The sequence below is a fragment of the Pleurocapsa minor HA4230-MV1 genome, assembly GCA_019359095.1.
In the GTDB taxonomy this organism is placed as follows: domain Bacteria; phylum Cyanobacteriota; class Cyanobacteriia; order Cyanobacteriales; family Xenococcaceae; genus Waterburya; species Waterburya minor.
The window spans coordinates 519042-576712 of record JAHHHZ010000036.1; the positions used below are offsets into that span (position 1 = coordinate 519042).

The 57671-nt window shown below is 38.9% G+C and carries 27 protein-coding genes (2 of these 27 cut by a window edge); 18 read left to right on the plus strand and 9 right to left on the minus strand.

Annotated elements, in window-relative coordinates; genetic code table 11:
* The 3 genes in view from KME09_26305 to KME09_26315 are tightly spaced (at most 38 nt apart) and all read right to left on the minus strand, a layout consistent with a single transcriptional unit that may run on beyond the window.
* Positions 1-399, minus strand: the 5' portion of a protein-coding gene (locus tag KME09_26305; protein MBW4537454.1) for a hypothetical protein. Its footprint begins 348 nt before the window's first position; 399 of the gene's 747 nt are visible here — the first part of the coding sequence; its start codon is at positions 397-399; its stop codon lies off the left edge, out of view.
* Between the two features lie 38 nt (positions 400-437).
* Positions 438-1793 carry a TonB-dependent receptor gene (locus KME09_26310; protein ID MBW4537455.1) on the minus strand — a complete coding sequence of 452 codons (1356 nt, stop codon included), beginning with the start codon at positions 1791-1793 and terminating at the stop codon, positions 438-440.
* The gene (locus KME09_26315) at positions 1718-2170 is read right to left on the minus strand and encodes a hypothetical protein (protein ID MBW4537456.1); all 453 of its coding nucleotides are present in this window, start codon (positions 2168-2170) and stop codon (positions 1718-1720) included. The genes KME09_26310 and KME09_26315 overlap by 76 nt, the downstream gene beginning before the upstream one ends.
* A 363-nt stretch (positions 2171-2533) precedes the next feature.
* Here KME09_26315 and KME09_26320 point away from each other — a divergent pair, with 363 nt between their 5' ends.
* The 16 genes from KME09_26320 (at position 2534) to KME09_26395 (ending at position 48095) form a co-directional block, all read left to right on the plus strand.
* On the plus strand, positions 2534-7990 hold the full coding sequence (locus KME09_26320) for an amino acid adenylation domain-containing protein (protein ID MBW4537457.1): 5457 nt from the start codon (positions 2534-2536) through the stop codon (positions 7988-7990).
* Positions 7987-12717, plus strand: coding sequence for an SDR family NAD(P)-dependent oxidoreductase (locus tag KME09_26325; protein MBW4537458.1), 4731 nt, complete (start codon positions 7987-7989; stop codon positions 12715-12717). Before KME09_26320 ends, KME09_26325 begins: the two co-directional genes overlap by 4 nt.
* A gap of 130 nt (positions 12718-12847) precedes the next feature.
* A complete protein-coding gene (locus KME09_26330) occupies positions 12848-13930 on the plus strand; it encodes an LLM class flavin-dependent oxidoreductase (GenBank protein MBW4537459.1) in 1083 nt (360 codons plus the stop codon).
* Between the two features lie 64 nt (positions 13931-13994).
* Entirely contained in the window at positions 13995-18761 is a 4767-nt protein-coding gene (locus tag KME09_26335; GenBank protein MBW4537460.1) for an amino acid adenylation domain-containing protein, read from the plus strand.
* Between the two features lie 83 nt (positions 18762-18844).
* Entirely contained in the window at positions 18845-19882 is a 1038-nt protein-coding gene (locus tag KME09_26340; protein MBW4537461.1) for a TauD/TfdA family dioxygenase, read from the plus strand.
* Between the two features lie 15 nt (positions 19883-19897).
* The gene (locus KME09_26345) at positions 19898-24553 is read left to right on the plus strand and encodes an amino acid adenylation domain-containing protein (protein ID MBW4537462.1); all 4656 of its coding nucleotides are present in this window, start codon (positions 19898-19900) and stop codon (positions 24551-24553) included.
* 79 nt (positions 24554-24632) lie between these two features.
* Complete coding sequence (locus KME09_26350) at positions 24633-27902, plus strand: amino acid adenylation domain-containing protein (GenBank protein ID MBW4537463.1); 3270 nt, start codon at positions 24633-24635, stop codon at positions 27900-27902.
* A 40-nt stretch (positions 27903-27942) separates the two neighbouring features.
* Entirely contained in the window at positions 27943-32766 is a 4824-nt protein-coding gene (locus KME09_26355) for an amino acid adenylation domain-containing protein (protein ID MBW4537464.1), read from the plus strand.
* Positions 32767-32820: 54 nt separating this feature from the next.
* Positions 32821-37362, plus strand: a complete 4542-nt coding sequence (locus KME09_26360) for an amino acid adenylation domain-containing protein (GenBank protein MBW4537465.1) — start codon at positions 32821-32823, stop codon at positions 37360-37362.
* Positions 37363-37415: 53 nt separating this feature from the next.
* On the plus strand, positions 37416-38825 hold the full coding sequence (locus KME09_26365; GenBank protein ID MBW4537466.1) for an aspartate aminotransferase family protein: 1410 nt from the start codon (positions 37416-37418) through the stop codon (positions 38823-38825).
* 162 nt (positions 38826-38987) lie between these two features.
* Complete coding sequence (locus tag KME09_26370) at positions 38988-39791, plus strand: cupin-like domain-containing protein (protein MBW4537467.1); 804 nt, start codon at positions 38988-38990, stop codon at positions 39789-39791.
* The gene (locus KME09_26375; GenBank protein ID MBW4537468.1) at positions 39788-40765 is read left to right on the plus strand and encodes an iron-siderophore ABC transporter substrate-binding protein; all 978 of its coding nucleotides are present in this window, start codon (positions 39788-39790) and stop codon (positions 40763-40765) included. The genes KME09_26370 and KME09_26375 overlap by 4 nt, the downstream gene beginning before the upstream one ends.
* 3 nt (positions 40766-40768) lie before the next feature.
* Positions 40769-42103 (plus strand): MFS transporter, encoded by a 1335-nt coding sequence (locus KME09_26380; GenBank protein ID MBW4537469.1) that lies wholly within the window; start codon positions 40769-40771, stop codon positions 42101-42103.
* Positions 42104-42261: 158 nt separating this feature from the next.
* Entirely contained in the window at positions 42262-44340 is a 2079-nt protein-coding gene (locus tag KME09_26385) for an acylase (GenBank protein MBW4537470.1), read from the plus strand.
* A 6-nt stretch (positions 44341-44346) separates the two neighbouring features.
* The gene (locus tag KME09_26390; GenBank protein ID MBW4537471.1) at positions 44347-45318 is read left to right on the plus strand and encodes an AraC family transcriptional regulator; all 972 of its coding nucleotides are present in this window, start codon (positions 44347-44349) and stop codon (positions 45316-45318) included.
* A gap of 179 nt (positions 45319-45497) precedes the next feature.
* Positions 45498-48095 (plus strand): TonB-dependent receptor, encoded by a 2598-nt coding sequence (locus KME09_26395; GenBank protein MBW4537472.1) that lies wholly within the window; start codon positions 45498-45500, stop codon positions 48093-48095.
* A gap of 200 nt (positions 48096-48295) precedes the next feature.
* Here KME09_26395 and KME09_26400 read toward each other — a convergent pair whose 3' ends face one another.
* From KME09_26400 to KME09_26410, 3 genes are read right to left on the minus strand one after another with little or no spacing between them, the layout of a single operon-like run.
* Positions 48296-49120, minus strand: a complete 825-nt coding sequence (locus KME09_26400) for an ABC transporter ATP-binding protein (GenBank protein MBW4537473.1) — start codon at positions 49118-49120, stop codon at positions 48296-48298.
* Positions 49117-50163 (minus strand): iron ABC transporter permease, encoded by a 1047-nt coding sequence (locus KME09_26405; protein ID MBW4537474.1) that lies wholly within the window; start codon positions 50161-50163, stop codon positions 49117-49119. Before KME09_26405 ends, KME09_26400 begins: the two co-directional genes overlap by 4 nt.
* 10 nt (positions 50164-50173) lie before the next feature.
* Complete coding sequence (locus KME09_26410) at positions 50174-51193, minus strand: iron ABC transporter permease (GenBank protein MBW4537475.1); 1020 nt, start codon at positions 51191-51193, stop codon at positions 50174-50176.
* Positions 51194-51775: 582 nt separating this feature from the next.
* On the opposite strand from KME09_26410, the gene KME09_26415 reads away from it, so the two are divergent.
* Complete coding sequence (locus KME09_26415; GenBank protein MBW4537476.1) at positions 51776-53056, plus strand: helix-turn-helix domain-containing protein; 1281 nt, start codon at positions 51776-51778, stop codon at positions 53054-53056.
* 7 nt (positions 53057-53063) lie between these two features.
* Positions 53064-54500, plus strand: coding sequence for a protein kinase (locus KME09_26420; protein MBW4537477.1), 1437 nt, complete (start codon positions 53064-53066; stop codon positions 54498-54500).
* 161 nt (positions 54501-54661) lie between these two features.
* Here the strand turns inward: KME09_26420 and KME09_26425 are convergent, their stop codons facing one another.
* The 3 genes from KME09_26425 to KME09_26435 all read right to left on the minus strand — a co-directional run.
* The gene (locus tag KME09_26425; protein ID MBW4537478.1) at positions 54662-54883 is read right to left on the minus strand and encodes a hypothetical protein; all 222 of its coding nucleotides are present in this window, start codon (positions 54881-54883) and stop codon (positions 54662-54664) included.
* Between the two features lie 298 nt (positions 54884-55181).
* Positions 55182-56957: a S8 family peptidase gene (locus KME09_26430; GenBank protein MBW4537479.1), complete on the minus strand. Its 1776-nt coding sequence runs from the start codon at positions 56955-56957 to the stop codon at positions 55182-55184.
* Between the two features lie 200 nt (positions 56958-57157).
* A protein-coding gene (locus KME09_26435) for a hypothetical protein (protein ID MBW4537480.1) crosses the window boundary here: on the minus strand, positions 57158-57671 show its 3' end. Its footprint extends 716 nt past the window's final position; 514 of the gene's 1230 nt are visible here — the last part of the coding sequence; its start codon lies off the right edge, out of view — the gene reads right to left on this strand; its stop codon occupies positions 57158-57160.

The following is a 57671-nucleotide window of genomic DNA, read 5'->3' on the forward strand; positions in this document are numbered from 1 at the left end:
AATCAGAGCATTGTAGAAAGCAAAAGAAATTATGTGCAACCAAAAAATTTCTGCTTCTGTTACATCTGCCTTGCCTGCTTTTTGATTGCGCTGACGCGATACCATTGCCAAGCATTCTAATCCATAAAACACGGCTAAACCTAGTAAGGCTAGAAGATAAACATGATGTTCTAAAAAAGCTAATGTTTCCCCAACTTCCTCCGTAATCGTTTCCTGGGCTTGGCTGAGTTCGGGTAGGATATGCACAAAAACGTAGGCAACTGAAACGCCACTGGCACAAGACAGCCAAATGTTACGAGGGGTGGTTTCGAGAAAGCGCAGCTTACCTGCAAACAAATGTACCAAGGCTAGAGCGATCGCCAATAGCCCAGATAGGAAAAATACAATCGACTCTCTCATAGTTTTTCTAGCTTGTTATCACTGTGTGAGTTTAAAATCTAAAACTGAAACCAGACTGTACTCAAAAGCGATCGCGCTGTAACTTCTTCATCCTCTATACCTGCATTTAATAAATTCTGGATGCTAACTGCTGCTCTAAAATTATCTTGAGAGTAAAAAATAGCTACATCAGTTTGCAGATATCTAGGTAAAGTAAAGCTGTTTTCTACATCTTCAAAGCGACTTCCATGGCACAATATTCCACTCCCAAAACCCAAACCCTGCCAAACACCTTGAGTAATTTCATAGCTAGTCCAGAAAGCTCCGCTATGACGTGGCACTCCTGTAGCCGAACTTCCTACTGTAATTACTTCATCTTCGCTAACAGAGGCATCGGTATAGGTATAAAATCCATAAACCCACCAACCAGGAATAATTTCGCCACTTATTTCGCCAGTCCATGAATTGCTAGTTTGCTCGTTAATCTGTAACTCAAAATCAGGTTCATTGGGGTCGGTGATAGTAATGTTATTCTGGGTTTCGTGATAGAAAGAAAGCGTCGCGAGCCAATTATCACTTAATTCGGTTTCAATCCCTAGTTCTAAACCTCGATCTATTTCACGCTTAAAAGGGTTGTCGTTAATATCTGTTCCTTCTATTGGTTCGGCAGAATACTCAACGGTAGTAAAAAGAAGAATATTATCGGTTAATTCATAATCAAGACTGAGTTCAGGATAAAAATTATTATTCTCAACTGGTTCAACGGTAGGTAATTCAGGAATATCGCTAGTGTCGCTAACTACTACATCAAATGTACCTTCAAAATTAAGCGACAAGCGATCGCTTAATGTCATTTCATGTTCGATAAATAAACCCAGATAATTTTTTTTACTAATAAAATCTTTAGCTACATAATTACTAGGCAGAATAGAAGTCGTAATTTGAGGTGCAGAATCAATTCCTTCTCCAGAAAGCAAAAAAGGATTTTTATTAATTTCTATGCCGATGGTTGTTGATTGTTTTATTTCAGTTGGCAACTCTTGATTGGTTTCTAAAATTAGATTATAAAACTTTTCTAAGGGAAACTCATCATAATCAAATTCTCGTTCTGTTTCTAGTGGCGAGACAGTCCGTCCTAAAGGACGACGCGAAGCTAGTGCCGTGGCATACCGCTCCGCATATTGCGGGGGTTCCCCCCGTTGTCCTAAAGGATACACCTTCGGATATAGGAACTGTCGAGGGTGCGATCTAAAAGCATTATTAGTACGATCCCAACCAACATGAGCTGCACGAAAAGAATTAGTTATTGTCCATGCTTGAGTAGATCGGTCGATCGCGATTAGGCTGCGCCTACGCTTGGCGATCGCTTGAGGATCGAAGGTAGGCAACAGAGAAACTTTCCCATAGATAGCCAATTAGCCTTAACAGTCGGCTGAAAAATAGATAAGGATTGTAGGTTTGTTGCATCTAGAAGATCAATTACCATATTGCCTTCAGGTAAGATTAACGGCGCTAATTTTTGTCTTCCTGCTGCGGTTTTTAAGATTGTTTCTAACCCTGTAACGGGAGTAAGATTGCTTTGGGCTAGTAAATCAGCGGCTGAAGTTGAAACCTGATGATGCGGGGGAATATTCTGAACAGGGTTTGCTGCTGTTAAGTTTGAGCGATGCGCTCTTTTAAAGGACTCGCTTCGCCAATCGCTTTTTGTCTCTGCTGCAACGGGGTTAATAGCGATCGATAACTGTAATAAGCTTAATTGAAATAAGAAAAAATTATACTTGACCCAATTCAAGTCCTTACTCCTCGTCTTAATTGTCTTTTACTTAATTAAAAGTATTCGCAATAAACTATAACTCATTTTGAGAGCATTTTTGCAAAATATTGATTTGTTCAGACTTGACAGCTAAATTCAAGCTCTGGTTAATTAGGCTAAAATTCTTTATTATAAGCGATTAAGAGCTTTTTTTGCGAAATATTTGAGGGACAGAAATGAACAATGTAAATTTATGTAATTAGTTTATTGATATTTAATTGCAATAGGTGGTAGCTTAATTCCAGCGCTAAATGACTATAGAGCTACCAAGCAGAGTCTACTCTGATCGTTGGTGAATGTCGTCAAGTTAAAAATCACTTTGGTGGGGAGCGGAATTTTGTAGTGGATAATTGTTCGACAATAGTAGAGCTTTTGCAATATAGAGCTGCTTCACAATCTCTAACAACGGCTTTTAAGTTTTTAAAAGATGGAGAAAAAGAAACAGAAACGCTAACTTATGGAGAGTTAGATCGCCGAGCTAAAGCGATCGCAACTCAATTACAAGCATTAAACTTAAGTGGCGAAAGAGCTTTATTACTTTATCCTTCAGGATTAGATTATGTAGCAGCTTTTTTCGGCTGTCTGTATGCAAGCGTTATTGCCGTTCCTGCTTATCCACCCCAAAATCAGAGAAAAACCCCTAGAATACAAGCTATAACTAAGGATGCAGAAGTAGCGATCGCTCTTACCACTGAGACGCTTTTACCGAGAATGCAGTCTTTATTGGGCAAAATTGGTAGTTTTCGATGGCTAGCTACGGATAGTTTAGCAGCAGGAATTGAAGCTAATTGGCAGGAATCAGATGTAGATAGAGATGCAATCGCTTTTTTGCAATATACATCGGGTTCTACAGGTACGCCAAAAGGAGTCATGGTCAGTCATGGGAACATAATACATAATGCAGCGATGACTTATCGTTGGATGGGACATTCTCCTGAAAGTAAGTTTATTTCTTGGCTGCCAATCTATCATGACATGGGGCTAATTGGCGGTATTTTACAGCCTCTTTATGGCGGTTTTCCTTGTGTGTTGATGTCGCCCACCTCGTTTTTACAACGTCCCTATCGTTGGTTACAAGCTATTTCTCAATATAAAGGAACTACTAGCGGTGCGCCTAATTTTGCTTACGAACTATGTGTGCAAAGGATTACTGCCGAACAACGGGCTACTTTAGATCTGAGTAGTTGGCAGGTGGCTTTTAATGGGGCTGAACCGATTCGTCATGAGACTTTAGAGTTATTTGCAGCTACATTTGCTGACTGTGGTTTTCGCCCATCGGCTTTTTATCCCTGTTATGGAATGGCGGAAACAACTTTATTAGTTTCTGGAAAAAATAAAGAAGTAAAAAGACTAGAGAATGAACAGGTTTCCTATCAAAGTAAAGCTGTGGATAGATTGGCTTTAGCTGAAGATAGAATTGTAGAAGTCTGCGAACAAGAAGATAGCAAAATTTTAGTTGGTTGCGGTAGGAGTATTCCCGATCTAGAAATTGCGATCGTTAATCCTGAAACCCTTACAGTTTGTCCGTCGGTCAAAGTAGGGGAGATTTGGGTGCGTGGGGATAGTGTGGCGAAGGGTTATTGGCATCGTTTGGAGGAGACGGAAGAGACGTTTCGCGCCAAGACGCAGAGGCGCAAAGGAGTTAATAGTGGTGATTTTGAAGTTGAAATAAGTCCAGATAGTTGTTTTCTGCGTACTGGTGATTTGGGATTTTTGGATGAGTCGGGGGAGTTGTTTGTTACTGGTAGGCTGAAGGATTTGATTATTGTTAGGGGGCGTAATCTTTATCCTCAAGATATTGAGTTGACGGCCCAAAGGAGTCATGATGCTTTGCGTTTGGGTAGTAATGCTGCTTTTACGGTGGAGAGGGAAAATGAGGAAAGATTGGTAGTTGTACAGGAGTTGGAGTTTCGGGCTAAACCGAATCTGGATTCAGTAATTACAGCAATTCGTCAAGCTGTGACGGAGGCGCATGAGATAGAGGTTTATGGTGTGGTTTTGATTAAGCCTGGGAGTATCCCGAAGACTTCTAGTGGTAAGATTCAACGTCGGGCAACGAGGAATCAGTTTTTGGCAGGTACATTAAATATAGTTGCTAGTGATTTTATCGAAACTCAGGAATGTAGTGAGGGAGAAAGTAAGTTAACTAGAAAAGAGCTTTTACAACAATCTTCTCAAGAAGCCCAGTTACTTTTAGAGTCATATCTGCAAACTAACATTGCACGTATCTTAAAAAGATCGCCTCAAGAAATTGAAGTGACAAGTCCCTTGACTAGTTTGGGGTTGGATTCGTTAAAGGTTTTTGAATTAATAAATCTAATTGAAGCTGACTTGGGAGTTAATATTGCGATCGCCGATTTGTTTTCAGGCTTGAATATGCGATCGCTCTCTACAAAAATCTTAGCCAACTTAGAAATATCTAATTCTACTGAATCTATATCTTTAGAAAGAATTACGACAAATAATAATATTTATCCAGTTTCTTTTGCTCAAGCTCGACTTTGGTTTCTAGATCGTTTGAAAACTGGTAATTCTGCCTATAATATTGCTTTTGGCGTTCGCATTCAAGGTAACTTGCAAAGGGAGATATTAGAAAAAGCCCTCAACTGTGTCATTCAAAGACATGAAATATTACGGACTAGTTTTAATAGTTTATCAGGTCAAATAATTGGCGCAATCGCAGCAGATTTTAAGCTGTCGTTAACCGTAAGAGACTATCAACAATTCTCTAGAGAAAAACAAGAATTAGAAGTAAAAAGAATTGCCACTCAAGAACATCAAAAGCCTTTTAATCTTTCGGAACTACCTTTACTAAGAGCTACGCTGTTATGTTTAGCACCCCAAGAACATATACTTTTAATTAATATTCATCATATTATTTTTGATGGTTGGTCGGCAGAGATATTTATTAATGAGCTTGGTACTTTTTATCAAGATATTCTTGGCGATCGCCTTTCATCAATTTCTGAACTTCCCATACAGTATCGAGACTTTATTGGTTGGCAAAAACAATGGTTACACCAAGAAAATATAACTAAACATCTAGATTACTGGACGCAAAAACTAAAGGGCGCGCCGACTATTTTACAGTTACCTACAGATAGACCTAGACTACCAATTCAATCTGAGGGGGGTGCAACCCAATCTTTAGTCTTACCCAAAACGCTTTCTCAACAACTTAAAACACTGGCGCTGCAAGAAAATGTTACCCTGTTCATACTCTTATTGGCAGCATTCAAAATTTTACTATTGCGCCATACAGGACAGGAAAATATAGTTGTTGGTTCGCCCATTGCCAATCGCCAGCATCAAAAGTTGCAGGGATTAATCGGCTTTTTTGTTAATACCATCCCACTGCGAACTAACTTAGCAGGTAATCCCAGTTTTCAAGAATTACTATCACAGATACGTCAGGTGGCGATCGAAGCCTATACCCATCAAGATTTACCTTTTGAACAGTTAGTAGAAGCACTCCAGCCAGAGCGGAATTTAAGCTACACGCCGATATTTCAGGTAATGTTTGCCGTGACAGATACGCCGAAGTTACCCGAAATTGAGGGTTTAAATTGGAGTCAGTATCGAATCGATCGCGAGACAGCACAGTTCGATCTCAACGTCTCTATTGAAGCAGAAGCAGAATTGAGGGTTTGTTTTGAATACAATCGAGATTTATTCGATGCAGCCACGATCGCATCTATGGTCGATCGCTTTGCCATTTTATTGCAAGGGATCGTTACCAATCCAGCAGCAAAGTTATCAGATTTACCTTATCTAACTGAATTAGAAATCCAACAGCTATCAAACTGGAATAATACTCAGGTTGACTATCCTCAAGTTTGCTTTCCCCAGCTATTTGAAGCACAGGTAACGAAAACTCCCCAGGCGATCGCCCTCAGCTTTGAAGAACAAGAAATAACCTATTTTGAATTAAATCGACGCGCCAATATCCTCGCTCATGAACTGCAAACTTTAGGGGTTCAACCAGATACTATCGTCGGTGTTTGTCTGGAACGTTCTTTAGAACTGGCGATCGCTTTGGTGGCAATTCTCAAAGCTGGTGGGGCGTACTTACCTTTGGACTGTAGCTATCCCCAAGAACGTTTGGCATTTATGCTAGCAGATGCCAACATCAACGTATTATTAACCCAAAAGCATCTGCAATCAGTATTACCAACCTATCAAGGACAAATTATTTGTTTGGATGATCAGGATATTTGGTTAGGGGACAAAATAGCCAACCCAGTCAGTCACGTCGAACCAGATAACCTAGCTTATGTAATTTATACCTCTGGTTCAACAGGAACACCTAAAGGGGTGATGAACACTCATCGAGGTTTGGTTAATCGCTTGTTGTGGATGCAAGACACTTATCGATTAATCCCAGAAGAGAAAGTTTTACAGAAGACACCCTATAGTTTTGATGTTTCAGTTTGGGAATTTTTCTGGCCATTGCTAACTGGTGCATCTCTAGTAATAGCCAAACCAGGAGGACATCAAGATAGTGATTATTTAGTCGATCTAATCGAGCAAGCACAAATTACAACCCTGCATTTTGTTCCCTCGATGTTACAAGTATTTCTTGACGAACCAGAATTAGAAAAATCACAGAAATGTCGCAGTCTCAAACGAGTTATTTGTAGTGGCGAAGCCCTTTCATTACCCCTGCAAGAAAAGTTTTTTGCTCGCCTTAACTGTGAACTATACAATCTTTATGGCCCAACTGAAGCAGCGATCGATGTCACCTATTGGCAATGTCAACCAGAATATCAGGGCAGTCAGGGCAGTTCGCGAACTGCCCCTACAGTTCCCATTGGTCGCCCGATTGCCAACACGCAGATATATATTTTAAATCGAGATCTACAACCCGTGCCGATTGGAGTAGCGGGAGAATTACACATTGGTGGAGTGGGGTTGGCTAGAGGTTATTTAAATCAGCCAGAGTTAACTAAAGAAAAGTTTATTTCGATCCCCCCTACCCCCCTTACTAAGGGGGGATTGAGGGAGGATCGTTTATACAAAACTGGAGACTTAGCAAGATACCTACCAACCCTAAAGGATACCGCTTCGCGTCCTAAAGGATTAGCTCCTAACGTCGCGTCACACGAAGTTAGTCCTTTAGGGCATAATGGCGCGATTGAGTATTTAGGTAGAATCGACCACCAAGTCAAAATCAGAGGCTTTCGGGTTGAATTGGGGGAAATTGAAGCAGTTTTAAGTCAACATCCAGCCGTAAGAGAAACGGTAGTTGTTGTGAGAGAAATATCTCAAAGACAGCAGTTATTGGCATACATCGTTTGCGATCGCGATCTTCAATGGTCAAGGGAAGAGGGTAAAAAATATCTCCAAGATCTATTGCCAGAATATATGCTGCCATCAGCTTTTGTGATCCTCGATCGACTACCTCTGTTACCTAACGGAAAAATAAATCGTCGTGCTTTACCTCTACCCGAAAGTGCATCGACCACAGTAGCTCATCAAGCACCTAGTTCGGAAATCGAACAAAAGATCGCTGCTATTTGGCAAGAAGCATTACAGCTAACAAAAGTGGGGATCGATGATAATTTTTTCGACCTCGGCGGACATTCTTTACTCCTACTTGAGGTAAATCAAAAATTGAGAAAGTCTTTACAACGCGATTTATCTGTGGTGGAAATGTTTCAGCACCCGACGATCGCTTCTTTAGCAGTGTATCTTACTCAAAGTTGCCACCAGAAAGATGCTTTTCAATCGATACGCGATCGCACCAGCCAAAGAATTAAAGCAATTAATAGACAAAAACGACTCGCAAAAAACAGATGAACAGTTCAGAAACCCCAGAATCACAAGAATCATTAGAAGCAATCGCAATTGTCGGTATGGCAGGACGTTTTCCTGGTGCCAGCAATTTAGCAGAATTTTGGCACAATTTAGCCACTGGAATTGAATCAGTATCCTTTTTTAACGACGAGGAATTGACTCAATCGGGAATCGATCCGAGCCTACTGAAAAATCCTCACTACGTCAAAGCTAGTGCTGTTTTAGAGGATATAGATTTATTCGATGCTCCCTTTTTTGACTTTAATCCGAAAGAAGCTGAAATTACCGATCCGCAACACCGCCTATTTTTAGAATGCGCCTGGGAGGCACTAGAAAATGCTGGGTACGATCCCCAAAGGTATCAAGGTAAAACGGGAGTTTACGGCGGAGCTAGTCTTAATAATTATTATGCCTTCAATGCCAATCGCGATCGCCTGGGTTCAGCTCAATCCTATCAAACCCTGATCGGCAACGATAAAGACTTTCTCACTACTCGCGTTTCCTATAAATTAAATCTAACAGGGCCGAGTATTACCGTACAAACAGCCTGTTCGACATCCCTAGTCGCCACTGTACTCGCTTGCCAAAGTTTATTAAATTATCAATGCGATTTGGCTTTAGCTGGTGGAGTTTCCCTTCGCGTACCCCAAAAAGCTGGATATTTACACGAATCAGGAGGGACTTTATCCCCTGATGGTCACTGTCGCGCTTTTGATGCTCAAGCAGGAGGCATGATTATTGGTAACGGTGTCGGAATTGTTGTTCTCAAAAGATTATCAGAAGCGATCGCCGATGGCGACTATATTCATGCGGTGATTAAAGGTGCAGCGATTAATAATGATGGTGCGGGAAAAGTCGGCTATACTGCCCCCAGTGTCGATGGTCAAGCAGAGGTAATCGCCGAAGCCATGATGCTAGCTGGAGTAGAACCAGAAACTATCGACTATATCCAAGCTCACGGTACTGGTACAACTTTAGGCGATCCGATTGAAATTGCAGCACTGTCTCAGGTTTTTCGTGCCAACACCACTAAAGCAGGTTTTTGTGCGATCAGTTCAGTAAAAACTAATATTGGTCATTTAGATGCTGCTGCTGGAATTGCTGGGCTAATTCAAACGGTTTTAGCTCTCAAGCATAAGTCGATTCCACCTAGTCTAAATTTTGAGCAGCCAAATCCTCAAATTGATTTTGTCAATAGTCCTTTTTACGTTAATACTAAACTGACGGAATGGGAACCAGCAGGACATCCTAGACGCGCAGGGGTCAGTTCATTAGGTATTGGTGGGACGAATGCTCATGTTGTTCTTGAAGAAGCCCCAGATCTCGTAGGGGTGATTCGCCCTAAAGGACTAGCTGCGCGTCGCGAATCGCCCCTACGGGAATTATTGGTTATTTCGGCGAAAACTGAATCCGCGTTAGAGACAGCGACGGACAATTTAGTAGAACATTTAAATAAACATCCCGAATTGAATTTAGCTGATGTGGCGTATACCTTACAGGTGGGGCGCAAAGAATTTACTTATCGTCGCATGGTGGTAGGAAAAGATGTTGAAGATGTGGCGATCGCTCTGCAAAATCGAGAACCTCAAAGGGTTTTGACTCATTGTACCCAGCTAAATAATCCCTCAATTGTCTTTATGTTTCCTGGGCAGGGTTCTCAGTATGTCAACATGGGTACGGAATTATATGAAACTGAGCCTGTTTTTCGTGAGTGGATCGATCGCTGTGCGGAATTATTAGAACCTGAATTGGGGTTGGATTTGCGATCGCTAATTTATCCCATCGTAGGGGCGAACGGCCGTTCGCCCCTACAGGAATCGCCCTTACAACAAACTGAAATAGCACAACCAGCTATCTTTACTATCGAATATGCTTTAGCCCAATTATGGATGTCTTGGGGAATAAAACCACAAGCTGCGATCGGTCATAGTATTGGAGAATACGTAGCTGCAACCATTGCTGGTGTGATGTCTTTAGAAGATGCTTTGTGTTTAGTAGCGCGACGGGGTAAGTTAATTCAACAAATGCCGACAGGTTCAATGCTGGCGGTGTCTTTATCAGAGACAACGGTAAGGGCGAACGGCGGTTCGCCCCTACAAAAGGATGGATTATCTTTAGCTGCTGTTAATGCTCCTAATTTATGCGTCATTTCAGGTAGTGATGAGGCAATAACTAAAATAAATAAAGAATTGACTGAAAAAGGTATTGAATGCCGTCATCTTCATACTTCCCATGCTTTCCATTCTCCCATGATGGATGATGCGATCGCCCCTTTTACCCAAGAAATTGCCAAAGTTAAATTAAATCCACCTCAAATGCCCTTTATTTCCAACGTTACAGGCACTTGGATAACAGACGAACAAGCAACAAATCCCCATTATTGGGCAAAACATATGAGGCAAACAGTTCGTTTTGCTGCGGGAGTTGACGAACTACTACAAGAACAAGAAAATATTTTGCTAGAAGTCGGTGCTGGCAGAACTTTATCTACTTTTGTTAAACGTAATTCTGCTCAAGCAGCAGGGCAAATAGTATTGTCGTCGTCACGTCATCCTAAAGAAACAGTTGACGATCGCACTTTTATCCTCAATATGCTGGGTAGACTGTGGCTAGCAGGAGTAGCCATTGATTGGGGTGATTTTAATGCTCACCAAAAACGTTATCGAGTACCTCTACCAACTTATCCTTTTGAACGTCAACGTTATTGGATCGATCCTATCGATCCCCCCTTGAAAGCTTTTAAAGGGGGGTTTGGTAAAAAAGACAATATTGCTGATTGGTTTTATGTTCCTGCTTGGAAAGCCTTACCTCTGATTCAAAACAGTAAGATAACTAACGATCGCTATTTAGTTTTTGTCGATCAGTCGGCAATTAGCGATCGCCTAATCGAAAAGTTAAAACAAGATGGACAAAATGCGATCGCCGTATATATTGGAGATAATTTCAGCCAGGATCGTTATAGCTACACCATCAACCCTAATAACTCAGAAGATTATCAAACTCTTTTTCAAGCAATTTCCGAATTAGGTAACATTCCTACTAAAATTATCTACCTGTGGAATACTTCACCCCATCACCCAGTCACCCCATCACCCAGTCACCCCATCTCCCCGTCTCCCCGACGCGAAGCTAGTGCTAAAGCATACCGCTTCGCATATCCTTTAGGGCATCACCCAGTCACCCAGTCTTTCTGGCATCTTATTTATCTCGCCCAAGCAATCGAACAACCAAAACACAACATTGAAATTATCGTAGCTACTAATAATCTTTATGATGTTATTGGCGATGAAAGTTTGTCCTACAAAGAAGCAACAGTCTTAGGTGCAATTAAAGTTATTGCTCAAGAGTATTCCTATCTCAATTGCCGTCAAGTCGATCTCTCAGAATCTCATAGCGATCGCTCTATCGAACAGTTAATTACGGAATTAACTACTGATTCAGCCGATAAATTTGTTGCCTATCGCAAACATCGCCGTTGGGTACAAACTTTTGAGCCTATTCCTATTACTAAAAATCCCTCAGAGCAATCTAAATTACGTCCAGGTGGAGTTTATCTGATAACAGGAGGTATGGGGGGTGTTGGTTTAGTTTTAGCCGAACATTTAGCCCGTACAGTACAAGCTAAACTCATTTTATTAGGACGTTCTCAATTACCAGCCAACGATACTTGGGATGAGTGGTTAACTACTCACGAGCAAGAAGATTATATTAGTAAAAAGATTAGTAAACTTAAACAGTTACAAGCATTGGGGGCAGAAGTTTTACCCTTAACTGCGGATGTTGGCGATCGCGCTCAAATGGAACAGGCGATCGCCCTGGCTTTAGAACGTTTTGGTACTATCAATGGTGTAATTCATGCTGCTGGGATAGCTGGTGGTGGTATTATTCAACTGAAAACCCCAGAAATAGCTGAAAAGATCTTTGCTCCTAAAGTCAGAGGAACATTAGTTCTTAATGAGGTATTACAAGCAATCGATTTAGATTTCTTAGTGCTGTGTTCTTCTCTAGCTTCTATTGTGGGCGGATTTGGACAGGCTGATTATTGTGGGGCGAATGCCTTTTTAGATGCTTTTGCTGGTTGCGACAATGCTAGTAGACATACAGTGGCAATTAATTGGGATGCTTGGCAGGAAGTTGGCATGGCAGTTAATATAGATGTCCCAACTGAATTGAAGCAATGGCAAGCCGATAACCTCAAGCATGGATTATTATCTACCGAAGCAGTAGCAGTGTTCGATCGCGCTTTGGCAAGCGGGTTATCTCAAGTTATTATCTCAACTCAAGATTTACCGAGGGCGATCGAACAAAACAATAGTTTCATAGCTGTCTATGCTGCTCAAAAATCAGATATTGTGCCTTCTTTCCAGCAAAATCTGAGTCCAAACTATGTTGCCCCTAGTAACGAAATTGAAAAAACTATTGCGAATATTTGGCAAGAAGTGATAGGGTTAAAACAAGTAGGAATTAATGATGACTTTTTTGAGTTAGGCGGACATTCTCTACTTGCTATTCAAGTTACTTCCCGCCTAAGAGAAACCTTTAAACTCGATTTGCCCCTACGGACACTTTTGTTTGAAGCTCCTACCATCGCTAAATTAGCTGCGGTGATTGAAGCACCAGCAACTTTAACAGAGGAAACTGAGGAAATGGAACAATTGTTAGTGGAAATCGAAAATCTTTCCTTAGAAGCATTGGAACAGGAACTTGCTCAAAAATCTCCATCAAGTTAAAGCGATTAGGCTGAAGTCTAGCCTACACATCCCTTTATTTTATCAATTAATTGATAATTATTCTTAATTAATTGGTAGCAATAAACCGATTATTGCCCATTCTCAAATTCAATTTCAACCTGGTATTAAGATGGAATTTAGCCTACTATACTTTTCTGGAGACGGATCGACAACCCAGAGAAATAAATACGATCTCTTGCTCGAAACAGTTAAATACGGAGACACTCACGGGTTTCAAGCAGTGTGGACTCCAGAGCGTCATTTTCACCCTTTTGGCGGACTTTATCCCAACCCTTCGGTCATAGCTGCTGCTTTAGCAACAGTAACTAAAAATATCCAACTGCGATCGGGTAGTGTTGTTATGCCTTTACAAAATCCCGTCAGGGTGGCGGAAGAATGGGCAGTAGTAGATAATCTTTCTGATGGTAGAGTGGGCATATCCTTTGCTTCTGGTTGGCACGCGGATGATTTTTTATTGCAACCAGATAATTATAGCGATCGCCGACAAGCGATGTGGTCAGGAATAGAAGTCTTTAAACAGCTTTGGCAAGGGGAAAAAGTCGAATTTTTAGGAGGAACAGGAAAACCTGTAGGAATTCAAACTTTTCCTCGACCAATACAAGCTCAAGTCCCAATTTGGATTACTTGCGGTGCCAATGAAACTTTTATTGAAGCTGGTAAAATTGGCGCGAATGTTTTAACTTCTTTGCTGTATGAAACTACCGATAATTTAGCCAAACAAATAGCTCTTTATCGTAATTCTTTAGCTGAACATGGTTATGATGCTCAACAAGGAAAAGTAGCTTTGATGCTCCATACTTTTATTGGGGATGATGAAGAATCGATTAAAATCCAAGTTAAAGAACCTTTTTGTAATTATATTAAAACTCATTTTGGCTTAGTTGAAAAATTGGCAGAAAAAATTGATTTTCCTGTTAGTTCAGATACATTTACTGAAGACGATCGCACCTGTTTATTTGATTTTGCTTTTGAGCGTTATCTACAAGGAAGAGTGATGATTGGCACTAAAGAAACTTGTAGTCAAACAATCGAACATCTAGAGCAAATTGGCGTAGATGAAATTGCTTGCTTAATTGATTTTGGTTTAGATTCTGCTTCGGTGATGAACAGCTTGTCTAAACTCAAGAATTTAAAAGAAGAATATCAAAACAAACAATTACTTAGACAATATTCAGCTTTAAGCTATTTTTAAAAGCGATCGCAGATGTAAAAAATAAGAGCGAGTCTGACAATATTATTGAGTTGACTAATTTATCATGAGTAATATAGCTAAAAGAATTGCTGCACTATCTCCAGCGCAAAGGAAACTTTTGGAGTTGCGGTTAAAACAAAAACAAATAAACTTAGGAACAAAAAGTTCAATTTCTCAAAGAAAAGCATCAGATACTTTACCATTATCGCTAATGCAAGAAAAGTTGTGGTTTGGACATCAATTACAACCAGACTTACCTTTATATAATGAATTAAATTTATTTAAGCTTGTAGGTAATCTCGATCTTGTTGCTATAGAAAAAAGTATTAACAAAATTATTCAGCGTCATGAAATCTTACGGACTACTATTAAAACTATTAATGAGCAAGTAACTCAAATTGTTGCTCCAGAATTAAGCATATCTGTACCCATTATAGATTTGAAACAAGATTCAGAAGCTGAAATTCAAAAAATAATTAATAACTATTCTCGGCAACCCTTTAATTTAGAAAAATTACCATTACTCAGAAGTATTATTATTTCTCTGTCAGAACAAGAACATCTGATGCTGGTTGTTATGCATCATATTATTTCTGATGGTTGGTCTTGGGATATATTTTGTCGGGAATTAGCAACATTTTATCAAGCTTTAGTTAATAATCAAACTACGACTTTACCAGAACTACCAATTCAATATGGAGATTTTGCTCTTTGGCATCACCAATTTATTCAAGACAAAATTACACCACAGCTAAATTACTGGAAACAGCAACTAAAAAATATACCACCAATTTTAGAATTACCGACAGATTATCCTCGTCCTGCTAAACAAAGTTTTCGAGGTGGTCGAGAAACATTTATTATTCCTAATAAACTTACTAAAAGTCTAAAAGAATTAAGCAAACAAGAAAATGTAACAACTTTTATGTTGTTGTTGGCTGCATTTAAGACTTTACTTTATCGTTATAGCCAAGAGACAGATATTGTAGTTGCTACTCCAGTTGCCAATCGCGATCGCACTGAGATCGAGAATTTAATTGGCTGTTTTATTAACACAATTGTTTTAAGAACTAATCTAGATGGCGAGCCGAGTTTTTCCGAATTATTACAACGGGTAAAAGCAACAACTTTAGCAGCATATAATCACTCAGATTTGCCCTTTGAAGAGTTAGTTAAAGAATTAAATATAGAGCGATCGCCATCTACTAATCCTTTATTTCAGGTAATGTTTATTTATCAAGAAGCACCACTATTAAGTTTAACCTTACCCGATTTAGAAATAACTCCTTTACCTGTAGATAATGGGATTAGTAAATTTGATTTGACACTGTATATCGAAGATACTCAAGCAGAATTAATTGGATTTTTAGAATATAGTAGCGATTTATTTCGTGAGGATACGATTCAAAGGATGTTGGCAAATTTTCAGACTTTATTAACCGAAATTGTCGCTAATCCTGATACTAATCTCGATCGCTTACCGTTGTTAACAGCATCAGAAAGAAACCAGCTGTTAGTTGAATGGAATAATACTCAAAAAGATTACCAATTAGATCTATGTCTGCATCAGTTATTTGAAGAACAAGTAACTAAGACACCCGATGCAATAGCAGTAGTCTTTGAAGATAAACATCTTACCTATGGCGAACTCGATCATCAAGCAAATCTGTTGGCTGGTTACTTGCAACAGTTAGGAGTAGGCAAAGATGTTTTAGTCGGTATTTATTTAGAACGATCGCTCGTGGTAGTTGCCCTTTTGGCTGTCCTCAAAACAGGCGGTGCATACGTACCTCTCGATCCTACTTATCCTCTAGAGCGGATCGACTTTATGGTAGAAGATGCGAAACTGGAGATAATACTTACCCAACAAAAATTACGGGGACATTTAGCTACAGATCGCCTAAAAGCCATCGAACTAGATACAGACTGGGAAACTATCGCCCAACACAACCTAACTCCAGCCGAGTCCAAATTCCAACCAGAATCATTAGCTTATGTAATCTACACTTCAGGTTCGACAGGAAAACCGAAAGGAGTACAAATCGGTCATGTTCAGGTGGTTAACTTCTTAACTTCCATGAGTTGTCAACCAGGATGCGATCGACAAGACATACTTTTAGCCGTTACCTCCATATCCTTTGATATCGCCGTACTAGAAATTTTTCTCCCCCTAATAGTCGGTGCCAAAGTGATTTTAGTTAGTCGGGAAGTAGCTTTAGACGGTCAAAAACTGCTATCGGCATTAAATCGATATAACCCTACAATCATGCAAGCCACACCAGCTACCTGGAAGTTACTCTTAGAAGCAAGATGGCAAGGTAGCGATCGCCTTAAAATACTTTGTGGTGGGGAAGCCTTAAGGAAAAACTTAGCGCAACAACTACTTGCTAAAGCGGCATCTTTATGGAATATGTATGGGCCGACAGAAACTACTATTTGGTCGGCGATTGAACCCGTACAACCAAATTTAACCGACAACTCTATTCCCATTGGTCGTCCTATTGCCAACACACAATTTTACATAGTCAACGATCTCCTCCAACCTTTACCCATTGGCGTACCAGGAGAACTGCATATTGCTGGTATGGGTGTTGCTCAAGGCTACTTAAATCGTCCCGAATTAACCGCAGCAAAATTTATTCCAATCCTCCCTCAATCCCCCCTTAGTAAGGGGAGGCAGCGCGTTGGGCGGGTTTCCCGACTTGAAGCGAATGCCGTGGGTAGGGGGGATCGCCTCTATAAAACGGGAGACAAAGCCCGATACCTAGCGGATGGCAAAATTGAGTATTTAGGCAGAATCGATCACCAAGTCAAAATTAGAGGTTTTCGGATCGAGATCGGCGAAATTGAATCAGTTTTAGCTCAACATCATGCTGTAGGTGAAGTGGTCGTTATCCCCCAGGAGGATGACTTTCAGCCTAAATCCTTAACAGCTTATATCGTGTTTGGTTCAAAAACCATACCTACTGTTAGGGAACTTCGTTGTTTTCTGCGCCAACAGTTGCCAGAATATATGATTCCCAATGCCTTTGTGGCGATGGAAATGCTACCTTTAACCCCCAATGGCAAAATCGATCGCCGTGCTTTAACTCATGCCAATGTCGTACCGATGGGGAGTCAAGAGAACTATACTGCTGCTAATACCACTACTCAAGAGATACTGGTAGGAATTTGGGGGCAAATTCTTAATTTGGATCGAGTAGGCATTGAAGATAACTTTTTTGAATTAGGGGGACATTCTTTATTAGCAACTCAAGTAATTTCTCAGGTAAGAAAAACTTTTCAAGTCGAAATTCCTTTAGGAGAACTATTTTCTGCACCAACAATCGCGCAATTTTCCCAATGTATAGAAACGACAATAAATAACGAGTCTTCGTTAGAATTTATCCCTATAAAACCAGTTGCTAGAAATAGTAATTTACCGCTTTCTTTTGCTCAACAAAGACTATGGTTACTCCAACAATTAGAACCTGATTCTACTACTTACAATGGTTCTAATGCTTTACTAATAGAAGGTATTTTAAACTTAGAAGCACTTACCAAGAGCATCAACGAAATTATTAGACGACATGAGATATTACGGACGAATTTTGTCTTAGTCGATCATCAACCAGTTCAGAAAATTAGCTCCGAACTCAAGATTTCTCTGGCAATTATAGATCTACAAAATTTATCGGCAACAGAACGTCAAGCAGAGGTGCAAAAATTAGAAAAAATTGATGCCCAACAACCATTCGCTCTTACTGAAGCACCTTTATTAAGACTGACTCTTTTACAGCTAGAAGCAGAGAAATATATGCTGTTGGTGACTATGCACCATATTATTTCCGATGCTTGGTCAGCAGGAATATTTATCAAAGAAATATCGGCACTTTATCCAGCATTTTGCCAAGGAAAACTATCACCACTACCAGAATTACCAATTCAATATGGAGACTTTGCTATCTGGCAACAACAATGGTTACAAGGGGAAGTTTTAGATCATCAATTAGCTTATTGGAAGCGTCAGTTACAGGATGCTAAAACAAGCTTGGAATTACCAATAGATAAACCCTGTCGAGAAGGAAGTTCTATTGGTAAGCAATATAATTTGGCTCTAACTAGTGAAATATCTCAGCAACTAGAAATTTTTAGTCAACAACAAGGAGTCACTTTATTTATGACTCTACTAACAGTTTTTAATACCTTACTTTATAGCTATAGCCAACAAGAAGATATTTTAATCGGTTCTCCTATTGCTAATCGAAATCGTAGTGAAGTTGAAGGATTAATTGGCTTTTTTGTTAATACTTTGGTTTTACGGACTGACTTATCTGACAATCCAACTTTTAAAGAATTATTAATAAGAGTTAGAGAAATTGCCTTGAATGCATATGCTCACCAAGACTTACCTTTTGAGAAATTAGTATCAGAATTACAACCAGAACGTTATCGCGATCGCTCTCCTTTATTTCAAGTCTGGTTTGTCTTGCAAAATGCGCCTGCTGCTGAACTTAAACTATCAGGATTAAATTTAAGTTTATTAAATGTAGAAAGTGGCATAGTACGTCACGATCTTAAATTAGATTTGACTAAAACTGAGTCTGGTATTAAAGGCTTTTTTGAATATAAACAAGACTTATTTTCTGAAGGTGCGATCGCCACTATGATAGCCAGATTTCAAATATTAATTAGTTTAATTCTCAAACAACCAGAACTTAAGTTAAATGAGTTACGACAAGTTGTTGTAGAAACTGAACAAGAACAGCAGAAAGCTCAAAGCGATCGCTTTAAAACTAAGCAAATTCAGCAATTAAGTAAATTTAAAAGAAAAGTAATAAGTAATGGGTAATGGGTAATAGGTAATAGGTAATAGGTAATAGGTAATAGGTAATAGGTAATAGGTAATAGGTAATGGGTAATAGGTAATAGGTAATGGGTAATGGGTTAGAGCTTAGTTTTAGAGGAAATACAGGGATGATTAATCTAAAAAATATTAATAGAAAATCAGTTAATTTTACTTCAGAAAATTTAATCAAAACAGAATCTATTAGTTTGGATAGGCGATCGCCTTTAGTAATTGAACCTACTATTAGTGAACTAGATTTAATAACCTGGGCTGATAATAATCGTAACTGGATTGAAAGTAATTTACTTAAATATGGAGCTTTACTATTTCGCAATTTTAAATTGAACAGTGAAACAGATTTCGAGAAATTTATTCAGGCTATTTCAGGAGAATTACTCGACTATTCTTATCGTTCTACACCCCGAACTTTAGTCAACGGAAAAATTTATACTTCTACTGAATATCCCGCCGAACAATTTATTCCTCTACATAATGAGATGTCTTATACCCGTAATTGGGCAATGAAGATTTGGTTTTATTGTATTCAGCCAGCAGCAAAAGATGGAGCAACACCAATTGCCGATAGTCGTGAAGTATTTAAGAAAATTCCGCTGCAAATTCGGAAAAAATTTATTGATCGACAAATTATGTATGTCCGTAATTATGGTAGGGGATTAGATTTAGATTGGCAAAATGTTTTTCAAACTAACAATAAAGTCGAAGTAGAAAATTATTGTCGTCAGGCTGGAATTGAATTTGAATGGCTCAACGAAAATCATTTAAAAACCCGTCAAGTTTGCCAAGCTATTGCCACTCATCCCATAACTAAAGAGATAGTTTGGTTCAATCAAGCTCATTTATTTCATGTTTCTAATTTACCTTTAACTGTTCGAGAATCTTTACTATCAATGATGTCAGAACAAGATTTACCTCGTAATGCTTTTTACGGAGATGGTACACCTATAGAAAATTCAATTATCGAAGAAATTAATGATATTTATCGCCAAGAAGCAATTATTTTTACTTGGCAAACAGGGGATATTTTAATGCTAGATAATATGTTATTTGCTCACGGCAGAAATCCTTTTAGTGGTTCGAGAAAAGTTTTAGTTGGAATGGCGTAACATTTAAGATTAAATATGGAAAGTTTAACTATTACGGGATTTGAAATCTCTCCGCAACAAAAAAATCTTTGGTTATCATGTTTAGCAAAAGAAAGACAAGTTTATCGAGTTACAGGGACAATTTTAATTGAAGGTAATTTAGAGCAAATAATTTTAGAAAAAGCGATTGAGAAAGTTATTCAAAATAATGAAATCTTAAGGACTGGTTTTCAAGCGATCGCGGGTTTAACTGTTCCCGTTCAAATCATTTGTAATCGAGATAATTTTGACTTAAAGTATTATGACCTGATTAATTATGAGATAACAGATCGGCAAGATAAACTTGAAACAATAATTTTTGAACTCAACCAAACTGAATTCGATTTAGAACAGGGTATTGTTTTTTATGCCAGTTTAATTAAATTAGAGCGAGAAAAAAATATACTAGCGATCGCGATTTCTGCGCTTTGTGCAGATGCAGTATCTTTTCACAATTTAGTCCAAGAAATTAGTCAAGCGTATCAAAATTATTTAGCAGCGAAAGAAATAGATCATGAGTCTTTACAATATGCCGATTTAGCTGCTTGGCAAAATGAATTATTAGCAGCACCAGAAGCTGAAGTTGGTCAACAATATTGGCAAGCTAAAAATTTATCTGACTTGGTTATTAATAAACTGCCGAGAGAAAAACAAGTTGATGGTCAACTAGAATTTATTCCCAGATTTATTGAGCTTAATCTTAATCTTAATTTAGTTAACGACATCAAGCAATTAGCTGAAAAATATGATACTTCTGTTGCTACTCTATTAATGACTTGTTGGCAGATATTATTATGGCGGTTAAGCGAAGATAAACAGATTACAATTGCTACTTGTTTTGACAATAGAAATTATCAAGAATTAGAGCGAGTTGTTGGATTATTAGCTAAATATATTCCGCTCAATATTAAATTAGAAGAAGACATAACCTTCTCTCAAGTATTAGATATAGTAGCTCAAGAGATTGAAGAAATTAAACAATGGCAAGAATATTTTAGTGGAACACCTAATCATTTATCTTTGCCTTTTACTTTTGAGTTTAATTCTCAAATAAATAAATATCAGCTTAATTATTTAACCTTTACGATTCAAAACTTATCAGCCTGCATCGATCGCTTTAAAGTAAAACTTGCTTGTTACTCTTATGCTGAGTCTCTCTCAATTCAATTACATTACGATGCCAGTTTATTCAATCAAGAAGATATTCAATGTTTAGGTTGGGAATTTAAAACTTTATTAGAAAGTGTACTAGATAATCCCAAAACTGCGATTGATAAATTAAATATTCTCAGTCCTCAAGAAAGAGAACAACTATTAATTAAATTTAATCAAACCGAGCCTCTGATTCCTCCTCATCAATGCTTACATCATTGGTTTGAAGCCCAGGTAAACAAAACACCAAATGCGATCGCAGTTATTTTTGAAGATGAACAATTAACCTATCAAGAATTAAATAACCAAGCCGATCGAATAGCTAATCATTTAAGATCTTTAGGCGTTAAACCAGAAACCATTATTGCCCTTTGTGTCGAACGTTCTTTAGCTATAGTAACTGGAATTCTGGGCATTCTTAAAGCAGGTGCTGCTTATTTACCTCTAGAACCTAATTTACCTTCCGAAGCATTAAAATTTAGATTGCAAGATGCTCAAGTATCACTAGTATTAACCCAAAAACACCTACAAGAAAAAATCGAATTAGATGTAGCTACCACTCAAAATAAAATACCAATAATCTCTCTCGATCAAGATCTTCAATCTACCCCTAAACCTTCAAACCTCTATCCTCCCAAAGCCAACAACCTCGCCTATGTTATTTATACCTCTGGTTCGACAGGAAAACCCAAAGGAGTTGCGATCGAACACCGACAAATAGTTAATTATCTCAGTGGTGTTTTAGCTAAATTAAACATACCAGAAGCTGCTAGTTTTGCTACAGTTTCTACCTTCGCTGCTGACTTGGGTAATACTTCTATTTTTGGTGCTTTGTGTACTGGTGGCTGTTTGCACATTGTTGCCGAGTCCAAGACTAGCGATCCTCTTGCTTTAGCCGATTATTTTAATCAGCATCAAATTGACTGTCTCAAAATTGTTCCTTCGCACCTATCTGCTTTACTAACATCCGCCAATGCCGAAAAACTTTTACCCCGTCAACGCTTAATTTTGGGTGGTGAAGCCTCAAGCTGGGAATTGGTTGACAAGGTACATAAACTAGCCCCAGATTGTCAAATCTTTAATCATTATGGCCCAACGGAAACTACTGTCGGGGTATTAATTCATCAAATCGATCCAATTAAGGCAAACAGTCGTCTAAGTTGGAGGGCAAACAGCCGTTTGCCCCTACTGGGTAATCCTTTACCAAATACACAAATTTATATTCTCGATCGACATCAACAACCTATGCCGATTGGTGTCCCTGGTGAAATTTATATTGGTGGTAGTAATGTTGCCAGAGGATATATCAATCAACCTGAATTAACCGCTGAAAAATTTATTTCGATCCCCCCTACCCACGGCAGGCGCTTCAAGTCGGGAAACCCGCCCAACGCGCTGCCTCCCCTTAGTAAGGGGGGATTGAGGGGGGATCGCCTCTACAAAACAGGAGATAAAGCCCAATATCTACAGAACGGTAAGATTGAATTTTTAGGCCGCATCGACAATCAAATTAAACTACACGGTTATCGTATCGAACTAGAAGAAATAGAAACAGTAGTGCGTCAACATCCTCAAGTACGAGATGCAGTCGTAATCGTAAAAGAAAATTTGAGTCATAAATATCTGGTCGCGTATTTTGTTTCTGAATCAGAAATAAGTCAGGAATTACCTATTTTTTTAAGTAATAAACTACCTCAATATATGTTGCCTTCCCATTTCATCAAACTAAAGGCATTACCACTAACATCTAATGGGAAGATCGATCGCAACAGTTTACCATCACCAGAGACAATTAATTCACAATCATCAGCGTTTGTTGCCCCTTTAAATCCAGTAGAAACGGCCTTGGCAAAAATCTGGGCAGAACTTTTAGGTCAAGAAAAAGTTGGTATTTACGACAATTTTTTTGAATTGGGTGGGGATTCAATTATTAGTATTCAAGCTATTGCTAAAGCTAATCAAATCGGTTTGCGTTTAACTCCTAAGCAAATTTTTGAACATCAAACTATTGCTCAATTAGCTCAGGTTGTTCAAGTTAATCACAGTCTGGCAGAACAAGGTTTAATTAAAGGTTTAGTGCCTTTAACTCCAATTCAACATAGCTTTTTCGAGCAAAATCTACCTGAACCCCATCACTGGAATCAATCTATTTTATTAGAATTAAAACAGAAGATTGAACCAAAACAGTTAGAAGAAGTAATTAAACATTTATTACAACATCATGATGTATTGCGATTGCGCAGCGTGGGCTTCGCCCAATCGCATTTTAATCAACAAGCTGAAGTATGGCAAAGTGAAATTACTGAATCATTGCCAGAAATATCATTAAATATCATAGATTTCTCTGATCTTGCTGAAGATAAACAAAAAACTGCGATCGCTAAAAAAGCAACCCAAATACAATCCAGCTTGAATTTATCAGCAGGCAAACTAATAGAAATAGGATTATTCAATTTAGGTAAGAATCAACCAAAACGCTTATTAATTGTTATTCATCATTTAATTATTGATGGTGTTTCTTGGCGCATTTTATTAGAGGACTTACAAACTGCTTTAACACAAATAAATCAAGGTAAAGTAATACAATTACCAGCCAAAACAACTTCTTTTAAACAATGGGCTGAAGGTTTACCAGAATATGCACAAACAGCCAAAGTTAAGGCTGAATTAGATTACTGGTGTTGTGAGTCAAGACAAAAAATTAAGCCTTTACCAGTGGATAATGCAGATGGTATCAATACAGAATCTTTCGCCCGTACTGTATCCGTATCTCTCAGCGCAAGAGAAACTCAAACCCTATTACAAAAATTACCCGCAGCTTATCATACTCAAGTCAATGATATCTTGCTGGCTGCTTTGGCAAAAGCTTTTACTCAATGGACGGGCGAATTTCAACTATTAATTAATTTAGAAGGACATGGACGAGAAGATATTTTTGCTGAGGTAAATTTATCGCGGACTATAGGCTGGTTTACTACTATTTTTCCAGTACTTTTGGACATCAAAAAAGCTAATTCAAATGATGAAGTTATCAAAACAATTAAAGAACAATTGAGTCGAATACCCAATCGCGGGATCGGTTATGGAGTTCTTCGTTATCTCAGCCAAGATCGAGCAATATCTCAAGCTTTAATAACTATGCCTCAAGCAGAAATTTGTTTTAATTATTTAGGACAATTCGATCGTACATTAGCCAATTCTGATTGGTTTAAATTAGCTTCAGAATCAGATGGTATAAACCGTAGCTTATTAGGTAAGCGTCGTTATTTATTTAATATTAATAGCTATATTCTTGACAATAAATTGAAACTAGATTGGATTTATAGTTCTCAAATTCATCGAGAAGAAACCGTCTTAAGTCTAGCCGAATCATATATCGAAACCTTAAAAGATTTTATGCACCAGAAATCCTCCAAAAGAACAGAATTTACCTCATCAGACTTTCCCCAAGCCAATTTAAATCAACAACAATTAGACCAATTTTTAGCAACTTTGGATTAAATAAAGGGCTTAGAGCTTAGAGCTTAGAGCTTAAAGCTTTTTGATAAATAGTAATGTTTAGCAATCAATAATTAAAGTGATGAATAAAGAAAATATTGCCGATATTTACGAACTATCCCCTCTACAACAGGGTATTCTTTTCCACAGCATCTGCGAACCCGAAACAGGAGTTTATTTTATTCAGCTTTGCTATCGTTTACGCGGCAATCTTAACGTCACGGCTTTTGAACAAGCATGGCAGCAAGTAGTAGCTAGACATACTGTTTTACGTACTGGCTTTTATTGGGAAAAACTAGAAAAACCTCTACAAGTGGTTTATAAACAAGTTCCAGTTAGTATTCAGCATCATGATTGGCGAAATGAAACAGATTTTAAAAATGATCAAAAATTAGCAGCTTGGTTAGCAAAGGATCGACAAGAGGGTTTTAATCTTGCTCAAGCACCTGTGATGCGCTGGCATTTAATTCAGCGTGGTGAAGATGATTATTACTTTGTGTGGAGTAAACACCATTTAATTTTAGATGGTTGGTCAACAGCATTAGTTTTAAAAGAAGTCCTTGAGATCTATCAAAGTTTGTGTCAAGAAAAATCTTTTGCTTTAAGCGATCCCCTTCCATATAGCAATTATATCGGTTGGTTGCAACAACAAGACTTATCTAACGCTCAAGAATTTTGGCGAAAAAATCTGCAAGGAGTTAAAAATCCGACTTCTTTGGAAATTAGACTAGGAGAAGAAGAGAGTGCAAGACAAGGAGAACTTTCCTTAAAGTTATCTCATTCGACTACAGCAAAATTACAATTACTGGCAAAAGAGAATCACTTAACTTTAAATACTTTAGTTCAAGGTGCTTGGGCATTACTGTTAAACCGCTATACTAGCGAAACAGATCTAGTTTATGGAGTAACGGTTTCTGGTCGTCCTACAAACCTAACTGGGGCAGAATCGATGGTAGGATTATTTATTAATACTCTACCCGTGCGAGTACAAATCGAAGCTGAAGATTCCCTAATTAGTTGGTTAAAACAGCTACAAACTCAACTATTAGAAATTCGTAACTTTGAATCTAGTCCTTTGGTAGAAATCCAAGGCTGGAGTGAAGTACCGCGAGGCTTGCCTTTATTTGAAAGTATCGTAGTCTTTGAAAACTATCCTGTAGATCGAGTTTTACACCAGCAAGAAACTTTAACAATTGAGAACGTTACCGCTTTTGACTATACCAATTACCCTCTTACAGTGACGGTGATACCAGGGGAAGAATTAGCAATTGCGATCGCTTATCAAACTAATTGTTTCGATCGTGCTACTGTATCTAGAATGTTGGGACATTTACAAACCTTACTCGAAGGAATGGTAATTAATCCCCAAACCAAGCTAGTAGATTTACCCCTATTAACAGCCACAGAACAATCTCAACTATTATCATTCAATCAAACTTCAACTACAATTGCTGAAAACAAACTTCAACAGTGCATTCCTCAGCTATTTGAAGCACAAGTAACCAAGACACCTGATGCTGTAGCTGTAGTCTTTGAAGATTCTCAGTTAACTTATCGAGAATTAAACAGCAAAGCTAATCAATTAGCCCATTATTTACAACAAAATGGCGTAAAATCAGAGATTATCGTCGGTATTTGCTGCGATCGTTCTTTGGAAATGGTGATCGGACTTTTAGGTATCCTCAAAGCTGGTGGTGCTTATCTGCCGATTGATCCAAGTTACCCTTCAGAACGAATTAAGTTTATTGTCGAAGATGCAGAATTAAATCTTATTCTGACGCAACAACATTTACGGGCTAGTTTATCTTTTCATCAGGCACAACTTATCTGTCTCGATACAGACTGGGAAAACATAGCCCAACAAGATTGCAATAACCCGATTAATAACGCTACTCCTGAATCTTTGGCTTATGTAATCTACACATCTGGTTCTACAGGTACACCCAAAGGTGTGATGAATACCCATCGAGGAATTTGTAACCGTCTGTTGTGGATGCAAGAAGCCTATCAATTAACCGTTGATGATTCCGTCTTGCAAAAAACTCCGTTTAGCTTTGATGTCTCGGTCTGGGAATTCTTTTGGACTTTAAGCACAGGCGCACGTTTAGTAATTGCTAAACCAGGAGGACATCAGGATAGTGCTTATTTAGTCAAACAAATATCGCACCATAACATTACTACTATACATTTTGTGCCTTCAATGCTGCAAGTCTTTTTAGAAGAATCAGAAGTAGAAACCTTAACTAGCCTCAAACGAGTTATTTGTAGCGGGGAAGCCTTATCAGTTGCCTTACAACAAAGATTTTTTGACAGATTTGCCAGATTAAATAGTGAACTGCATAATCTTTATGGCCCAACCGAAGCAGCGATCGATGTTACTTACTGGCAATGCCGTGCTGATAGTAATTTAAACATAATCCCGATCGGTCGTCCTATTGCTAACACGCAAATATATATATTAGATCGACATCTTCAACCTCTACCCATCGGCGTACCTGGTGAAATACATATTGGTGGTGTTGGTGTTGCTAGAGGTTATTTAAATCGTCCCGAATTAACTAAAGAGAAATTCATCCCCAATCCTTTTACAGTTAACAATCAACAAATCTACAAAACAGGAGACAAAGCCCGCTATCTTCCCAGCGGCAACATTGAATTTTTAGGACGCATTGACAATCAAGTAAAACTGAGAGGTTTTCGTATCGAACTCGGGGAAATTGAAGCAATATTAAATCAACACTCTTTAATCAAAGAAAATGTCGTTATTCTTCGAGAAGATAACCTAGAAGACCAAAAATTAGTCGCTTATATTGTTACCCTAACAAACAGCCGTTTACCTTTACCAGAATTACGCAACTTTTTAAGAGAAAAACTACCAGAATACGCTATTCCTTCTGCTTTCGTATTTCTAGAACAACTCCCTATATCAGCCAACGGCAAAATAGACAGAAAATCCTTACCAATACCGACAGAAATATTCGATTCAACTAATAACTATACTCCGCCGACAAATGCGATCGAGGAAATTTTAGCTGGAATTTGGGCAAAAATTCTCCAGCGACAACGAGTTGGCATTTACGATAATTTCTTTGATTTAGGCGGACATTCTTTACTAGCGACTCAAGTTATCTCTCGTATTCGTGAAGCTTTTGCCATTGAACTACCGATACGCTGTTTATTTGAATCACCTTCGGTAGCCCAATTAGCCGAAACTTTAATTATTAGGGAAAACCAACCAGGAATTATGGAAAAAAGAGCGCAAATTCTCAAAAAACTAGAGAATATGTCTCCAGAACAAGTAAAACAACTACTTCAGCAGAGAAAAGCAACATCTAAAGCAACTTTAAGATAAACCCTTTACGTGAGTAATTGTTGTCCGCAGGTAAACGAAGATGAGTTTAGAAAATACCAGAAATATGAATACAATAGATCTACAAGATGACTTTTCTGCCGAAAAACTAGAATTATTAGCATTTTTGCTAGAAGAAGAAGGAATAGAAGTATCTGCCACAGAAACTATTACTCCTCGTAAAACTAACGATAATTTATCTCTTTCTTATGCCCAACAACGTCTGTGGTTTCTGCAACAGCTAGAACCAGATAATCCTTTTTATAATATTCCTTCTGCTTTGGGTTTGCGGGGTTGTTTAAATGTACCTATCTTAGAAAGTTGTTTTAATCAAATTATTCAACGCCATGAAATTTTACGCACGAAATTCACTAGCATTGATGGACAAGCAACGCAGATAATTACTCCAGAATTAAATATCACCTTACCAGTTATCGATTTAAGTAACCTGCCAGCTAAGGAAAGAGAAACAGAGGCAAGAAGATTAATTAATCTTGAGGCACAAACCCCGTTTAATTTAGAAATACCGCCTTTACTACGAACTTCTTTACTTCGTCTCGATGAGGCAAAGTATATCTTACTCTTTACCATGCACCATATTGTCAGTGATGGTTGGTCAACAGATATCTTGGTGGGTGAAGTAGTTACGCTGTATGAAAGTTTAATTAATCAGCAGCCTTCAACATTACCCGAACTTACTATCCAGTATGCCGATTATGCAACTTGGCAACGACAATGGTTACAAGGAGAAGTATTAAACCAACAACTCAATTTTTGGCAACAGCAACTAGCCGATATTCCTTCAATTTTACCTTTACCTCTAGATAAACCTCGACCTCATATTCAATCTTATCGAGGTACAAAACAAACTTTTGTAATTTCTCCCGAATTAACGAACGCCCTGAAAAACCTTAGCCAGCAAGAAAATTGTACTTTATTTATGATTTTGTTGGCAGCATTTAAAGTGCTGTTATATCGCTACACTGCTACCGAAGATATAGTAGTCGGTTCGCCTATAGCCAATCGCAACCGTACAGAAGTCGAAGCTTTAATTGGCTTTTTCGTGAATACTTTGGTGTTGCGGACAAATTTAGCCGATCATCCTAGTTTTTTAGCAGTATTAGCCAGAGTCAAAGATTGCACTCTATCAGCTTATGCCAATCAAGATGTACCCTTCGATTTAATTATAGAATCAGTAAAAAGCGATCGCAGTCTGAGTCATACGCCTTTATTCCAAGTCATGTTTGTGCTGCAAAATGCCCCGCAGTCAAATATGGAACTACCAGACTTAACCTGGGAATCTTTAGAAATAGAAGCTACAACTACCAAGTTCGACCTAAGCCTGTTAATTGAAGAAACTGCCACAGAATTAAAGGCTTGTTGGGAATATAGCACCGATTTATTTAATCCTGACACCATCAGCCGTTTGAGTGAACATTTTCAGACGTTGCTATCTGGTATTGTCGCTAACCCAGAACAATCTATTACTCAACTACCTTTGTTGACAGCTAAAGAACAACAATTACTGGTAGAGTGGAATGCTACTCAAGCTGAGTATCCCTTAGATAAATCTATTCATCAACTGTTTGCCGAACAAGTAGTCAAGTCACCCGATGCTGTGGCTGTAGTATTTGAAGATTCTCAGTTAACTTATCGAGAATTAAACAGTCAAGCTAACCAATTAGCCCACTATTTACAACAAAATGGCGTAAAACCAGGGATTATCGTCGGTATTTGCTGCGATCGCTCTTTAGCAATGGTTGTCTCTTTGCTAGCCGTTCTCAAAGCAGGTGGCGCATATTTACCCCTAGATCCTAGCTATCCTCCAGAACGTTTGCAGTTTATGGTGGAAGATAGCAATTTAGCCGTCTTATTAACTCAAACCAAGCTATTAGATTTATTCTCTAATTCTCCAGCCAAGATTATTTGTCTCGATCGAGAAAAAGACAAAATCGCTCAAAATTCTGCTGTTAATCCAGTTAATAGCGTTACTCCTGAGAATTTAGCCTACGTCATTTATACATCAGGTTCGACGGGGAAACCCAAAGGTGTCATGATTCCTCATCGCGCCCTTACTAACCATATGCTATGGATGCAAACAGAATTACCCTTAAATTCATCAGATAAAGTTTTACAAAAAACTCCCTTTAGTTTCGATGCTTCTGTCTGGGAATTTTATGCACCTTTATTAGTAGGTGGGAGATTAATTGTAGCCAAACCAGATGGACATCAAGATCCGAGTTATTTAACTGAGTTAATCATTCAAGAACAGATTACTATTCTACAATTAGTCCCCTCTATGCTGCGAGTATTGTTAGAAGAAGAAATCGATAACTGTAAATCTTTACGCAGAGTATTTTGTGGCGGGGAAAATTTACCTGGGGAATTACAACAACGTTTTTATCGCCAATTTAAACACTGTGAATTATATAATCTCTATGGCCCTACTGAAGCTACTATCGATACTACCTATTATTTATGTCCCCGACAAACAGAACCGATTAATTCTATTGGTAAACCCATTAGTAATGTTCAAGTTTATATCTTAGATGCTGATTTACAACCAGTACCCATTGGCATTCCAGGAGAAATTTATATAGGTGGGGCAGGTTTAGCGCAAGGATATATTAATCAGCCTGAATTAACCGCCGAAAAATTTATCCCCAATCCTTTGAAAAATCCTGTAAGGGCGAATGGCCATTCGCCCCTACAAAATCTGAAATTATACAAAACAGGAGACAAAGCCCGCTATCTCCCTACCCTAAAGGGTAGCGCTTCGCATAACGGAAATATAGAATTTTTAGGCAGAATCGATCATCAAGTAAAACTGCGGGGTTTTCGGATTGAATTGGAGGAAATTGAAACCAAACTAGAACAACATCCCAAAGTTAAACAAGCTGTAGTTGAAGTTAAAGAAGATGATAATCGTCAGCGTTTAATTGCTTATCTGATCGGGGCAAATAATATTTCACTGGCATCGAAGGAATTGCGTAGTTATTTACAAGATAGGCTGCCAGAATATATGATTCCTGGGGAATTTGTCTGTTTAGAATCTTTCCCCTTAACACCTAACGGCAAAATAGATCGCCACGCTTTACCGATACCAAAAATAACAAGCGATCGCGAATTAAGCGCAACTCCCCGTAATCAAATTGAATCTACTCTAGTCAATATTTGGCAGGAGGTTCTACAAGTAGACAATATCGGCATTCACGATAATTTCTTTGAACTCGGTGGTGATTCTATTATGAGTCTGCAAGTCATTGCTAAAGCGAGAAGTGCAGGTATACAACTTACTCCGAAACAGATTTTTCAATATCAAACTATTGCCGATTTAGGGACAGTAGCCAATACAACTAATACAACTACAACCCAATCAGCAGAACAAGTTTTAGCTACGGGTGTTATCCCTCTAACTCCGATTCAACAGCGATTTTTTGCCCAACAATTTACGGATTCTCATCATTGGAATCAATCAGTAATTTTAGAAGTAAATGATTGTAATCCCAAGTTATTAGAACAAGCCATACAACATCTCTGGGAACATCATGATGTATTGCGATCGCGCAGCGTGGGCTTCGCCCAATCGCATTTTGTAGAAAACAATTCTGGTTGGCAATGCGAGGTTTCAGTTATCAGTCATCAGTTATCAGTACCACAAGGGCATAACATCATCAGTTATCAGTTATCAAAACTATCTCAGGATCGGCAAAAACAAAAAATAAAAGCGATCGCATCTCAATTACAAGCTAGTTTTAATTTAAGTCAAGGGCAATTAATCAAAATTGTTTGGTTCGATCTAGGTAAGCATCAATCTAGCCGATTGCTAATTATTGCTCATCATTTAATTATCGATGGGGTTTCTTGGCGAATTTTACTGGAAGATTTAGCCACTGCTTATCAACAATTAAGCCAAGGGGAAACGGTTAAACTACCAGCTAAGACTACTTCTTATAAGTATTGGGCGGAACAATTGCAAACATACGCCCAGTCTGAAACGGCGATCGAAGAATTGGATTATTGGCTGAATTTATTACAGGTAACAGATCATAGAGATAAGTTGAAAATTCTACCTGTAGACTTTCCTCGCGGTGAAAATACCGTAGCAGCCGAAGTTACTTTATCGGTGAGTCTTACCCAAGAAGAGACACAAGCCCTGTTATCGGAAGTTCCATCGGCGTATCAGACTCAAATTAATGATGTTTTACTCACTGCCTTAGTGCAAGCTTTTCAAGAGTGGACGGGTAGTAATTCTTTGTTAATCGAACTAGAGGGACATGGTAGAGAGGATATCTTAGATAATATCGATTTGTCGCGTACAGTAGGCTGGTTTACGACTATATTTCCAGTTTTATTGGATTTAGGCAATAATTCTCATCCAGGGGAAAGCTTGAAAACCATCAAAGAACAATTGCGTAGTATTCCTCAGCGAGGGATTAATTACGGTGTACTGCGCTATTTAAGCCATGACGCATCAATTAGAGAAAAGCTAGAAAACTTGCCCCAAGCAGCAGTTAGATTCAACTATTTAGGGCAAATAGACCAAATAACTAATAATTCATCTTTATTTCAACCTGCAAACGAATCTACTGGAGATAATCAAAGCCTGAGAGGACATCGAGATTGCTCGATCGAAATTAATAGTGCGATCGCCAATGGTCAATTATTCCTAGATTGGACTTATAGCCAAGAATTATATCGAGAAACCACCATGCAACAACTAGCTGAAGGATTTATTGAGAAACTGCGATCGCTAATATCCCATTGTCAATCTCCAAACTCTGGAGGCTATACCCCATCAGACTTTCTCCAAATGCAATTCGATGCAGCCGAACTAGATTTATTACTTTCCGAACTCGATAGTTGAGGGCGATTAGCCAATCACCCCTACAAGTAATTAATCACAATCATCAAACTAACTATGAACCAAAAAAATATTGAAAATATCTACCCGATGACACCCATGCAGGAGGGCATACTGTTTCATACCCTGAATGCACCCCAAACGGGAATTTATGTAGTTCAAAGTGGCTATCAATTTAATCACCAAATTAATTTATCTGCTTTTAAACAAGCTTGGCAACAAGTAATTAACCAGCATTCTGTTTTACGAACTTCTTTCCATTGGCAACAACATAAAGAACCATTCCAAGTAGTATACAAACAAGTAGAACTACCTTGGTCAGAATATACGCTAGCAGACGAGGAAGAATTAGCAACTTGGTTAGAAAAGGATCGCCAAGCAGGTTTTAATCTCAACCAACCACCTCTAATGCGCTTGAGTTTGATTCATTTAGACAACAATACGGATCAGTTTATCTGGAGTTGTCACCATTTAATTTTAGATGGTTGGTCTACAGCATTGGTATTAAAACAAATATTAGATAGTTATCAAGCAATTGTTAGAGATGAAATTTGCTCTTTAAAACCTACTCGCCCCTATGGAGACTATGTAGCTTGGTTACGACAACAGGATTTATCTCAAGCTAAGGCATATTGGCAAAGAACACTTAAAGGGTTTACTACACCTACTCCTCTTGTAATGGGGGAATGCCCTAAAGGACTCGCTTCGCGTCGGGGAGATAGGGAACTGGGGAAATGGGGAGAAGAATCACTAAAACTCTCTTTAGAAACTACGACTGCTTTAAAATCTTTAGCCAAAGAACATAGATTGACTGTAAATACTATTTTACAGGGTGCTTGGGCATTGCTGCTGAGTCGATATAGTGGCGAAGAAGATGTTGTGTTTGGTGCGACTTCTGCTGGTCGTCCGCCGAATTTGGTAGGATCTGAATCGATGGTGGGTTTATTTATCAATACTTTACCAGTTCGAGTTCAAGTAGCTGCTAATGAATCTTTAATTCCTTGGTTACAAACACTGCAAAGCCAACAAATTGAAGCGCAGCAATATGAATATACTCCCTTGATCCAAGTACAACAATGGAGTGATGTAGCAAAAGATTCACCACTGTTTGCCAGTATTTTAGTTTTTGAAAACTATCCTGTCGATACGGCGATCGCCGAATTTGGGATCGAAATGGAGATTGAAGAGACTCAATCGGTAGAATCGACAAGCTATCCCCTAACTATTTCCGCAGGCTTGAGGGATGAGTTATCTTTAGAAATTTTATACGATCGCAACTTTGATGCTGCTACTGTTCAGGGAATACTGAGACATTTAGCACATTTACTGGAACAGTTTATTACCGATCCTGAAGCTAATTTAGTAGACTTATCTATTTTAACAACTGCCGAAAAACAGCAAATATTAATTGATTGGAATAACACCCAAGTTAATTATCAAGATAATCTCTGTATTCATCAATTATTTGAACAACAGGTAGCTAAAACCCCCGATGCTGTAGCAGTAATTTTTGAAGAAGAACAATTAACTTATCAAGAATTAGATCGACGCGCCGAAGAGTTAGCGGGTTATTTGCAAAATATCGGTGTAAAACCAGAAGTTATTGTTGGTATTTGTCTAGAACGTTCTCTAGAAACAATTATTGCTATTTTAGCTATTTTGAAAGCTGGTGGTGCATATCTGCCCCTAGATTCAGCTTATCCTCAACAACGCTTAGATTATATCCTTGAAGATGCCCAAATTTCTCTGATACTGACTCAGAATCATTTACAAGCCAAAATAAAATCTTGTCTAACTGTTACTCAAAACAACATTCAAATAATTTGCCTCGATAGTAATCTTCCATCTATTTCTACATCCTTACAATCAGGGCGCAAGCCCTTCGGGTTCGACAGTTTGCTTATGTCGGTGAAACCGCCCACCGCAACTGTCTCACCTTGCGCCCCTACTTCCGATAATCTCGCCTATGTAATTTATACCTCTGGTTCAACAGGAAAACCCAAAGGAGTTGCGATCGCTCATTCCTCTCTCGTCAATTTTGCCCAAGCAGCAGTACAAGAATATGAAATTACCCAAAGCGATCGCATTTTACAATTCGCCTCGATTAGTTTTGATGCTTCAGTTGAAGAGATTTATCCCTGTTTAATTGCAGGAGGGACATTAGTTTTACGCAGTGAAGAGATGGGCTACTCTCCCTCATTGTTACTAGAAAAGTCTCGTGACTATGGCATGACTATTTTAGATTTACCGACAGCTTTTTGGCATTTACTCACGGCGGAATTAGAACAAAATCCTCAATTACAATTACCCGAATCAATTCGCTTAGTCATTATTGGTGGCGAAGTAGTCAATCCCGACAAAGTAGCAAGCTGGAATCGATTAGTAGGAACATCTTGTCAACTAATTAATACTTATGGCCCTACAGAAGCTACAGTTGTAGCTACAAGTTATAAAATTTCCCATCAGATCGATAACTTAGCTACCATCCCGATTGGTAAACCATTGCCCAATCTACAGACTTATATTTTAAATAAAAACCTACAGCCAGTTGCGATCGGCGTACCTGGAGAATTATATATCGGTGGTATTGGTGTCGCTAGAGGTTACTTAAATCGCCCCGAATTAACTAAAGAAAAATTTATCAACGTCGGGGCGTTTCACGTGGTCAAGGCGAACGGTGAGGCACTTGCGGTGGGCGGGTTTCCCGACATAAGCAAAGTGCCGAACCCGAAGGGCGGTTCGCCCCTACAGAATGGAAAATTATACAAAACAGGCGACAAAGCCCGCTATCTCTCGAACGGTAACATTGAATTCTTAGGACGCATCGATAATCAGGTTAAAATCAGGGGTTTTCGCGTTGAATTGGCAGAAATCGAAGCAATACTTAGTCAACATCCTACAGTTACACAAGTAGCAGTAGCTTTAAAACGGGATGCTAATAATGAAAGTAAATTAATTGCTTATTTAGTATTAAAAGAAAATACTACTGAACAAGTAGCTACTTTTAAGAATTTCCTACAACAACAACTACCTGAATATGCTATCCCCTCAGCATTTATCTTTTTAGATCGCTTACCTATGACGATTAATGGTAAATGCGATCGCGATAATTTACCAACACCAGATTTAGTAGCTACAACTACAGCAAATTACATTGCGCCTCGTACTGCTAATGAGCAAAAAATGGCTGACATTTGGCAAGAGGTTTTAGGTGTACAGGTGGGAATTTATGATAATTTCTTCGATCTAGGGGGACATTCTCTATTAATAGTGCGTTTATTTGCCCGTATCCGTAATGTATTTAAAATCGATTTACCTTTTCAGTTTTTGTTTGATGCACCTATTCTGATTAATTTTGTGGGAAAACTAGAAAGTTTCCAGACACAAGAAGAAACTGAGACACAAACTTTAGATTTAAAACAAGAAGCATTTCTAGATTGCACTATTTCTCTACAAAATTCCCAATTTCAATACCCCAAGGTAATTAATAATATTTTCCTAACGGGGGCAACTGGTTTTCTGGGCGCATTTTTGCTAGCCGAACTTTTACGACAAACTGAAGCGGATATTTATTGTTTAGTACGTGCCGATAATTTGGCAGAAGGTAAACAAAAGATCGAGCAATCTTTAGTTAATTATCTTCTCTGGCAAGATGATTTTATTGCCAGAATTATTCCCGTTTTAGGCGACTTATCTCAGCCATTTTTAGGACTTTCAGATGCAAAATTTCAATCTTTAGCAACAGCGATCGATCTTATTTATCACAATGGTGCTTGGGTACATCATGCTATGCCCTATTCAACTCTCAAAGCAGCTAATGTTTTAGGTACTAAGGAAATCTTGCGCTTAGCTAGTACAGAAAAAATTAAACCCGTTCATTTTATTTCGACAATTAGTGTCTTTTCTGGAGTTAATAATTCTGGCAGTCAGGTAATTTCAGAAATAGCTAAAATTGATAATTTTGCTGCCCCAGAAGGCGGTTACGTTCAAAGTAAATGGGTTGCCGATAAATTAGTTAATCTTGCTCGCGATCGCGGTTTACCTGTTATTATTTATCGCCCTGGGGGGATATCGGGAGATAGCACAACGGGAGTGTTTAATCCTCATGATTTCTTATACAGATTATTAATTGGTTGTATCGAATTGGGTGCTATTCCTCAAGGGGACTTTTTAGATAGTTTAATGCCTGTAGATTATGTCAGTCAGGCGATTGTTAGTATTTCTCGGCAACCAGAATCTTTAGGTAAAGCTTTTCATTTAGTCAATCGCGATCGCTTAGATTTTAACATCCTCACTAATTTAATTCGTGCTTTTGGTTATGAATTACAAGAACTTAATCAGGATCGATGGCAAGCTAAATTGACAGCAATTGCCGAAAATCAGCTAGAACATCCTTTATATCCTTTGATTTCTCTATTATCTTCTGACAAGGATTCTGGGAATGCACCACCTTTACAATTCGATTGTCAGAATACACTGCAAGCTTTAGCCAAGACTGGAATTTCTTGTCCAGCAATGGATGAGAAGTTACTGCGTACTTATTTGTATTATCTCAGTAAAAACGGCTTTTTAAAACCCATTCGACAACCTGCAATTTGAGTAAGGGCGATTCGCCCCTACCCATTACCCATTACCCATTACCCATTACTCTGATGCTAACTAACGACAATATTTTGACAACTCAAACTCGATCGCCCGAAGAGATTTATTTAGAGCAATTTGTGACTGCATATTGCGATCGCACTAAAACTTCCAAGCAATTAGCCCAGGATTTTCGCCCAACTTTAGCCGATCCGAGGGTGACAGCAGGATTTAGTTTACCCCTTAAAGAGATGTGTTATCCAATTGTGGCGCAAAAGTCTTTGGGTGCAAAAGTTTGGGATGTGGATGGTAATGAATATATAGATTTAATTATGGGGTTTGGGATTAATCTTTTAGGACATAATCCGCCGTTCATTAAACAAGCCATGATCGAACAATTAGATCGAGGGATTGAAATTGGGCTGCAAACTCAACTAGCGGGGGAAGTTGCCCAATTGATTAAGGAATTGACTGGGATGGAGAGAGTTACCCTAAGTAATACTGGTACAGAAGCGGTGATGACAGCGATTCGCATTGCTAGGGCTGCTACGGGGCGTAATAAGATAGCGATCTTTTCTGGTTCTTATCACGGACATTCTGATGCTACATTAGTCGATCTTAAACAAATCGACGGGAATTTACAAACACTGGCTAAAGCTGATGGTATTCCCGATAGTGTTGTGGGAGATACTCTGGTTTTGGATTATGGGAATTATGATTCCTTAGCAGTAATCCAGAATCATCAGGCAGAATTGGCAGCGGTTTTAGTCGAACCCGTACAAAGTTGTCGCCCTGATTTGCAACCGAAAGAATTTCTACAACAATTGCGTAAATTAACCGCAGAATTAGGCATTGTGCTGATTTTTGACGAAATGATTACAGGTTTTCGCGTTCATCAAGGGGGGGCGCAAGCTTGGTTTGATGTACAGGCAGATATTGCTACCTATGGCAAAATTGTCGGTGGTGGCTTACCGATTGGCGTAATTGCAGGTAAAGCCGAGTATATGGACAAAATTGATGGGGGAATGTGGAATTATGGCGATCGCTCTTTCCCCTCAGTCAAAACTACTTTTTTTGCGGGTACTTATTGCAAACATCCTCTATCTTTAGCTGCTGCCAAAGCGATGTTAGAGTATCTTAAAGCCCAGGGAAATACTTTACAAATACAGTTAGGCGATCGCACTACTCAATTTGTTCAGAAATTAAATCATTGTTTTGCTAATTTTGAATTGCCAATTAAGATGGCTAACTTTGGTTCTTGTTTTGATGCAGTTTTAGATAGAGATTCTATACCGTCATCTAGTAGCGATGCAGTTAATATTGGCATCGATTTATTATCCTATCATTTACTCCATAAAGGCGTATTAATTCGGGCAGGTAGTGGTTGTTTATCTACTGCTCATACAGATGTGGAACTGAACTATGTAATTCAAGTAATTGAAGAGAGTTTAAAACAATTAAGACAAGTAAATTTACTTTAAAACATTAAACATTCAGGACTATTTCATTCTGATAACAATTAATCAAGCAATTTATTTCTTGACTGAAATATTAAGTCCGTTTAAACGGACTTAGTGTCTTAGACAGAGAATTTATTCTCTGGCTTCTTCCAAGATTAAACATTAAACATTGAATATTGAACGATGAAAATTAAACCAATTGAACGTATACATCAACCAACAATCAAAGAGTTTAATCAATATATAAGCCAAAATCAACCAGTCATTATTACTGGAATTGCGAACCAATGGCAAGCTTATTGTCATTGGACTCCCGAAAGTTTTAAACAGATGTTTGGCGATCTTACTATCCCCTTGAGAGCCAGCGATAATGAAATTGATGTGTTTTTTGGTGAGGATAAACAAGATAAATTTTTACGTTTTTCTGAATATCTTGATTTGATTTCCAATTGGAATTCTTGTGATCAAAGGCCACCATATTTTGGTAACATTTGGCTTAATGATCCTGAAATGAAACCCATAGTAGAACCAATTATTAGAGATTTTGATTTTCCCAACTATTTTACTGATAGTAGTAGAAATGATCTACATCTTTGGATTGGTGCAGCCAAGCAAAAATCGACAATTCATAATGACAATTATCAAAACTTAAATGCTCAAATTTATGGCGAAAAAGCCTTTTTACTCTTTTCTCCCGAACAACATCAATTTCTTTATCCCGTCAAAATTGATGACGAATTATGGTCTAGTCCCATCGATCCACAAAATCCAGATTTAGCCAAGTATCCTTTATTTGAGCGCACAAGTTGTATCGAAGCTATTTTACAACCAGGAGAAATTTTATTTATTCCTATTTTTTGGTGGCATCAGGCTAGAGCAATTACTACAGCAATTAATCTCAACATGTGGGCATTTACTAATAAAATAAGTCAATACTGGAATGAAGATAATCCCATGTTTATCAACTGTTTAAATTTAGCTAAATGAAGTTATCTACTCAGGGTGTTTTAAAATTACTAACAATGATGTTAATGACTATTTTAATATCTATTGGCTGTAGTCATAATTCACCAGAACCAACTAGCTCAAAACTAGCATCATTATCAACAGCAGAATATCGCCTAGTCAAAGATGCGATCGCTGAAGTCAAAGTCCCGCTCAATCCTCAAAGGTTAGTAACTTTACACGGTACAGCCCTAGAAAGCATTTTAGCATTAGGGGAAAAACCAGTCGGCACAACTTTAAATGGCGATCGCGATCGACAACCAGATTTTTTAAAAAAGCAATTAGATGATGTTGAAATTGTAGGCTCTTTTAGCGAACCTAACTTAGAAAAAACTTTATTACTCAAACCAGATTTGATTTTAGATTTAGGTACACCCACCGCCTATTCCCAACTATCTCAAATTGCGCCCACTATTACAAGTGAATCTCAACCTAGTAATAATTGGCAACCCAATTTAAAACTTTATGCTGAAGCTTTAGGCAAACCAAAATTAGCAGCAGAAATTATTGCTAATTATTACAGCCGACTCGAACAATTTAAAGCAGCAATAAATAAAAAAGGTAAGCCAATAACAGTGTCCGTGGTTCGTATTTATCCTCAAGGAATTACTTTCTATCAACCAGACTCCTTTTCGGGTGCAATCTTAAAAGATGCGGGTTTATCTCGCCCACCTTTACAAAATAAAGGAGGAGGGCAACAACTAATTAGTCAAGAATTAATTAGTGAAGCAGATGCAGATATTATTTTTTACTGGGCTTATGGCGATGATTATCATAGTAAAGAAGACCGAATCCAGCATAGTTTAGAACAATTAAAATCCGATCCTTTGTGGTTGAAATTAAACGCTGTCAAACAAGGAAAAGTCTATCAAGTCCCAGACTATTGGATCGGTTATGGCCCTTTAGCTGCTAATGCCGTAATTGATGATTTATATAAATATATACTGGATAAGTAAATCTTGAAATTTTTCAATATACCTTCTAATCTTCGTCCTTTTATAACTATTTGGATCGGTCAATTAATTTCTATTTTAGGTTCAGAAATAACTGATTTTGCCATTACAATTTGGGCTTGGGAAATTACAGGTAAAGCCACACCATTATCTTTGATTTTGCTATTTGCTAAAATCCCCAGTATTATTGCTGCTATTTTTGCAGGGGTAATTGTAGATCGTTATAATCGTAAGTTTTTAATGTTTTTTGGTGATACTGCCTCTTGCCTTTCAACTATTTTTCTACTCATACTTTCTTTAACTAATCATTTAGAAATTTGGCATTTATATATTACGGCTGCTGTCAACGGATTATTTGGTTACTTTCAAGATTTAGCTTATTCATCCTCCATATCTTTACTCGTACCCAAACAGCATTATACAAGAGCAACAGTTTTAAATGATTATGTCAGTGGTTTTGGCGCTAATATTATTGCCCCAGCTTTAGCGGGAACACTATATTATTTAATCGGATTACAAGGAATTATGGCAATCGATTTATTGACTTTTATCATCGCTATTTATTTATTATCTTTAGTTAAGATACCGCAACCAATTACTAACACTAATACATCTGAAAATAATAATTCATGGCAGAATTTAACCTTTGGTTTTCGCTACATTATCAAGCAAAAAAGTCTCGTAATGATGGTTATTTTTATCATCATTTTCTATTTCATCGATCGCGTTATTTCGGGAATTGAATCACCAATGATTTTGGCTCGTAGTGACAATAATACAGCTATCTTTGCCAGCGTTCATGCTGCTACTGCCATTGGTGGTGCGATCGGTGGTATTTTATTAAGCATTTGGGGTGGTTTTCAACGTCGCATTCACGGCTTATTACTCGGGACAATCTTAACTTTTACCAGTGCGATCGCTTTTGGCTTGAGTAATACACCTCCCCTGTGGCTGATTACTACCTTCTTCGCTGCTTTATTTTGGCCGATTATTGGTAGTTCTGAACAGTCAATTTGGCTGGCAAAAATACCCCCAGAAATCCAAGGAAGAGTGTTTGCAGCCCGTTTTTTGATGACGCAAATGCCCGCACTAATTGCTTTGGGGATGACGGGAATTTTAGCCGATCGCGTTTTTGAACCAGCGATGATGCCTGGAGGTAGTTTAACCCCATTGTTAGGTGGTTTATTTGGTACTGGCTTAGGTTCGGGAATGGCAGTTCAATATACTTTATTCGCCGTTGGTGGCGTAATCCTCGGTTTAAGTGGATATGCCTTTGCTCAACTGCGAAATATCGAAACGATACTACCAGATGCTGAGGTGGAAGTAATGGGTAATGGGTAATGGGTAATGGGTAATGGGTAATGGGTAATGGGTAATGGGTAATAGGTAATGGGTAATGGGTAATGGGTAATAGGTAATAGGTAATAGGTAATGGGTAATAGGTAATGGGTAATGGGTAATCAGTAATCAGTAATTAGTAATTAGTAATTAAATGTTCAATGTTTAAAAGAAAGTCAGCATTATTTTTAATCAGCCTAGTGATAGTTTTGTTGGTTGGACAAACCAATTTACTGAGTAAGACTAATACCGAAATTCTTTGGGATAACTATGGTGTGCCTCATGTCTATGGAGTAGATAATCAAGGCGCGTTTCAAGCTTTTGGTTGGGCGCAAATGCACAGCCACGGTGATTTAATCTTACGTCTTTATGGTCAAGCTAGAGGACGGGCGGCCGAATATTGGGGAGAGGATTATTTAGAGTCCGATCGATGGGTGGTCACCATGGGTATTCCCCAACGGGCAAAAACTTGGTATAAACAACAAAATTCCACTTTTCGTACTTATTTAGATGCCTTTGCTGCTGGTATTAATAGCTATGCTCAGTCACATCCTGAATTAATTGACGATGAAGTGGCAGTAGTTTTACCAGTGACGGGAGAAGATGTTCTCGCCCACGTTCAACGAGTACTTAATTTTACCTTTGTGGTAGACCCAGAAACAGTTAACAATCTCGGTAAAGAACAAAAGTACTCCAAAGGTTCTAATGGCTGGGCGATCGCGCCGTCTCATTCAAAGAGCGGTAATGCGATGTTACTGGCTAACCCTCATTTGCCTTGGTCAGATTTATTCCTCTGGTACGAAGCACAAATTACCGCCCCAGGTATCAATGCTTATGGCGCAACTTTAGTGGGTGTTCCCGTTTTGGCGATCGCTTTTAATGATAATCTCGGTTGGACTCACACCGTTAATACTTTCGATGGTTGGGACTTGTATGACTTAACCCTCTCGGGTAAGGGATATCTCTTTGATGGGGAAGTGCGAGACTTTGAGCAGAAAACTACAGATATTAAAGTAAGACAAGCAGATGGCACAATTAAAGCTGAAAAGCTGCTCGTTCAAAATTCAATTCATGGTGCGGTAATCAAACAAAAAGATGGAAAAGCCTTAGCTTTAAGAGTTGTTGGTTTAGATCGCCCTGGAGTATTAGAACAATGGTGGCAGATGGCAAAAGCAAATAACTTGCAGGAGTTTGAAGCAGCACTTAAACCCGTACAACTACCAATGTTTACCGTAATGTATGCCGATCGCCAGGGACATATTATGCACCTATTTAACGGTCAAGTCCCCATTCGCGATCGAGGAGATTTTGCCTATTGGTCAGGTATTATTCCTGGTGATACCTCAGATACCTTATGGACTAAAATCCATCCTTACCAAGATTTACCCCGTATTCTCGATCCTGTCAGTGGTTGGCTACAAAACGCCAACGATCCACCCTGGACAACTACTTTTCCCCAGGCGATCGCTCCTGAAGATTATCCTGCTTATATCGCTCCTCAAGAGATGAATTTTCGACCCCAAAATTCTGCCCGTATGCTAGCAGAAGATCCTAAAATCTCTCTAGAGGAAATGATTGCGGATAAACACTCAACCCGTATGGAAATGGCGGATCGACTCCTCGACGATTTACTCCCTGCATTACGTCAAGAAGCTAGTCCCTTAGCTTTAAAAATAGCTGATGTGCTGTCAAAATGGGATCGACAAACGAATGCTAATAGTCAAGGGGCAGTCTTATTCGCTGCTTGGTTAGAAGCAACTGACTTTGATACTCTATTTAGTAAGCCCTGGCAAGCAAATTCTCCTCTCAGTACCCCCGATGGTTTAGCTAATCCCCAGCAAGCAGTAGCCACACTCTTAGCTGTAGCAAACAAGATCGAACAAGATTATGGCGCGATCGATGTCCCCTGGGGTGAAGTGTTTCGTCTGCGCTACGGCAATGTCGATTTACCCGCCAATGGAGGGCCAGGATATTTAGGAATTTTTCGGACAGTTAATTTTATGCCGATGGAAGATAGTAAACGTTTTCAGGCATTTGAAGGGGATACTTTTGTGGCTGCCGTTGAGTTTTCCCAACCAGTCAAGGCAATGGCACTAACTACCTATGGCAATAGCACCCAGTCACATAGTAGTTCTAGCGAGCAGTTAAAATTATTTACTCAAAAACAATTGCGCCCCGTCTGGCTTACACGCCAAGAAGTAGAAGCTCATTCAGTCAAACAGGAAAATTTTAAACCCTAAAAGTTCATGACTATCACTATTTCACAGGCAGATTACTGCGATTTGTTTACAGAAATCAAAGCTAATTCATCCCAAATTGATCGTTTTGATCTTACCTATGCCTATCCATCACAACTAGGACAAGGTTATTCTCGTTTGATTCAATTACGCCCTGGGTTAGAAATAAACATCGAACAGTATCAACTGCACGATCGCGCGATCGTGCAACAAGGCGATCGCTTTCATCCCCTGGAAATGTGTTTTCAAATGAGCGGACAAAACTGCGATCGAGATAGTTTCCTGGATGCAGGACAAACTATATTTTGCGGTAGTGGCTTAGCGGTAGCCCAAGACTGGGAGCAATTTCACCAGCAACCAATTACCAGCATAAATATGCACATCGAACCCGAATTAGTCATGGATTTCTGGGGAGAAGACGATCGCGATCTTAATGTCAATTGGGACAAATTATTGAGAACAGAAGAACAACCCTACTTTGTAGTTTCTGGCTCGATAACTCCGAAGATGCAGACAGTATTACAACAAATCTTAAATTGTCCCTATCAAGGCGCGATCGCACGGATGTATTTAGAAGGTAAAGTCTGGGAACTGATGGCACTACAGCTATCACAGATTACAGAGAATCGCGAGCAACAAAACCAATATTTTCTTAAATCAGCAGATCGCGAGCGTCTTGAGCGAGCTAGACAAATTTTAGGCGATCGCTTCGATCATCCTCCCTCTTTAAGCAACTTAGCTCAAGAAATTGGCTTAAATGAATGCGCCCTTAAACGGGGTTTTCGCCAGCTATTCGGCACAACTGTGTTTGGCTATATTTATCAACAACGGATGGAATACGCTAAACAGCTTTTACAACAGCGAGAATTAAATGTATCTCAGGTAGCCAAAAAAGTCGGCTACTCCAGCCAAAGTCGTTTTGCTACAGCATTTAGAAAGAAATTTGGCATAAATCCTAAAGTGTTTATGGGACGATCCTGAAGCAAAACGATTTCGTTTTTTTACCCACTACCTATTTGCGAAGCTTATCCTTTAGGACTACCTACTACCCTCTAGGGCGCAAAATATTCCCTCTGAGGCGCAAAGTCTCCGTAAAAACTACTAACAAATGATGTATTCTAAAATACTTGAGAATAATTATTATTAGTCACAGAAAAAAAGTGAAATTTTATTATCGATTTCAGTTGTGGAACAATAGTTTAGGCTGTATTTTAATTGCTATAGCGATGACGTGTGGATTGTGTGACTTAGCAGGAGCAAAAAGTAAAGAGGATATTAATTATAAAGATTGGCAAAAAAAAGGCTTGATTACCTCAGAGGAAAAAGACTGGGAGACAAAAAAGGGCGATCGTCATAATTTACATAATTTAATTGCTCAAGGGATTACCAGGGTTGAAGGAGTACAGGTTAATCAAACGGAGCGAGGATTAGAAGTAATTCTAGAAACCGCAGCAGGAGAGCAAAAATTAGTTCCCTTAATTTTACCTGAAGGGAATAACTTAATCATCGAGCTTTTAGATGCAACTTTGGCTTTACCATCGGGGAATGAATTTAGAGAAAACAACCCCGCACCAGGAATTAGCGAAATCATCGTTACTGAAATAGATGAAAGCAGTATTCGCTTAACCATTACAGGGGAAACTCAAGCACCAAGCGCGGAAGTAGTACCATCATCGCAAAATTTAGTACTGACTATCAATCCGCCAGGAAGTACCGCAGAACAAGCGCCAGATGAAGAGATAGAAGTTATTGCCACTGGTGAAGGACAAGAAGAGGCAGACGATTATACAGTTCCCGACTCTACTACAGGCACTCGCACCGATACACCTTTAAAAGATATACCCCAGTCAATTCAAGCTGTACCGCAACAAGTTATTAAAGATCAACAAGCTAATCGACTAGAAGATGCACTACGTAATGTCAGTGGAGTTAGCTCAGGGGATAGTTTTGGCGGTACGACAGAAAGATTTGTAATTCGCGGTTTTGCTCAAGATACCACTTTAGTTAATGGATTTCGTCAGGGTGCTTTTGGACAGGGATTTCCCAGTTTATCAAGATTAGAACGCATCGAAGTCTTAAAAGGGCCTGCCTCAATCTTATACGGCAATCTCGAACCTGGTGGGATCGTTAATCTGGTGACGAAAAAGCCTTTAGAAGAACCATTTGCCGAAATGAATCTAGAATTAGGTAGCTTTGGTTTATTTCAGTCTAGTTTAGATTTTTCCGATGCGATCGATTCTGAGCAGAAATTACTTTATCGTTTAAATGCTAACTTTGAAGTCAGTGATGGTTTCCGCGATTTTGACCAAGATACAACCCGTTTATCTCTCGCCCCCACTATTAGCTGGCAAATTGGCAAGAACACCGATGTACTGATAGATTTCAACTATACCAATGAAGCTCGACCATTCGATCGCGGTATTGTGGCTATTGGTGATGGTGTTGCGGATATTCCCTTCGATCGCATTTTTCAACAGTCTGATGATGAGTATAAATTAGAACAGTTGAGTGCTAGCTATCAGTTAGAACATCGTTTTAGCGATAAATGGAAACTCCGCAATAGTTTTAGCTTGGTTTCGTCAGAGACATCTGATTTTCGTCTAGATTCATTATTAATTGATGATTCAGGGCTATTAGAAAGAGGATTTCGCCGAAATAATGATATCAATGAAAACTACAGCTTACAAACCAATGTTGTTGGTGAGTTTACGACGGGAAAAGTCGAGCATCAGCTTTTAGCTGGAGTAGATTTAGATCGGGCTACTGGTGTGGGGAGACAGGGAAGATTACCAGACGATCCCGTATTTCTAATTGATGTCTTTACCCAAGAAGCCGATCCTGTTCCCGATATCGAACCTGAAGAACTAACTTCATTTGCTCGCGACGAAAATATCAGAGCAGATTTACTTGGTATATATTTGCAAGACCAAATCTCTATTTCCGAACAGTTCCAGTTTTTAGTTGGAGGACGTTTGGATATTTATGAGCAAAAGTCAATTGATTTTACCGAAGATCTTACTGCCGAACAATCTCAAGAAAAATTTAGTCCCCGCGTTGGTTTAGTTTATCAACCAATTGAACCTATTTCTTTATATGCCAGCTATAGCAGCTCATTTAATCCCGATCCCTTTAATTCCACTACCGTTGCTGGTGATGTTCTTGAACCTTCGACTGGTACTCAATACGAACTGGGAGTTAAAGGAGAATTTCTGAATCAAAAACTTACTAGTACCTTGGCTTTCTATCAAATCGATCGCACTAATTTTGCTACTACCGATCCCGATAACCCAGATTTTAGTATTGCTGCGGGAGAAGTTCGCAGTCGAGGAATTGAATTAGATCTGGCGGGGGAAGTTTTACCTGGCTGGAAGGTTATTGCTGCATATGCTTATACCGATGCCGAGATTACCGAAGATAATGACTTTGCTGTCGGCAATAAATTAGAAAACGTTCCTGAAAATAGCGCGAGTTTGTGGACAAGTTATCAAATTCAGCAGGGAAGCTTACAAGGATTAGGATTAGGCGCGGGAGTCTTTTTTGTTGGCGATCGCCAAGGAGACTTAGATAATACTTTTACGTTACCCAGTTATGTCCGTACCGATGCTGCAATTTTCTATCGTCAAGATAATTGGCAAGCCAACCTCAACTTTCAAAATCTTTTTGATGTGGATTATATTAGGTCGAGTGAAACTTTTAGAGAAGCACTTAGACCAGGGGATCCCTTTACCGTAATTGGTTCAGTTTCCTGGCAGTTTTAAATTTTTTCAACCTCAGACAATGGCGATTGGCACAGCCATGCCTTCGGCGATCGCAATTATTTCAGACTAAACCCGATTCTCAAAAATAACTTTGTGGTAAACAGTTTAATTCCGCTGAAACTCTATTATCCATTACCTATTACCCATTACCTATTACCTTTGCTCAACTTTTCAATGTTCTATGCCAACAGGATTGAATATCACTTTAACCCTTTCACTTTAACCCGTCGTCCTAGGGGGATACACATAGGAGTATCTGCCAAAGGATCGGGGATGATACGACACTCTAAATTAAAAACCTCCCGCACCATTTCTTCAGTCATTACTTGTTCTGGAGTTCCCGTAGCGTATACCTTACCCTGCTGTATAGCTACCAAATAATCGGCATAGCGACAAGAGAGATTAAGGTCATGCAGAATCATCACAATGGTTTTGCCTTGACTTTCCTGTAGTTCATCGAGTAGATCCAATAATTCCACCTGATGCGCTAAATCCAAAAAAGTAGTCGGTTCATCTAACAATAAAATATCCGTATCCTGAGCTAATACCATGGCAATCCAGGCTCGTTGTCTTTGTCCGCCAGAAAGACTATCTAATGAGCGATCTGCTAATTCGTCGATCGTGGTGATTTTCAAGGCTTCTGCTACCTTCTTTTCATCTTCCGTTGACCACTGCTGTAACCAGCTTTGATGGGGATAACGTCCCATAGCGACTAAATCTCTTACCGTTAATCCTTCTGGCGCGACAGGACTTTGAGTTAGCATTCCTAGTTTTTTAGCTACAGTTGTCGCCTTGAGTTGAGAAATATTTTTGCCGTCTAGATAAACAATGCCTGACTTGGGTTTTAATAGCTTTGCTAGTCCTCGTAATAGAGTAGACTTACCACAACCGTTAGCACCTACCAATACAGTGATTTGCTGGGGGGGAATTACTAAACTCAAATTCCGAATAATTGGCGCACCGTCATATGCCAGAGTAAGTTGTTGGGTTTCTAAGGGGTTGACTGGATCTAAATTTTGGTTCATCTTTGACGGGTTTGAATTAACAGATAGACAAAATATGGCGCACCAATGGCTGCGGTGATAATCCCACAGGGAAGTTCTAGAGGTGCAAACAAGACTCTTCCTAATAAATCGGCAATGACCACCAGCATTCCGCCGATCATTGCCGATACGGGTAATAGTCCTTCATGGGAAGCTCCCACTAACTGTCTTCCCAGGTGAGGTGACATCAAGCCGACAAAACCAACTGCACCTGCTGTAGCTATTGAAGCACCTGCTAAAGCAACGCTGGTTAAGAGTAATAAACCTCGCTGCCATTCAACCTGACTACCCAAACCACGAGCAACTTCATCTCCCAGGTTTAAAGTATTTAATTCTCTAGTTAGCAGCAATGCCATTAAGCCAAAGATTATAATCCAGGGAATTAAAGCCATTACTTGCGACCAAGTACGTCCGTAAACGCTACCTGCTAACCAAACTAAAGCCTGAGAAACAGTATCAATCTCCCCAAAAGTAATCATAATATCGGTCAAAGCAACGACAATCAGATCGAAACCAATGCCAATTAAAATTAACCGAATTGGCGAACTTCCTCCCTGCCAAGCCAACAGATAAATTAACAGTGCAACCGTCAACGCACCGCCAAAAGCAGCAAAAGGCAGCAAAGACACGGGAGCATTAGGCAGTAAAACTAATAAAGAAACCGCAGCTAAAGTCGCGCCTGCATTTATGCCGATAATTTCTGGTGCAGCTAGAGGATTGCGAGTGATACTTTGAGTAATCGTTCCAGCGATCGCTAGTCCCACCCCAACTAAAAAAGCCACAATAGTTCGCGGTAGACGTAGGGTATTAATCACAAAAGCATAATCCCGATTAGATGTTGGCAAACCCAATAAAGTCTTGACTACATCTAGAGTTGAAATGGGATATTCGCCATAGCTGACGCTAATCACCATAGCAACTATAGTTACCAGAGTCAGAATTATTAAAATTACTGGAACTCGCCGATCCAAATGAAATGAGATTGGTAAGATTGGAGAGCGAATAATTAGCCATTGTTTGGTCATTTAGTCACCTCTACCCTTTAATCTTCCATCTAATTAAATAAATAAAGCAAGGCGCTCCAATTAAAGGCATCACCAACCCTACAGGCAACTCTCTGGGTTGAAGCACTAACCGACCGCAAAGATCGGCAATTAACAGAATGATTGCCCCCAAAATGGCTGAATAAGGCAAAATCCAGCGATAATCAACCCCTACGAGGAAACGAACTAGATGGGGAACAATCAAACCCACAAAGCCAATTGGCCCTGCGATCGCCACACTTGCTCCAGCTAGTAAAATAATACTGATGGCAGCGAGTATTTTAATCAATCCCGTAGACTGTCCTAAACTTCTAGCGGTATCCTCTCCTAAACTAAGGATAGTAATTTGTTTGCTAAGAGCGATCGCTAATATTAAACCAATACAGATATAAGGCAACACTTGCAGCAGTAAATTCATATCTCTCCCCGCTACCGAACCAGCTAGCCAAAACCTAATTTCTTCTAAGGTACGTTGGCTCAGAATTAAAATACCACTGGTAATCGAAGAGATAAACACTGTCAATGCTGCACCAGCTATGGTTAGGTTAAAAGGTGTCAACCCTCCCCGACCAAGAGAACCGAGGAAATATACGGCGATCGCACTGATGGCAGCTCCTGCAAAAGCATACCAAGCATAGATAATTAAAGAATTACTACCAAAGATTAACGTCCCCGCTACTACAGCCAAAGCTGCTCCTGCATTAACTCCTAAAATGTCAGGAGATGCCAGAGGATTCCGTGTTAGTCCCTGCATAATCGCTCCTGCTACAGCCAACGCTGCTCCGACTAATATAGAAATTAGCGCTCGCGGTAAACGGATTGTACGAATAATTAGCTGATTAGTAGAATTATCAAAGTTAGTAAATGCTTGAGAAATATCCTTAAAAGCAATATCGGCAGCACCCCAACTAAGACTAGCGAAGAAACTAAGCCAGAGAATCAAAATTCCTAATAGCAAACCTCCTAGGAGTAAATAATTTTTTCCTGGGTAATATTTTTTAGCGATCGTCATTTATTGAGCAGGTTTTGAAAATTTGGCGATCGCACTAAAAGGATCACTACGATAAATAGATAAAATTTCTTTTTACTTAAAGAAAACTCTACCACACCTTATTGATAATATAGTGCAACTAAATTTTAAATTTTCTGGTTAAAACCGACTAAATTAAAGATCACAAGTATCACCACAAAAAGCACCTAACATTGTCTAGTATTGCTATATTTGCAGATAAAAGGGCGATCGCACTGACAGAAGCGATCGCCGAGCGTATGAATATTGTCTAATACCATTCCAATAAAAATAGTTAATACTGCTTCTAGATATTCACTATGAGCAATTTTTATATTTTATTACTGACATCAAACAACTGTTTTTTAGTTGTAGCTGCAAATTTCCCATCTGCCAAGTTGCCTAATTTAATAGTCAAATTCAACTAGTTGAATCCGCTACTAGTTGCTTAAATAATAATAATGATCTGGGGAGAGATTTAAAGAATTAATCGTTTTTCCTCAAGAGATCGGGTAAAAATGAGTGATCCAGAGTAGGTATTATTTGCCTATTATGGTCATACTTCATTATATTTTTCCTATTTAAGTGACTAACCAAGACCACGAGCATAGCACTAATACTTTTAAACAATTATTGAGCAAACGTAAGACAACTGCCTATCAAATAGCCAAAAAAACAGGAATTGATAAAACTTATCTCAGCAAACTTTCGAGTGGAGCGATCGCTAAACCAGGAAAAGACAAATTAATCAAAATTGCTCAGGCGTTAAATATCGAACTTGAACAACTCCAAAAAGTCTTTAGCGAACCAGAAGAGGTGATTGAAGAATTTGGTTTAGATAATATGCAATCAAATTTCTCTCAAGTTATCACGCCATTACAGGATTGGGGATCTGCCCCAACTGCTATTGTTTGTTATGAGCGAAGTACTGAAATAAATACCATCAAGCAATGGATCGAAGAGCAAGATTGTCGTTTAGTCACGCTCTTTGGTTTAGGGGGAATTGGCAAGACTACCGTAGCTATGGAAATTGCCAGACAATTAAAATCTGAATTTGACTATGTATTCTGGCGTACTTTAAGTGAGGTTTCTCTAATAGAAATCATCATTCAAGATGCTTTGAGGCTATTTAGCAACAAAAAGCCGCCAATCACGATTACTCACCAAATTACTAAGTTACTGCAATATTTACAAAAACATCGTTGTTTATTAATTTTAGATGGCATAGAAACCATCTTAGCGACAGGTAGCTCACTACAGCCCTATCAAAACGGTTGTCAAGCCTATGGAGAATTATTGAGACAGGTAGCTCAAAAACAACATCAAAGTTGTCTGTTATTAGTTAGTGATGAAAAACCGAGGGATATAGCCATTTGGGAAAGTACTTCGGCTTTGATTCATTCTTATCAACTTCAAGGTTCAACCAAAGTTGGTTATCGAATTTTGGCAGATAAACAAATTCCGCAATCTTCCGCCTGGAATGAACTTATCACAGTTTATCAGGGACATCCTTTAGCTTTAAAAATAGTTGCCACTCTGATTAACGAACTATTCAATGGTGATGTATCCCAATTTTTGCGTCAAAATACTTTATTTTTAGGTGATTTACAGTTTATTTTGCATCAGCAGTATCAACGCCTTGGAGATCGGGAAAAAAACATACTTAAGACTCTTGCCGAGACAGACAAACCCCTCTCTCTTCAGGAATTAACCTTACAATACGCTACTCAACTAAGATGCTCGGAAATAATGAATTGTCTTAATAGTCTCAAAAGGCGATCGCTTTTAGAAATCGACCAAAATAATCGAGTTAGCTTTTACAGTATTCAACCTGTAGTGCGAAAATATATCAAGTCTCAAAGTTGATTTCTATATGAGCTATTGTTTTAATCCTGATTGTTCTCAACCCGATAACCTCCAATGGCAAGATCGATGTAATAGTTGTGGTGCAAACCTGCTTTTGAATCAGCGTTATCGGGGAATCAAGTTGTTAGGGAAAAGCCAATTGGCTCTAACCATCGAAGTTATTGACATTAAGCCGAACCAACTAGAACCCGACAATCATAACTCCCAGACCAAGGTTTTAAAAATTCTGCTCACAGACTATCCTAAAGCGGTGGAGCTATTTCAACAAGAAGCGCAAATTCTGTCCCAGATGAATCATGCTGGTATTCCTAAACTATCAGAGGATGGTTATTTTAGCTTTCAGCCTCACTGGCAGCAAAACCCCGTACATTGCTTAGTAATCACCAAAATAAGCGGCTTAGATTTAGAACAGTGGTTAAAACAAGGTAACAATCAACTTAGCCTAGAACAAGCTCAAGATTGGCTCAAACAATTATTAGATATACTATCTCAACTCCATCAGCAGCAATACTTTCACCGTGACATCAAACCCAGCAATATTATTTTGCAGCCTAATGGAAAGCTAGCTTTAATTGATTTTGGTGCAGCTAGAAAAGTTACTCATACTTATCTGGGTAAAGTAGGAGTCAATCAAGGAATTACCAGTATTGGTACACCAGGCTATATTGCACCCGAACAGATTGACGGCGCAGCCTTGCCTCAGTCTGATTTCTTTGGTTTAGGTCGTACTTTAGTTCATTTATTAACAGGGAAACATCCCCAAGAATTTGCTAAAAATTTAGATACCAGAGAAATTATTTGGCGCGATCTAGCACCTCAAGTATCAGTTTCTTTTGCCGACTTATTAGATGGAATGATGAACTATCTACCCAGTCAGCGTCCTGTAAATGTTGAAGCGATTACTAATAATTTAATTAAAGTTGAGCAGTTTCCTCATCAACCACTAACAAAACCACCCTCAAAGTTCAAGTCATTGCCGATGTTATTTGGCGCAGTGTTTTTACCCTTCTCGGTTTTAGGTTTATATAATTTGGGAGATAACTTGAAACCAGAAGCAACTACCAGCAAAGTTGCCAATATACCCCTGTGTAATAATCTTACCTGTGTTAACCGCGACCCGATCGATAATAAATGCGATCGCGATGCTCAGACTATTACTTCTAATACTGGCAATTATATTTTGAATCAGAAACTCATGCCTTATCGGCTAGAAATCCGTTATTCTCCAACCTGTAATTCTGTCTGGGCAAAATCAGAAGCTCCTTATCGCTCTATTCACTATATAGAAGATGCCCAAGGCAAAAAATATGGTTCGGCAATTGTTCATGTCGACCAATGGAATGAACATTATGCAGATATGGCACCAGGAAAAAATATTCAAGTACGTGCCTGTGCTAAACCCCTAACAGGAAAGAAAAGCTGTACTAATTTTGTCCAACTGTAATATCAAGTATGGATAATGACTTTAAATAGAGTGATTCCCCAAGTCCCCAAGTCCCCAAGTCCCCAGGTCCCTAAATTAAAACATTTAACTGTTCATCCGAACCTGATATAAGTCTGTCTCTATTGATTTTTACTTCGTTGACCAATAAAAACCAAAAAAATTCAAAGTAGCTTGTAGGATTCGATTTCTAACACTTTACCAATCATGGCGATAGTCATCACATCTTCGCGGATTTTACCCTTAACTTCTACCTGAATACCTTCTTGCTGTAATTCTGCGGGGGCATCTTTTAATTCGTAGGTTGTACCATCATCGGTGACTAATGCCCAAGTACCAAAACCAAAACCTTTTTTTTCAATTGTTCCTGTTACAGTCATACTCATTTACCTCGCTTATAAATAAAGGTTTGGTAGTACCAAACCCTTAATCTAATTATAAGTAGGTAGGCAAAATAATTGATCAAACCCCTACCCTTAGAGCTATTTGTTACTCGTCCTAAAGGACTTGTCTCGCATAGTTTCCGTCGCGTTTTGGGTAGGAAGATTCCCACCCAAAAGCCGACGGGGAGATACCGCTCCGCATATTACTCGTTACTTGTTACTCGTTACTCCCTAACCTCATTTCCAATTTAATTACACCCACCTACTTATCTGTCTACCTAGTAGTCAATTAACGCTTGACTTATACTCTTTGAGGATCTTTTTGGCTAGCTATATATGCCAAACCTAGACAGAGTAAGACGTTAACGATCAAATAGGTACTAGCGATCGCACCATTACCTAAAAGCCAAATCCCAGGATCGGTAAAAGCACTAACTCCCAAACAAGCAGCCACCCCAATACTAGAACCAATGGCAAACCATTTTAGGCCAGAATTTAAGAGCAGAGCAGTTAAGGCAAAAGGAATTAAGGCACTGGCAAATAGCGGATTTAGGTTAGCATTACCAAACACCACGTTACCTAATTCGGGTAAAGAACTACCAAACAGGCGCATCGGCCATTGTGGTAAATCAAACCAATATAGTCCTTGAAGGAAAAATAAGCCAGAACTGCCAAAAATCAGACCACTGTTTAAACCGAGGGTAAACGGAAGATAGTTGCGTAAAAACCAGGCGAGTAAATAAGAGCCAAGTACCATACCCAGTTTGGGTAATAGCGCCACTGCACCACCATCAACCCAGAAGCCAAGGTTGAGATAACCACTCTTACGCAGCCAACGGAAGAAATCATTAAAGGTAATTTTGCCTTTAAGCGCTAGCTGAACTGCTGCATTAGCATCCAAATGTCCTGAACCAAAATGATTCAAATGATCTTCCTCAACTTTGCGCGTAGATTGCAGCAAAATATCTCGAATCTCGTCTGGAGTCTCAACCCCAGTAGATTTAATTAGCGCAGCCACACCAGATACATGAGGTGCCGCCATACTAGTTCCAGGAAAACCGACAAACACTGATTCACCAGTTGCAGGATTAATCGTGTTCTGAATGATCTTGCCACTATCACCTTTTCCCTCTGCACTACCCCCAGGAGCGGAAATATCAACCCCTGCGCCAAAGTTTGAATAAGAGGCTTTATCTCCCCCAGGATTGGTCGCTGCAACACTAATTACATCAGGATAGCGAGCGGGATAGGAAGCTGCATTACGACCTTCATTCCCCGCAGCAGCAACAATTACCACCCCTTTATTATGAGCATACTTAATCGCTTCTTCCATCATGTTGCTAGCACCGCCACCACCCAAGCTCATGTTAATCACGTTGGCACCGTTATCCGCAGCAAATTTAATCGCTTCAGCAATATCGGCAACCGTTCCGCCACCACTACTAGCTAGAACCTTTAAAGGCATAATGCTGGCTTCATAGGCAATTCCTGCCACTCCATAGCCATTATTAGTAGATTGAGCGATCGTACCTGCTACATGAGTCCCATGTCCATTATCATCGCTTACCTCATCTTTATTTTTGACAAAATCGTAGCCTGGAACAAACTTAGTTGACTTGAGATCGGGTACGATACTGACTCCTGTATCAATTACCGCAACAGTTACCCCCGCTCCCCTAGTTTCGTCCCAAGCCTGTTCGACATTAATATCGCGAAAGTTCCATTGTCGATTGTATTGAGGATCGTTGGGAACAGCACTGATGTGATATAGATAATTTGCTTCAATATATTCCGTATCTTTACGAAGAGGAGAGCGCTTCAATTCCTTAAGTACCTTTTTATCTCCTTCAACAATATAAATGCGATCGTTGATCGAGAAAAAACTGTTCAAACCAACTTGCTGATTATATTTTGCTTTAAGCGCTTGAATCTCTTCGCTAATTTTAGCGATCGGCACATCTTCTTTAAAATCTAAAATAATTGAGTTGAATTCCCCTTTTTGTGCCAGTCCTTTGAAATTGAACAGAGCAAATCCAATTCCCAGAACAAATAAGCACAGCAGCAATAACTTTTTCATGGCTATTTGATTTAGCTATTATTTTCCTATCTTTAAAGATAACGTAACTCTAGCTGGCTACAACGGCGATCGCAACTTTAGCTCTTCAATACCAAAACTTTTTAATTAATTACAATTATCTGTCAAGCAACTACTGCATCAATACCATCAACGTTGAAGTTACTATCGAACGATTATCTTGAGCTTTAATAGACATAATTTCATTTTTCCTTACAAAATGAACGATTTATTACGTAATAATTAGGTATAAAATTTTTCTTGAGTAAAACGACTTTTCCATTTCGACTCAGAAGCAAGTATTTAGAATTAATTACACCCTGTGCTTCAGCAGAACCGACGTAGTACCACCAATGCCAGCGAATTATTGACTTAGTAAAAGCTTTATTTTCGCGAACGTCGATCAATAAATGATTGGGCCATCTTTTGATAAGACCGCCATCCATTGGATATCGACTTGTTGAAACCAATAGTAGAGACTTATCCGTACTGAGTGAGCCTAGTAAATATATCGAATAGATTTCTTTCCATCCCTTTGAAGATTGCTTGAATATCGAAAGTAAAGCATCCCATCCACCAGAATAGATTGCTAAAAAGTCATCACCTAATGCTATTGGAGAACTAAATTTTCTAGTTTTATCAGCAGAGGAAGTTGAAATTTCTGACATGGAAATTGTTTTCAGCTCGCCGTATTTATCGATTAAATAAACTCCTCCT

Coding starts and splice junctions, on each gene's coding strand:
- KME09_26325 (MBW4537458.1), top strand. CDS start 7,987: ATGAACAGTTCAGAAACCCCAGAATCACAAGAATCATTAGAAGCAATC.
- KME09_26330 (MBW4537459.1), top strand. CDS start 12,848: ATGGAATTTAGCCTACTATACTTTTCTGGAGACGGATCGACAACCCAG.
- KME09_26335 (MBW4537460.1), top strand. CDS start 13,995: ATGAGTAATATAGCTAAAAGAATTGCTGCACTATCTCCAGCGCAAAGG.
- KME09_26340 (MBW4537461.1), top strand. CDS start 18,845: ATGGGTAATGGGTTAGAGCTTAGTTTTAGAGGAAATACAGGGATGATT.
- KME09_26345 (MBW4537462.1), top strand. CDS start 19,898: ATGGAAAGTTTAACTATTACGGGATTTGAAATCTCTCCGCAACAAAAA.
- KME09_26350 (MBW4537463.1), top strand. CDS start 24,633: ATGAATAAAGAAAATATTGCCGATATTTACGAACTATCCCCTCTACAA.
- KME09_26355 (MBW4537464.1), top strand. CDS start 27,943: ATGAGTTTAGAAAATACCAGAAATATGAATACAATAGATCTACAAGAT.
- KME09_26360 (MBW4537465.1), top strand. CDS start 32,821: ATGAACCAAAAAAATATTGAAAATATCTACCCGATGACACCCATGCAG.
- KME09_26365 (MBW4537466.1), top strand. CDS start 37,416: ATGCTAACTAACGACAATATTTTGACAACTCAAACTCGATCGCCCGAA.
- KME09_26370 (MBW4537467.1), top strand. CDS start 38,988: ATGAAAATTAAACCAATTGAACGTATACATCAACCAACAATCAAAGAG.
- KME09_26375 (MBW4537468.1), top strand. CDS start 39,788: ATGAAGTTATCTACTCAGGGTGTTTTAAAATTACTAACAATGATGTTA.
- KME09_26385 (MBW4537470.1), top strand. CDS start 42,262: ATGTTTAAAAGAAAGTCAGCATTATTTTTAATCAGCCTAGTGATAGTT.
- KME09_26390 (MBW4537471.1), top strand. CDS start 44,347: ATGACTATCACTATTTCACAGGCAGATTACTGCGATTTGTTTACAGAA.
- KME09_26400 (MBW4537473.1), bottom strand. CDS start 49,120: ATGAACCAAAATTTAGATCCAGTCAACCCCTTAGAAACCCAACAACTT.
- KME09_26405 (MBW4537474.1), bottom strand. CDS start 50,163: ATGACCAAACAATGGCTAATTATTCGCTCTCCAATCTTACCAATCTCA.
- KME09_26410 (MBW4537475.1), bottom strand. CDS start 51,193: ATGACGATCGCTAAAAAATATTACCCAGGAAAAAATTATTTACTCCTA.
- KME09_26420 (MBW4537477.1), top strand. CDS start 53,064: ATGAGCTATTGTTTTAATCCTGATTGTTCTCAACCCGATAACCTCCAA.
- KME09_26425 (MBW4537478.1), bottom strand. CDS start 54,883: ATGAGTATGACTGTAACAGGAACAATTGAAAAAAAAGGTTTTGGTTTT.
- KME09_26430 (MBW4537479.1), bottom strand. CDS start 56,957: ATGAAAAAGTTATTGCTGCTGTGCTTATTTGTTCTGGGAATTGGATTT.